This window comes from Kitasatospora sp. NPDC048722 (assembly GCF_040650235.1).
Classification (GTDB): Bacteria; Actinomycetota; Actinomycetes; order Streptomycetales; family Streptomycetaceae; genus Kitasatospora.
This window is the reverse complement of sequence record NZ_JBEZGX010000065.1, coordinates 1-47,059: the sequence shown is the minus strand read 5'-3', so window position 1 is coordinate 47,059 and position 47,059 is coordinate 1. Positions and strand designations below refer to the sequence as shown.

At 73.9% G+C, this 47,059-nt stretch carries 45 protein-coding genes; 29 read left to right on the top strand and 16 right to left on the bottom strand.

Features of this window, described 5'->3' with window-relative positions:
• From AB0C76_RS34285 to AB0C76_RS34270, 4 genes are all read left to right on the top strand, one after another.
• Positions 1-89, top strand: an 89-nt coding sequence (locus AB0C76_RS34285) for an acyl-CoA dehydrogenase family protein (RefSeq protein ID WP_157846636.1), incomplete at its 5' end; no start/stop codon positions are given.
• A 154-nt stretch (positions 90-243) separates the two neighbouring features.
• A complete protein-coding gene (locus AB0C76_RS34280; protein WP_359973175.1) occupies positions 244-1,107 on the top strand; it encodes an oxidoreductase in 864 nt (287 codons plus the stop codon).
• 164 nt (positions 1,108-1,271) lie between these two features.
• Positions 1,272-2,504: a beta-ketoacyl-ACP synthase II gene (locus AB0C76_RS34275; RefSeq protein WP_359973173.1), complete on the top strand. Its 1,233-nt coding sequence runs from the start codon at positions 1,272-1,274 to the stop codon at positions 2,502-2,504.
• Positions 2,505-2,562: 58 nt separating this feature from the next.
• Positions 2,563-3,051 (top strand): GNAT family N-acetyltransferase, encoded by a 489-nt coding sequence (locus tag AB0C76_RS34270; RefSeq protein ID WP_359973170.1) that lies wholly within the window; start codon positions 2,563-2,565, stop codon positions 3,049-3,051.
• Positions 3,052-3,066: 15 nt separating this feature from the next.
• Here AB0C76_RS34270 and AB0C76_RS34265 read toward each other — a convergent pair whose 3' ends face one another.
• Together AB0C76_RS34265 and AB0C76_RS34260 are read right to left on the bottom strand one after the other, a co-directional pair.
• Positions 3,067-3,552 carry a hypothetical protein gene (locus AB0C76_RS34265; protein WP_359973168.1) on the bottom strand — a complete coding sequence of 162 codons (486 nt, stop codon included), beginning with the start codon at positions 3,550-3,552 and terminating at the stop codon, positions 3,067-3,069.
• Between the two features lie 29 nt (positions 3,553-3,581).
• On the bottom strand, positions 3,582-4,190 hold the full coding sequence (locus tag AB0C76_RS34260) for an NAD(P)H-dependent oxidoreductase (protein ID WP_359973166.1): 609 nt from the start codon (positions 4,188-4,190) through the stop codon (positions 3,582-3,584).
• A 122-nt stretch (positions 4,191-4,312) separates the two neighbouring features.
• Here AB0C76_RS34260 and AB0C76_RS34255 point away from each other — a divergent pair, with 122 nt between their 5' ends.
• A complete protein-coding gene (locus AB0C76_RS34255) occupies positions 4,313-4,795 on the top strand; it encodes a MarR family transcriptional regulator (RefSeq protein ID WP_359973164.1) in 483 nt (160 codons plus the stop codon).
• Here the strand turns inward: AB0C76_RS34255 and AB0C76_RS34250 are convergent.
• Complete coding sequence (locus tag AB0C76_RS34250; RefSeq protein WP_359973162.1) at positions 4,792-5,184, bottom strand: MerR family transcriptional regulator; 393 nt, start codon at positions 5,182-5,184, stop codon at positions 4,792-4,794. The two genes, AB0C76_RS34255 and AB0C76_RS34250, sit on opposite strands and share 4 nt — an antisense overlap.
• A gap of 201 nt (positions 5,185-5,385) precedes the next feature.
• Between AB0C76_RS34250 and AB0C76_RS34245 the strand changes: the two genes are divergently transcribed.
• From AB0C76_RS34245 to AB0C76_RS34230, 4 genes are all read left to right on the top strand, one after another.
• A complete protein-coding gene (locus AB0C76_RS34245) occupies positions 5,386-5,880 on the top strand; it encodes a peptidylprolyl isomerase (protein ID WP_359973160.1) in 495 nt (164 codons plus the stop codon).
• Positions 5,881-6,110: 230 nt separating this feature from the next.
• Positions 6,111-6,566, top strand: a complete 456-nt coding sequence (locus AB0C76_RS34240) for a barstar family protein (RefSeq protein ID WP_359973158.1) — start codon at positions 6,111-6,113, stop codon at positions 6,564-6,566.
• A gap of 127 nt (positions 6,567-6,693) precedes the next feature.
• On the top strand, positions 6,694-7,125 hold the full coding sequence (locus tag AB0C76_RS34235; protein WP_359973156.1) for a GNAT family N-acetyltransferase: 432 nt from the start codon (positions 6,694-6,696) through the stop codon (positions 7,123-7,125).
• A gap of 148 nt (positions 7,126-7,273) precedes the next feature.
• Complete coding sequence (locus AB0C76_RS34230; RefSeq protein ID WP_359973155.1) at positions 7,274-8,086, top strand: arylamine N-acetyltransferase; 813 nt, start codon at positions 7,274-7,276, stop codon at positions 8,084-8,086.
• An 82-nt stretch (positions 8,087-8,168) separates the two neighbouring features.
• On the opposite strand, the gene AB0C76_RS34225 is transcribed toward AB0C76_RS34230, so the two are convergent.
• Positions 8,169-8,870, bottom strand: a complete 702-nt coding sequence (locus tag AB0C76_RS34225; RefSeq protein ID WP_359973153.1) for a phosphotransferase — start codon at positions 8,868-8,870, stop codon at positions 8,169-8,171.
• A 138-nt stretch (positions 8,871-9,008) separates the two neighbouring features.
• On the opposite strand from AB0C76_RS34225, the gene AB0C76_RS34220 reads away from it, so the two are divergent.
• Positions 9,009-9,596: a hypothetical protein gene (locus AB0C76_RS34220; protein ID WP_359973152.1), complete on the top strand. Its 588-nt coding sequence runs from the start codon at positions 9,009-9,011 to the stop codon at positions 9,594-9,596.
• A gap of 143 nt (positions 9,597-9,739) precedes the next feature.
• Here the strand turns inward: AB0C76_RS34220 and AB0C76_RS34215 are convergent, their stop codons facing one another.
• A complete protein-coding gene (locus AB0C76_RS34215) occupies positions 9,740-11,065 on the bottom strand; it encodes an LCP family protein (protein ID WP_359973150.1) in 1,326 nt (441 codons plus the stop codon).
• Between the two features lie 224 nt (positions 11,066-11,289).
• Between AB0C76_RS34215 and AB0C76_RS34210 the strand changes: the two genes are divergently transcribed.
• From AB0C76_RS34210 to AB0C76_RS34180, 7 genes are all read left to right on the top strand, one after another.
• Positions 11,290-11,367, top strand: coding sequence for a putative leader peptide (locus AB0C76_RS34210; protein ID WP_359973182.1), 78 nt, complete (start codon positions 11,290-11,292; stop codon positions 11,365-11,367).
• Between the two features lie 116 nt (positions 11,368-11,483).
• A complete protein-coding gene (gene ssuE / locus AB0C76_RS34205; protein ID WP_359973148.1) occupies positions 11,484-12,038 on the top strand; it encodes an NADPH-dependent FMN reductase in 555 nt (184 codons plus the stop codon).
• A 324-nt stretch (positions 12,039-12,362) separates the two neighbouring features.
• Positions 12,363-13,148: an ABC transporter ATP-binding protein gene (locus AB0C76_RS34200; RefSeq protein WP_359973145.1), complete on the top strand. Its 786-nt coding sequence runs from the start codon at positions 12,363-12,365 to the stop codon at positions 13,146-13,148.
• Between the two features lie 16 nt (positions 13,149-13,164).
• Positions 13,165-15,735 (top strand): FtsX-like permease family protein, encoded by a 2,571-nt coding sequence (locus AB0C76_RS34195; RefSeq protein WP_359973180.1) that lies wholly within the window; start codon positions 13,165-13,167, stop codon positions 15,733-15,735.
• A gap of 134 nt (positions 15,736-15,869) precedes the next feature.
• Entirely contained in the window at positions 15,870-17,900 is a 2,031-nt protein-coding gene (locus AB0C76_RS34190; protein ID WP_359973143.1) for a hypothetical protein, read from the top strand.
• An 18-nt stretch (positions 17,901-17,918) separates the two neighbouring features.
• Complete coding sequence (locus AB0C76_RS34185) at positions 17,919-18,959, top strand: glycosyltransferase family 2 protein (RefSeq protein WP_359973141.1); 1,041 nt, start codon at positions 17,919-17,921, stop codon at positions 18,957-18,959.
• Positions 18,960-19,001: 42 nt separating this feature from the next.
• Positions 19,002-19,631, top strand: a complete 630-nt coding sequence (locus tag AB0C76_RS34180; RefSeq protein WP_359973139.1) for an acyltransferase — start codon at positions 19,002-19,004, stop codon at positions 19,629-19,631.
• 5 nt (positions 19,632-19,636) lie between these two features.
• Here AB0C76_RS34180 and AB0C76_RS34175 read toward each other — a convergent pair whose 3' ends face one another.
• The 4 genes from AB0C76_RS34175 to AB0C76_RS34160 all read right to left on the bottom strand — a co-directional run bounded on the left by AB0C76_RS34175 (position 19,637) and on the right by AB0C76_RS34160 (position 24,349).
• The gene (locus AB0C76_RS34175; RefSeq protein ID WP_359973136.1) at positions 19,637-21,154 is read right to left on the bottom strand and encodes an LCP family protein; all 1,518 of its coding nucleotides are present in this window, start codon (positions 21,152-21,154) and stop codon (positions 19,637-19,639) included.
• 149 nt (positions 21,155-21,303) lie between these two features.
• Positions 21,304-22,518 carry an LCP family protein gene (locus AB0C76_RS34170; protein WP_359973133.1) on the bottom strand — a complete coding sequence of 405 codons (1,215 nt, stop codon included), beginning with the start codon at positions 22,516-22,518 and terminating at the stop codon, positions 21,304-21,306.
• Positions 22,519-22,554: 36 nt separating this feature from the next.
• A complete protein-coding gene (locus AB0C76_RS34165) occupies positions 22,555-23,346 on the bottom strand; it encodes a TIGR03089 family protein (RefSeq protein ID WP_359973132.1) in 792 nt (263 codons plus the stop codon).
• A gap of 499 nt (positions 23,347-23,845) precedes the next feature.
• Positions 23,846-24,349 carry an SgcJ/EcaC family oxidoreductase gene (locus AB0C76_RS34160; RefSeq protein WP_359973130.1) on the bottom strand — a complete coding sequence of 168 codons (504 nt, stop codon included), beginning with the start codon at positions 24,347-24,349 and terminating at the stop codon, positions 23,846-23,848.
• A gap of 6 nt (positions 24,350-24,355) precedes the next feature.
• On the opposite strand from AB0C76_RS34160, the gene AB0C76_RS34155 reads away from it, so the two are divergent.
• On the top strand, positions 24,356-25,309 hold the full coding sequence (locus tag AB0C76_RS34155; RefSeq protein WP_359973128.1) for a DNA-3-methyladenine glycosylase 2 family protein: 954 nt from the start codon (positions 24,356-24,358) through the stop codon (positions 25,307-25,309).
• 42 nt (positions 25,310-25,351) lie between these two features.
• Here the strand turns inward: AB0C76_RS34155 and AB0C76_RS34150 are convergent, their stop codons facing one another.
• The 3 genes from AB0C76_RS34150 to AB0C76_RS34140 form a co-directional block, all read right to left on the bottom strand.
• Entirely contained in the window at positions 25,352-26,644 is a 1,293-nt protein-coding gene (locus tag AB0C76_RS34150) for a coenzyme F420-0:L-glutamate ligase (RefSeq protein WP_359973125.1), read from the bottom strand.
• A 73-nt stretch (positions 26,645-26,717) separates the two neighbouring features.
• Positions 26,718-27,677, bottom strand: a complete 960-nt coding sequence (gene cofD, locus AB0C76_RS34145; protein WP_359973123.1) for a 2-phospho-L-lactate transferase — start codon at positions 27,675-27,677, stop codon at positions 26,718-26,720.
• A gap of 41 nt (positions 27,678-27,718) precedes the next feature.
• Positions 27,719-28,282 carry a cysteine dioxygenase family protein gene (locus tag AB0C76_RS34140; RefSeq protein WP_359973177.1) on the bottom strand — a complete coding sequence of 188 codons (564 nt, stop codon included), beginning with the start codon at positions 28,280-28,282 and terminating at the stop codon, positions 27,719-27,721.
• A 738-nt stretch (positions 28,283-29,020) separates the two neighbouring features.
• Here AB0C76_RS34140 and AB0C76_RS34135 point away from each other — a divergent pair.
• From AB0C76_RS34135 to AB0C76_RS34125, 3 genes are all read left to right on the top strand, one after another.
• A complete protein-coding gene (locus tag AB0C76_RS34135; protein ID WP_030062195.1) occupies positions 29,021-29,293 on the top strand; it encodes a WhiB family transcriptional regulator in 273 nt (90 codons plus the stop codon).
• 276 nt (positions 29,294-29,569) lie between these two features.
• Positions 29,570-33,427, top strand: a complete 3,858-nt coding sequence (locus tag AB0C76_RS34130) for a glycosyltransferase family 2 protein (RefSeq protein ID WP_359973121.1) — start codon at positions 29,570-29,572, stop codon at positions 33,425-33,427.
• Between the two features lie 6 nt (positions 33,428-33,433).
• Positions 33,434-35,134 (top strand): DUF5719 family protein, encoded by a 1,701-nt coding sequence (locus AB0C76_RS34125; RefSeq protein ID WP_359973120.1) that lies wholly within the window; start codon positions 33,434-33,436, stop codon positions 35,132-35,134.
• Between the two features lie 39 nt (positions 35,135-35,173).
• On the opposite strand, the gene AB0C76_RS34120 is transcribed toward AB0C76_RS34125, so the two are convergent.
• Positions 35,174-35,626 (bottom strand): metallopeptidase family protein, encoded by a 453-nt coding sequence (locus tag AB0C76_RS34120; protein ID WP_359973118.1) that lies wholly within the window; start codon positions 35,624-35,626, stop codon positions 35,174-35,176.
• 241 nt (positions 35,627-35,867) lie between these two features.
• Between AB0C76_RS34120 and AB0C76_RS34115 the strand changes: the two genes are divergently transcribed.
• The 6 genes from AB0C76_RS34115 to ahcY all read left to right on the top strand — a co-directional run bounded on the left by AB0C76_RS34115 (position 35,868) and on the right by ahcY (position 42,077).
• Positions 35,868-36,233, top strand: a complete 366-nt coding sequence (locus AB0C76_RS34115; protein ID WP_280686050.1) for a DUF3499 domain-containing protein — start codon at positions 35,868-35,870, stop codon at positions 36,231-36,233.
• Between the two features lie 135 nt (positions 36,234-36,368).
• The gene (locus AB0C76_RS34110) at positions 36,369-37,754 is read left to right on the top strand and encodes a phosphomannomutase/phosphoglucomutase (protein ID WP_359973115.1); all 1,386 of its coding nucleotides are present in this window, start codon (positions 36,369-36,371) and stop codon (positions 37,752-37,754) included.
• Between the two features lie 92 nt (positions 37,755-37,846).
• Complete coding sequence (locus AB0C76_RS34105) at positions 37,847-38,029, top strand: Trm112 family protein (RefSeq protein ID WP_329928842.1); 183 nt, start codon at positions 37,847-37,849, stop codon at positions 38,027-38,029.
• A gap of 76 nt (positions 38,030-38,105) precedes the next feature.
• The gene (locus tag AB0C76_RS34100; RefSeq protein ID WP_359973113.1) at positions 38,106-39,356 is read left to right on the top strand and encodes an SIS domain-containing protein; all 1,251 of its coding nucleotides are present in this window, start codon (positions 38,106-38,108) and stop codon (positions 39,354-39,356) included.
• Between the two features lie 24 nt (positions 39,357-39,380).
• A complete protein-coding gene (locus AB0C76_RS34095) occupies positions 39,381-40,355 on the top strand; it encodes a cation diffusion facilitator family transporter (protein ID WP_359973110.1) in 975 nt (324 codons plus the stop codon).
• A 273-nt stretch (positions 40,356-40,628) separates the two neighbouring features.
• Complete coding sequence (gene ahcY, locus AB0C76_RS34090) at positions 40,629-42,077, top strand: adenosylhomocysteinase (protein ID WP_359973108.1); 1,449 nt, start codon at positions 40,629-40,631, stop codon at positions 42,075-42,077.
• Positions 42,078-42,148: 71 nt separating this feature from the next.
• On the opposite strand, the gene AB0C76_RS34085 is transcribed toward ahcY, so the two are convergent.
• Both AB0C76_RS34085 and AB0C76_RS34080 read right to left on the bottom strand, forming a co-directional pair.
• Entirely contained in the window at positions 42,149-43,180 is a 1,032-nt protein-coding gene (locus AB0C76_RS34085; protein WP_359973105.1) for a hypothetical protein, read from the bottom strand.
• Positions 43,177-43,689: a SigE family RNA polymerase sigma factor gene (locus AB0C76_RS34080; RefSeq protein WP_359973103.1), complete on the bottom strand. Its 513-nt coding sequence runs from the start codon at positions 43,687-43,689 to the stop codon at positions 43,177-43,179. The genes AB0C76_RS34085 and AB0C76_RS34080 overlap by 4 nt, the downstream gene beginning before the upstream one ends.
• A gap of 121 nt (positions 43,690-43,810) precedes the next feature.
• Between AB0C76_RS34080 and AB0C76_RS34075 the strand changes: the two genes are divergently transcribed.
• Entirely contained in the window at positions 43,811-44,446 is a 636-nt protein-coding gene (locus AB0C76_RS34075; protein WP_359973101.1) for a hypothetical protein, read from the top strand.
• A gap of 8 nt (positions 44,447-44,454) precedes the next feature.
• Here the strand turns inward: AB0C76_RS34075 and AB0C76_RS34070 are convergent, their stop codons facing one another.
• Complete coding sequence (locus AB0C76_RS34070) at positions 44,455-45,354, bottom strand: RDD family protein (protein WP_359973099.1); 900 nt, start codon at positions 45,352-45,354, stop codon at positions 44,455-44,457.
• 295 nt (positions 45,355-45,649) lie between these two features.
• On the opposite strand from AB0C76_RS34070, the gene AB0C76_RS34065 reads away from it, so the two are divergent.
• A complete protein-coding gene (locus AB0C76_RS34065; protein WP_359973096.1) occupies positions 45,650-46,654 on the top strand; it encodes a stage II sporulation protein M in 1,005 nt (334 codons plus the stop codon).
• The last annotated feature ends 405 nt before the right edge of the window (positions 46,655-47,059 follow it).

Genomic DNA, 47,059 nt, shown 5'->3' with positions numbered 1-47,059 from the left:
AGCGGATGATGCGCGACGCGAAGATCACGCAGATCTACGAGGGCACCAACCAGGTCCAGCGCATCGTCATGGCCCGCAACCTGCCGTAACGCGCAACGACCTCGAAGCTCCGGGAGCCCCCGGCCGATCCCCATCGGCCGGGGGCTCCGGCGTTTCCGGGGCGGCCCGGCCGCCGGCCGTCGGCCTGGCGTATAAATGATCGTCAACTTCCTTGTGGTGCACGGCATGCGGAGGGCATGGGGAATGAGCAACGAGAAGCGGGCGACCGGGCGGGTCTGGCTGATCACCGGGGCGAACTCCGGCTTCGGGCAGGCGATCGCCGAGGCCGCGATCGCCGCCGGGGACAGCGTGGTGGCGGCGGCCCGGCGGCCGGAGACGCTGGACGGGCTGGTCGCCGCGCACCCGGGGCGGGTCGTGCCGGTGCGGCTGGACGTGACGGACGCGGAGCGGATCCCGGTGGTCGTCGCCGAGGCGCTGGAGCGGTTCGGCCGGATCGACGTCCTGGTGAACAACGCCGGGCGCGGCCTGATCGGCGCCGTCGAGGAGTACGCCGACCGCGAGCTGCGGGACCTGATGGAGCTGCACTTCTTCGGGCCGGCCGCGCTCACCCGGGCCGTCCTGCCGCACCTGCGGGCGCAGGGCTCGGGGGCGGTCGTGCAGATGAGCAGCATGGGCGGGCGGTTCTCGTTCCCCGGCGTGGGGGCCTACTCGGCCACCAAGTTCGCGCTGGAGGGGCTGTCCGAGGCGCTGGCGCAGGAGGTCGCCGGGTTCGGGGTGAAGGTGCTGATCGTCGAGCCGGGTGCGTTCCGGACGGGCTTCGCCGGCGGCGGCGCCCTCGCGCACGCCACCCCGATCGCCGCCTACGACGCGGTCGTCGGCCCGGTCCGCACCGGCCTGCCGGACTCCGACGGCAAGCAGCCCGGGGATCCGGCCAAGGCCGCCGCGGCGATCCTCGCCGCGCTGGACGCCGAGCACACCCCGCTGCGGCTGGCGCTCGGCAGCGACGCCGTCGACGGGGTCCTGGGGCAGCTCGACCGCGCCCGCAAGGAGGTCGAGGCGTGGGAGGCGGTCGGTCGCGGGACCGACTTCGCCGACCTCGCAAACTAAGGGAAACCTACAAAGGGGCCGTACCCGAATCGGTGCCCTCCGGCCTCTGAAGATCCCTCAATCCCCTGTCAGAGTGGCACAGGGTTCGACCGCTCTCCGGGCCCCGTGGCGCGGAGAGCGGTTTCGATTTGTGGCCTCTCAATAAACGTAGGGGGAAAGATTTCATGAATGCCGACAGCGGTGCCGCCGGCGCCGGTCAGGTGGTCGTCACCGGTCTCGGGGCGACCACGCCGCTCGGCGGGGACGTCCCCTCGACCTGGGCCGCGATGCTGGCCGGGCAGTCCGGGATCGCGGCCATCGAGGAGGCCTGGGCCGCGGACCTGCCCGCCCGGATCGCCGGCCGGCTGAAGGTCGAGCCGTCCGAGGTGATGGACCGCGTCCAGGCCCGGCGGCTGGACCGCTGCGAGCAGATCGCGCTGATCGCCGCCCGGCAGGCCTGGGCCGACGCGGGCTCGCCGGAGGTCGATCCGGAGCGCCTCGCCGTCGTCATCGGCACCGGCACCGGCGGCGCGGTCACCATGCTCGCGCAGGACGACGTGCTGGAGGCCTCCGGCGTCCGCAAGGTCTCCCCGCACACCGTGCCCATGCTGATGGCCAACGGCCCGGCCGCGTGGGTCAGCATCGAGCTGGGCGCGCGGGCCGGGGCGCACACCCCGGTCAGCGCCTGCGCCTCCGGCGCCGAGGCGATCGCCCTCGGCCTCGACCTGATCCGGCTCGGCCGCGCCGACGTCGTCGTCGCCGGCGGCGCCGAGGCCTGCATCTGCCCGCTCCCGATGGCCGGCTTCGCCCAGGCCAAGGCCCACTCGACCCGCAACGACGAACCCACCCGGGCCTCCCGGCCGTTCGACGTCGATCGGGACGGCTTCGTGATCGGCGAGGGCGCGGTCGTCCTCGTCCTGGAGCGCGCCGAGTTCGCCGCCGCCAGGGCGGCCCGCACCCACGCCGCCCTGGCCGGCGCGGCGGTCACCTCCGACGCCCACCACATCACCGCGGCGGCGGCCGAGGGACAGGTCCGGGCCATGCGGCGCGCGGTGGCCGAGGCGGGGCTCGCCCCGCAGGACGTCGCCCTCGTCCACGCCCACGCGACGTCCACCCAGATCGGCGACCTCGCCGAGGCGGAGTCGGTCACCGAGGCGATCGGGCTGCACCCGGCCGTGACCGCCACCAAGTCGCTCACCGGGCACCTCTTCGGGGCGGCCGGCGCGCTCGGGGCCCTCACGGCCGTCCTCGCCGTCCGGGAGGGGATCGTGCCGGCCACCGCCAACCTGGAGCGGCTCGACCCGGCGGTGAAGCTCGACGTCGTCGCGGGCGCGCCGCGCACCGGGGCCGTGCCGGTCGCGCTCACCAACGCGTTCGGCTTCGGCGGGCACAACGTCTCGCTGGTGTTCACGCGCTGACGCCGGGCCCGTCGAAATCCGGGCGACGAGGGGGCGATCGCTTCGTAGTCTGACGGCCGTGTCCTCCGACCTGCGCCTCGAACCCGTCACCCCGGCCAACCTCGACGCCGCCCTCGCCCTGCGGGTGCGGCCGGAGCAGGAGCGGCTGGTCTCACCGGTGGTGAAGTCCCTCGCGGAGGCGTACGTCCACGGCGACACCGCGTGGCCCCGGCTGATCTTCGACGGCGAGCGGACGGTCGGGTTCGTGATGGCCTTCTTCGACATCACGTTCCACCCCGACAAGGCGGGGGACCGGCCGCGTTCGGGCCTGTGGCGCCTGCTCGTCGACGCCGACCGGCAGGGCGGCGGCTACGGGCGTTTCGCGGTCGAGCAGGTGTGCGCGGAGGTCCGCCGCCGCGGCGGCACCCGCGTCACCGTCACGTACGTCCCCGGGCCTGACGGTCCCGCCGAGTTCTACGCCCGGCTGGGCTTCCGGCCGACCGGCGAGACGAGCGGCGACGACGCGGTGGCGGAGCTGGAGCTGGAGCTGGAGCCGGAGCTGGCCTGAGCCCGGGCGGGGGGCTCAGCGCTCGGGGAAGGGCGCGAGCTCGGCGTCCCAGGTGTCGGCGGCCGCGCGGAGCTCGGCGGGGGCGAGGAGGAACTCGGCGGTGTGGCCGGGCCACTCGTCGTCCCCGTCCCCGTCGTCCTCGTCGTCCTCGTCGTCGAGGTCCACCCACGGCGGCGCGGCCTCCAGCGCGAAGCGGACCCGCACCAGCCGCCGCCCGTCCGCGGGTTGCTCCGCGGCGAGGCCGAAGGTCAGCAGCGGCTCGGTGAAGTCGAGCGCACCCGGGCTGAGGGCCGGGTCGGCGGCGGCCCGCAGCCACCGCGAGATCCCCCGCGCCTCCCAGGTGGTCAGGCACGCCTCGACGAACCGCCACGTCCCCTCGGGCACGGCCGCGGCGCCGGCGATCACCAGCCAGTTGTCGTCGAAGCCCTCACCGCGCGCCGTCCCGAACTGGTAGCCGCGCGGCCGCAGGTCGAGCCGGTGCGAGGAGTCTTCGAGGAGCATCCGTCCATCGTGTCACCGTGCCCGCCCGGTCACCGCAGGAGGGCTGCCGCCTCGGCGCGGGCCCGGTCGAGCCAGGCGGCGCGGGTCGGGGCGGGGGCGTCGGTGACGGTGCGGAAGACCGTCCGGCGGACGTCGGTGACGCCGACGTACGGGAGGACGCAGGCGGCCCAGATCCGCTGGAGGGGATCGCCGAACTCCGTGCGCTCGCGCTCCTCCGGGGTGTCGGAGGTGTTGAGGACCAGGGCCCGGCCGGCCCGGAGCAGCCCGGCCGGTTCGCCGTCGGCGGTGCCGAGCTTGTACGCGACGCCGGGCGCGAGCACCCGCTGCACCCAGCCGGTGAGGACGGCGGGCGGCATGCCCCACCAGTTGGGGTGGATCAGGACGAGGGCGTCGAGGGTGGCCACTTCGGCGCGGTGCAGAGCGAGTTGCGGGTCGGCGGGCGCGTCGGCGGCGGCGACGGTGCCGGTCTCCTCGGCGGTGAGCAGGGCCGGGAACCCCTCCGCGTACAGGTCGTGGGCGCGCACGTCGCAGCCGCGCCCGCGCAGTTCGGCCACGACGGCGTCGTGCAGCGCGTGGTTGAAGCTGCCCGGCCGCGGGTGCGCCAGGTAGACCCCGATCCGGCCCGCCGTGTCGTCCATCGTCCCGCCCCTCCCCGGTCGCACGCCGTGTGCGGGCGCCCGATGCCGGTGATGCTACCGACCGGCGCCGGTGCTGCCCGGGGAATCTGTGCATGCGCACGCAACTCGGTACGATGAACGGCATGAACCGTGCCGACCTCACCCTGGGCCCGCTGCCGGAGCGCGATCACGCCTTCTACGGGCTGGTCTGGGCCGGCGCCACGCTGGCCGCCCGGGTGGACCGGGAGCTCGCCCGGGTCCACGGGCTGCCGCTGTCCTGGTTCGAGGTGATGCTGTGGCTCAACGGGCAGCGGGAGCCGGTCGCCGCCTCCGACCTCGGGGCGAAGACGATGCTCAGCCGCAGCCAGGTGTCCCGGGTGGTCGACGCCCTCGCCGGGCGCGGGCTGGTGGCCCGCTCGGCCTCGGACTCGGACGCCCGCTCGGTGCGGATCGAGCTGACCGAGCAGGGCCGGGCCGTGTTCGCCGAGGCCGACGCGACCCGGCGGGCGGTGCTCGCGCCGGTCTTCGACGACCGGCTCGACGACGCCGACATCGCCGCGCTGGAGACGGTCTGGCGCAAGCTGAAGGAGCCCGGGCCCGGCCGGGCGCCGGACGGGACCCGCTAGCGCGCCTCGCGCCCGGCCGGGCCGAGCGCCGGGCGGCCGGAGGCGGTCCGGATCACTTCGTCCAGGACCTCGCGCGAGCGGACCAGGTCGGCGATCATCCGGTCGATCCGCTCCCGCTCGGCGGTGAGCTCCTCGACCAGGAGCGGGGTGGCGATCTCGTTCGGGCCGCCGTCGGCGTCCCGCATGCAGGGGAGGATCTCGTAGATCTTGCGGCTGTGCAGTCCGGCCGCGAACAGCTCCTGGATGAGGATGACCCGGTCCACTGCGCCGTCCGGGAAGTCCCGGTGTCCGCCCAGGGTGCGCTCGGGGGCCAGCAGGCCCTGCTTCTCGTAGTAGCGCAGGGAGCGCTCGCTCACGCCCGTGCGCCTGGCCAGTTCACCGATCCGCATGCCGCCCACCCCGTCGCCGCGATCGAACGCCCGCCCCGCTCGACGCCGACCCCGATCGTAACGTCCGCGCCCGGTACGGCGGGGCGGTACCGGACGACGCGGTGTGAGGGGCGGCGGTGAGGGGCGGCCCGTCGGGGGTGTCGCGCGCCGGACCGTCGGGGGTGTCGCGCGTCGGACCGTCGGTCGTGCCATGATCCCTGCATGGCTTCCAACGTTTTCTTCGACATCACGATCGACGACCAGCCCGCCGGCCGGATCGTCTTCAAGCTGTACGACGACGTCGTTCCGGTCACCGCCCGCAACTTCCGCGAGCTCGCCACCGGCCAGAACGGCTTCGGCTACGAGGGCTCCGGCTTCCACCGCGTGATCCCCGACTTCATGCTGCAGGGCGGTGACTTCACCAACCACAACGGCACCGGCGGCCGCAGCATCTACGGCGAGAAGTTCGCGGACGAGAACTTCGAGATCAAGCACACCCGTGCCGGCCAGCTCTCGATGGCCAACGCGGGCCGCAACACCAACGGCTCGCAGTTCTTCATCACCACCATCGCCACCAACTGGCTGGACGGCAAGCACGTCGTCTTCGGCGAGGTCGTCGAGGGCATGGACGTCGTGAAGCTCATCGAGTCCAAGGGCTCGCAGAGCGGCCGCACCTCGGCCAAGATCACCATCGCCAAGTCCGGCATCGTCGAGTAATCACCGGCGCGTGGCCGGGCTCCCGCCCGGCCGACCCGGTACCGCGTACCGCCCCGTCGTGGAAAGTCGGATCCGCCGACCTCCCACTCGGGGCGGTGGCGTTTTCGGACGTCCGTCCGGACACCTTCCCGAATGTCGAGGCGTCGCCGCGCCGGGCCCGTCGGCCGGCCGGGTGAGCCCCCGGCGCGGCGGAGTCCGGTGGCGGCGGGCGGGGCGGTAGAGCTATCGTCGTGACGCACCCCAGCCCGCCGGAGAGACTGCTCGCCGGGGCCCGGTGGGACCTGTTCCCCGGGCACCCGTGGGCGGGCCTGGCCCGCGTCCCCGCCGGGGACGTCCGCCGGGTCGTGATCGACGGCGGCGACTGCCGCACCAAGGCCGGCCTGCTCACCGCCTGGGCGCGCGCCCTCGACTTCCCCTCGTACTTCGGCCACAACTGGGACGCCTTCGAGGAGTGCCTGGGCGACGCCCTCCACCCCGCCGGGGAGCCGGACCGGCCGCCGCCCCGGCTGCTCCTCGTCCTCGCCCGCGCGGACGAGCTCCTCGCCGACGCGCCCGAGGCCGAACTCACGACGTTGCTGCGGATCCTGGACGCCGCCGCCGTCGACCACCTGCTCGCCGTGCTGTTCGCGGCCCAGGACCCGTCCGCCACCGCGTACCGGTTCAGGGCGGCGGCCCGCGCACTGTGAAGGGTGGACTGGTGCGGCGGTCAACTGGCGTTTCCTGCAACGGAATTCGGCCAGTTCACCGGTACGTCGCGGCCAGTGCGCGGGAAAGCGGCGCACCCGGCGGACGGCGCGGCTAGGGTCCAGCACCATGAGTCTTGACGTTGAGGTCGTCCGGGAGACGACCGACGAGTTGGTGGCCGCGTTCGCCGGCCTGCTCCCGCAGCTGTCCGGTTCGGCCGACCCGCTGGACCGTGCGGCGCTGGCCCACCTGGTCGCCTGCGACTCCAACACGCTGCTGGTCGCCCGCCTCGACGGGGTGATCGTCGGCACGCTGACCCTGGTGCTGTCCCCGCTCCCGTCCGGCCTGCGGGCGCGGATCGAGGACGTGGTCGTCGACGCGGGGACGCGCGGCAAGGGCGTCGGCGCGGCCCTGACCGACGAGGCCGTGCGGCTGGCGCGCGAGGCCGGCGCCCGGACCCTCGACCTGACCTCCCGGCCGTCCCGCGAGGCCGCGAACCGCCTCTACGAGCGGGCCGGCTTCCAGGTCCGGGACTCGAAGGTCTACCGCTACGCGGGCTAGTCGGCGCCCGCTGCGCGGGAAGTCGGCCGGCCCGGCTTCTCGCGCGCCGGCGGAGGCAGCGGCGGCAGCAGGAACAGCGCCGGTGGTGCCGAGGGCGTAGGACCAATAGACGATGGCCGACCGGCCCGCGTCCGGGTGGAATGGTCGGATGGATCACGCGCCACGCACCGAGCAGCCGTACGGCGGCCTCACCGCCGCCCAGCGGTCCGCCTACCTCGACCGCATCGCCGTCCCCGAGCCCGGCGCGCCGTCCCCGGAGGCGCTCGCCCGGCTCCAGCTCGCGCACCTGCGCGCGGTCCCGTTCGAGAACCTGGGCATCCACCTCGGCGAGCCCGTCGTCCTCGACCCGGACGCCCTGGTGGCGAAGGTCGTGACCGCCCGCCGCGGCGGCTTCTGCTACGAACTCAACGGCCTCTTCGCCGAGTTGCTGACCTCGCTCGGCTACCGGGTGAGCCTGCTGGCCGCCCGCGTCTTCGACGGCGAGCGGCCCGGCCCGCCGTTCGACCACCTCGCGCTGCGGGTGGACCTCGACGAGCCGTGGCTGGTCGACGTCGGCTTCGGCCGCTTCAGCCGCCGCCCGCTGCGGCTCGACGGGCGCGGCGAACAGGCCGACGCCCACGGCGCGTTCGCCCTCGTTCCGGCCGGCGCGCACGGAGACCTGGACGTCCTCATGGACGGCACACCGCAGTACCGCCTGGGCCTGCGCCCGTACGAGCTCGCCGACTTCCGTCCGACCTGCTGGTGGCAGGCCACCTCGCCGGACTCCCCGTTCACCCGCTCGACGACCTGCTCGATGCTCACCGCCGACGGCGGCCGGGTGACCATCGCGGGCAACCGCCTGATCACCACCACCCCGGCGGGCGAGCGCAGCGAGCTGACGCTCACCGACGACGAGGCACTGGCCGCCTATCGCGCCCACTTCGGGATCGCGTTGGACCGCGTCCCGCGGGCCCCGCGCTAGCGTCCGAGGGTCGACCGCTACGCGGGCTGGTCGCCGCGTGGCAGCGGCGGCAGGAGGGGCAGCCCCGGTGGGGCCGAGGGCGTCAGTGCCGCTCCGACTGCCCACCGCGCCCCTCCGGACGGCCTGCGCCGAGCGCCAGCGCCGCCGCCGCGTCGAGCCGGGCCACCTCGGCCGCGTCCAGCGTCGGGTTGGCGGCCCGGCGGGCCCGGGCGGCCGGGAGGTCACCCGGCCCGCCGAGGTGCCGTACCAGCGCGGCCAGCACGGCCCGGGCGGCCGTCGCGAGGCCGGCGGGCAGCGTGAGTGCGACCTCCGCCATGATCAGCGCCGACGTGCCCGTGTCCAGGGCGGGCGGGCCTTCGGCGGCCGTCGCCCAGTCGATCACCACCGGCCCGCGCGCCGTCATCAGCACGTTCTCCGGGTGCAGGTCGAGGTGCAGGACCCGGTGCGCCGGGTCGGCGCCGGTCCGGGCCGGGACGGTGTGCAGCCGCTGCAGCAGCCCGGCCAGCAGTTCGCCGGCCGCTTCGGGCGCGAGCTCGCCCGCCATGACGGCGTCGCGCATCGTCGGGCCCGTGAGGCGCTCCAGGACGAGTTCGCCGGGTGCGGCCCCGGGGCCCGCCGCGGGCACCGGGTAGCCGTGCTCCGCGAGGTACCGCATCACGGCGAGTTCGCCGGACGCGTCGCTGCCGTCCCGGTACCGGCGCAGCACCCGGTGTCCGTCCAGGGCGAAGACGTCGGCCGTCCGCCCGCGCCCCAGGAGCGCTCCGGTGCCGCTTCGTTCGTCCACGGGGGGCAGGGTAGCGCCGGGCCCCGGCCGTCCGGGCCGGAATCAGACAATCACTCCGGGTGTCCGCGCGGTCGCCGTAGGCTCTCATCGCGCGGCCGAGCCGCGCTCAACTCCACTCTCCGCCAAGGTGGTTCACCGATGGAGCAGCCGATGGAAGCGATGGGGCAGGGCCTCGACGGCGCCGAGGAGACGTACGAGCAGGTCACCGTGGTCTCCCTCGCGGCGGGCGAGCCGGCCAATCCGGCGCGCGTCCCGGTCCGCGTCTCGCGCGAGGTGATGACGGTCAAGCGCGTGGCGAGCTACTGGGTGCGCTGGGACGAGCGGCGCGGCCCGGACGACATCCGCCACCACGCGCGGTGGGTGCCCGACGAGGAGTACGTCCGCCCGGAGCCGGGGAGCCCGGACGGCACGCTGACGGTCACCGTCGCGGCGTACTGGACGTACCGGGCGGACGGGCGTCCGCGCCGCCGCACCAGCGAGACGGTGGTCGCCTTCCGTCCCGGCGAGACCGAGCACGAGCTCGTCCTCGAACGCCCCGATCCGCAGCACCCGGCCGCCCTCGCCGTGCACCTGGCGGACGCCCGCTGGGTGGACGGCGGCCGCGCGCGGGAGATCCACTACGGCTACTCGGGCCCGACCGAGGCCGGGGACGCCGGCGGCGGCGAGGGGGAGTGGCTGGTGCGCTTCCCGGAGTACGTGACCGGCCTGCAGCCGATCGGCCGGTAGGGACCAAGCCGACCGCGGCGGCCCGGACCTTGCCGGGGTCGATCTCTCGGGCGGCCGGCACTTTCCATCCCGTGGAGCGCCACCGCCTCCTGGACCAGGTGGCCCAGGAGGCGGTGGCGGCGCTGGATCGGCGCGCAGGTCCGCTACTTGACGTCCGGCACGGGGGTGTCGTTCTTGAAGGCGTCGAACACCTGCTTGGCCTTGGCGGAGTCCCACTTGACCGCCGACTCCCCGGTGTTGGTGCGGTAGTCCGGGTTGGCGATCGGGATGGTCAGCGTCTTGCCGCTGCCGCCGTTGACGTCCTTCATCGCGAGGAAGAGCGAGCCGAGGTCGGTCAGGCCGGTGTCGTTGTCGACGATCAGCGTGCCGAGGCCGGCGTCGACCAGCGGGTAGAAGGTGAACGGGTCGAGCAGCGTGCCCGGGGAGGCCGCCTGGTGGGCCAGGGCGGCGAGGAACTTCTGCTGGTTGCGCATCCGGCCGAGGTCCTGGTCGGCCATCTGGTGGCGCTGGCGGACGAAGGCGAGGGCCTGGGTGCCGTTGAGGGTCTGGTCGCCGGCCTTGAGGTCGAGACCGGAGTCCCGGTCCTTGATGTCCTGGTCGATGTGCATCTGCACGCCGCCGACCGCGTCGACGATGCCGACGAAGCCGGAGAAGCCGATCTCGGCGTAGTGGTCGATGCGGATGCCGGTGTTCAGCTCGATGGTCTGGACGAGCAGTCGGCCGTTGCCGTTGGCGAAGGCCGAGTTGATCTTCGAGGTGGTGGCCTTGAAGGTCTTGCCGCTGCTGGACTTGTACTCCGGGACCGGCACCCAGGAGTCGCGCGGCACGCTCAGCAGGGTGTTCCCGTTGTCACCGACGTGCAGGATCATCATCGAGTCGCTGCGCTTGCCCTCGACGTCGTGGCCGGTGTGGAGGTTCTCCTCCTGGGCGTCGGTGAGGCCCTCGCGGCTGTCCGAGCCGACGATCAGCCAGTTGGTGCCCTTGCCGGCCGCCGGGCGGCCGGGGTAGTCGGCGAGCACGTTGTCGTGGTTGATCTTGGAGTCGGCCCAGAAGTAGGTGGAGACGGCCGTCACCATGATCGCGGCGAGCAGGCCGAGGACCGTCCACTTGGCGATCCGGCCCTTCGACCAGCCCCTGCGCCCGGCGGGGCCCGCCGCGGGCGGCCGGGTGCCGCCGGGGGCGCCCGGACCACCGGGACCACCCGGACCACCGGGACCGCCGGGGCGGCCGGGACCGTCGGGCCGGCCGGGGCCCTGCGGGGGGACGCCGCCGGTGCGGGAGGGCTCGGGCCGACGCGGAGCCGGGGCGCCCGGCCCGCGCGGGTTCAGTCCGGCCGGCAGCGGCGGCTCGGCCGACGTGCCGCCCCCGCCGCGCCCGTACGCGCCGCCCCCGTTGCCGCCGCCGTACGGGGTCCCGCCGTTGTACGGGTTCCCGCCGCCGCTCGGGCGGCCCTCCTGCCACGTGTTCATGTGGACGAGAATGCCCGAAGGCGTCCGGCCTGACTCCCCCCGGGGGGCTCCACCAGGCCTCTTGTAGCAGTTTTGATGCACGTGCCGGATCGTTCCGCCGCAACTTCCGCGCGTGCGCGCGCCCGCGGGGGCGCCGGTTGGCCGGGGTGATCCGCCCCACTCCGGCGTTCACCTGCCGAAACGATTCTTGACCGCCCCGAAGACGCCGTGTTTGCATTTTTGGCATGGATCAGCGAAGGGCCCTCACGCGTCGGCGGCACGTCGACCTCAAGCGTGTGTCCGGTTCGCTCTGTCGTGGCTGACGCGAGCCCCGTCGAACCCCCAACTCCCTTTCCACCGGCGGCGGAAGCATCGCCGCTTCGCCGTAGCGGCAGCGCCGCCGCACCGCGTCGTCCCCGCTTCCCGCAGAGGTGAACCCATGGCCACCGTCCTGTCCGTCTCCGGCTCCCCGTCCGCGACCTCCCGCACCACCCGCCTCCTGCGCCACGTGGACGGGTGGCTCGCGGCCCGCGGCCACCACGTGATCCCGTTCGAGGCCCGCCACCTTCCCGCGCACGCCCTGCTCTCGGGCGACTTCGACCATCCCGAGATCGCCGCCGCCGTCGAGCTGTTCGCCCGGGCCGACGGCATCGTGATCGGCACCCCCGTCTACAAGGCCGCGTACTCCGGGCTGTTGAAGGCCCTGCTCGACGTCCTGCCGCAGTACGCGCTCGCCGGCAAGGCCGTCCTGCCGCTCGCCACCGGCGGCTCGCCCGCGCACGTCCTCGCCGTGGACTACGCGCTGCGCCCGGTCCTCAGCTCGATGGGCGCCGGCCACGTCACCCAGGGCTGGTTCGTGCTCGACCGCCACGTCACCGCCGGGGAGGACGGGACGACCGTCGTCGAGCGCGAGACCGAGGCGCTGCTCGCCCCCGTCGTGGACGCCTTCGCGGTGGCACTGGAGCGGCTCGCCGCCCCCGCCCTGGCCGGCTGACGGGCCCCTGGCCGGGGGCCCGTACGGGGCGTCCCCGAGAAGGGCCGCGGCGACCCCTAGGGGGAGGGTCGCCGCACCCCGTACAACTCCCGTTGGCCCGCTTCATCCCGGCGGAGGACGAGCGCGCCGCCAGCCGCTCCTAACGTGGTTCATACATCCCCGCCCGTCCGGAGCCGGCCCGATCGCGTCGGGTCGGCCGCCCGGTCCGCCGGGCAGGGTGGGGATAACTCCCGGTCGAGGACTGCTGCTTCCACCATGTCGCGGGACAGGTGAGGGCGACCAGGCTGGGGGCCAACGGGTGGGCCCATTCCTTAGGAGACTCCAGTGACGACGGCAGCAGCCGTGTTCGACCACCAGCTTCCCGGCGGCGAGTCCGCCGTCGCCGCCTCGGCCCGTCAGGTCACCAAGGCGTACGGCGCGGGCGAGACCAAGGTCACCGCGCTGGACGCGGTCGACGTCGACATCCAGCGCGGTCGCTTCACCGCGATCATGGGCCCCTCCGGTTCCGGCAAGTCGACCCTCATGCACTGCCTGGCCGGCCTCGACACGGTCAGCGGCGGGCGGATCTGGATCGGCGACACCGAGATCACCGGCCTCAAGGACAAGCAGCTGACCAGGCTGCGCCGGGACAAGATCGGCTTCATCTTCCAGGCGTTCAACCTGCTGCCGACGCTGAACGCGCTGGAGAACATCACGCTCCCGATGGACATCGCCGGCCGCAGGGTCGACGAGGCCTGGCTGGCCCAGGTGGTGGAGACCGTCGGCCTGGCCGGCCGGCTCAAGCACCGCCCGACCCAGCTCTCCGGCGGCCAGCAGCAGCGCGTCGCGGTGGCGAGAGCCCTGGCCGCCCGCCCCGAGATCATCTTCGGCGACGAGCCCACCGGCAACCTCGACTCCCGGGCCGGTGCCGAGGTGCTGACCTTCCTGCGCCGCTCGGTGGACGAACTCGGCCAGACCATCGTCATGGTGACCCACGACCCGGTCGCCGCCGGGTACGCGGACCGCGTGCTCTTCCTCGCCGACGGCGTGATCGTCGACGAGATGCACTCCCCGACCGCCGACTCCGTCCTGGAGCGCATGCGCCGCTTCGACGGCAAGCGCACCAGCTGAGCGGGCGGGACGACGCATCATGATCCTCAAGACGTCACTGCGGAGCTTCTTCGCCCACAAGGGCCGGATGGCGCTCTCCCTGATAGCCGTCGTGCTGTCGGTCGCCTTCGTCTCCGGCACCCTGGTCTTCTCCAACACCGCGACCAGCACCTTCGACAAGCTCTTCGCCGCGACCGCCTCGGACGTCTCCGTCCAGCCGCCGAAGCCGGCCGAGGACGACGAGCAGCAGCCCGGCGTCAAGCCGCCGGTGCTCCCGGTCGCGCTCGCCCAGCAGGTCGCCGCGGTGCCCGGCGTGAAGACGGCCATCGGCCAGGTCATGGTGGGCGACGCGATCCTGGTCGACCCGGCCACCAACAAGCTGATCGGCCCGACCAGCGGCGCCCCGACCCTGGTCGGAAACTGGACGGACACGCCGCGCAGCCCGGTGCGCATCACCTCCGGCCACGTGCCGCAGAACGCGGGCGAGCTGGTGCTCGACGCCGACACCGCGAAGAAGGCCGAGCTCGGCCTCGGCGGCAAGGTGCGGGTCGACAACGCGAGCGGCAAGCACGAGTTCACCATCGCGGGCATCGCGACCTTCAGCACCACCAACCCGGGGGCGGCGCTCGCCTTCCTGGACACCCCGACCGCGCAGCAGGTGCTGCTCGGCGAAGCGGCCTACACCTCCGTCGAGGCCTTCGGCGACGGCAGCCGCAGCGACGCGCAGCTCAAGACCGACACCCTCGCCAAGCTGGGCGGCGGCTACCAGGTCAAGACCGCGGCCGAGCAGAAGGACGAGAACAACAAGAGCGTCGGCAGCGGCCTCGACTTCATGAAGTACGCGATGCTCGGCTTCGCCGGCGTCTCGCTGCTCGTCGGCGGCTTCCTGATCATCAACACCTTCTCGATGCTGGTCGCCCAGCGAACCCGGGAGATCGGCCTGCTGCGCGCCATCGGCGGCAGCCGCGGTCAGGTCAACGGCTCGGTGCTGGCCGAGGCGCTGATCCTGGGCGTGCTCGGCTCGACCCTCGGCATCGGGGCCGGCCTCGGCATCGCGGTCGGCCTGATCCAGCTGATGAACGCGATCGGCATGGACCTCAAGGCGAGCGACCTGCAGATCGGTCCGGACGTCTTCGCGGCCGGGTACGCGGTCGGCGTCCTGATCACCGTCGTCGCGGCCTGGATCCCGGCCCGCCGGGCCGGCCGGATCGCGCCGATGGCCGCCCTGCGCGACCACGGCACCCCGGCCGAGGCGCGGGCCAACGCGGTCCGCACGGTCCTCGGCCTCGTCCTCACCCTGGGCGGGGGCGGTCTGCTGGTGCTCGCCGCGAAGGCGGAGAAGGCGGCGACCGGCGGGGAGTACCTGGGCCTCGGCGTGCTGCTGACCCTGATCGGCTTCGTGGTGCTCGGCCCGCTGCTGGCGACCGCCGTCATCAGGGTGCTGGGCGCCCTCCTGCCGGCCCTGTTCGGCCCGTCCGGCAAGCTCGCCCAGCGCAACGCGACGCGCAACCCGCGCCGCACCGGCGCCACCGCCGCCGCGCTGATGATCGGCCTGGCGCTGGTGATCGGTTCCTCGGTGTTCAGCGCCTCGGCGGTCACCTCGGCCAGCGCGCAGATCGACCGCTCGGTGGGCGTGGACTACATCGTCCGCGGCGGCGGCGCGCCGGTCACCGCCGAGATGACGGACGCGGTCCGCAGGATCCCGGGCATCGACCACGTCACCACCGAGAAGGACTTCGACGCGAAGGTCCAGCTCGCCGACGGCCGGAGCAAGAAGGCCGGGATCGCCGCCGTGTCGTCGAGCTTCTTCGGCACGGACTTCCACCTCCCGGTCGCCTCCGGTACGGCCGACTCGATCGCCCGCGGCTCCCTGGGCATCGGCGAGACCTTCGCGAAGGACAACGGCCTCAAGGTCGGCGACACCGTCACCGTCACCTACGGCAAGGGCCACACCCAGCAGCTGACCGTCGGTGTGGTGTTCGGCAAGAAGTCGCTCTACGGCGACGCCTCCTTCGTCGACACCGCCACCATGGCCAAGGCGGTCCCGGCCGCCGACCAGCCCGTCGACCGGGTCTTCTACGCCAAGGCGGCCTCCGGCGCCGACGTCGCCAAGACGCTGACCGCCCTGCAGGACGCCCTCAAGGAGTACCCGCAGCTGACCGTCAAGGACCAGGCCGGCTACAAGGAGCTCGTCCAGTCCCAGGTCAACACCCTGCTCTACCTGATCTACGGGCTGGTCGGCCTCTCGATCACGGTCGCCGTGCTCGGTGTCGTCAACACCCTGGCGCTGTCGGTGGTCGAGCGGACGCGGGAGATCGGTCTGTTGCGGGCGATCGGGCTCTCGCGCCGCCAGCTGCGCCGGATGATCCGGCTGGAGTCCGTGGTGATCGCGGTCTTCGGCGCCGTCCTCGGCACGGTGCTCGGCCTCGCCTGGGGCGTCACCGCCCAGCAGGTGCTGCGCGACCAGGGTCTGGACACGCTCTCCGTCCCGTTCACCACGATCGCCGTGACGCTGGTCTCCTCCGTGGTGATCGGTCTGTTCGCGGCCCTCTTCCCGGCCTTCCGGGCCGGGCGCATGAACGTCCTCGCGGCCATCGCGACGGACTGACCCGGCGGCGGGGGACGCTGGGCAAATCGGGGGAGAACGGGGGAACGGGGGGAACGGGGGCGCAGGGGCCGGGTGCGAACGAGCACCCGGTCCCTGCGGCGTCCCCGCACCCATCGGACTGGGATGATCGTCCGATGGTCGCCCCGGACGCCCCGCCCCTGCCCAGCGCCGCGCCCCTTACTACGGCCGCCGCCGACCGCTGGCGCGCCGCCCACCGCTTCCGGCGGCTCGACAGCCGCTGGCTCGCCCTGCTCCCGATCGCCTTCGTGGCCTTCGCCACCGCCGTCGAGCCGACCGGCACGCACTGCAACGCCGCCGGCATCTGCGCCGACACCTGGGGCGACGAGATCGCCGCCTGGTCGGTGATCGCCGAGACCGTCCTGCTGCTCGCCCGGGTCCGCGCCCGGGCGCTGGTGCCGCCGGCCGTCCTCGCGGTGCTCTGGTACGTCCCGGGCGGCCTGGTCACCACCGCCGGCCGCTGGACGGCGGTCCTGGTGCACGTCCTGCTGTCCGTCGTGCTGATCGGCGCCGAACTCGGCCGCCGCCGCGCCCGCCAGGACCTCGACGAGCTGATGGCCCCGCCCGTCCCGTACCCGTGGACCGCCGCGGGCGCGCCGTCGCCCGTCACTCCCGGCCGCCCACCCGTGGTGCGCCGCGTCCTCGGCGCCGTGCTGCTGGCCGTCGCTCTGGTGGTCCCGCTGTACGGGCTCTGGACGGAGGCCGGGGAGGCCGACCACCGCGGCCGGGCGACGGCGGTCACCGGCACGGCCGGTGCCACCGACGGGGACGGCGTGCTGACCGTCCGCTACCGCCCGCCCGGCGGCGGCCCCGAACGCACCGTCGAGCTCGACCTCACCTTCGCCCGCCCGCCGCAGCCCGGCGACGGCGTGCCGCTGCTGGTGGACGGCGACTGGGCCCGCGCCGCCGACGTCGAGTACAGCCCGGTGGAGGACGTCTTCGGTGCGGGCCTCGTCGCGCTGACCGGCCTGCTGGTGCTCGCCTCCGCCGCCAGGGCCGAGGCCCGGCGCCGGCGGCCCGCCTTCGCGGGCTCCGCCCCCGCGCTCGCCGTCCGGGTGCGGGCCGACAGCGGGGGCGACCTGCTGGTGGAGCCGCTGGACGGCCCGCCGGGCGGTCCCGCGCTGTGGCGGCTGGTCGAGGACGAGGGCTACCGGTGGGCCCGGTACGGCGCCGGGGACGGCACCGGCCCCGGGTGGGTGCCGCAGCGCGTGCGGACCCCGGCGATGGAGGGCGACTTCCTCTACCCCGACTACGCGCTCGACGTCCATGAGGACGAAGAAGACGACAGGGACGAGGAGGACCACCACGACCACCACGACTACGAACCCGGGATCCCCCTCCCGCCCACCGAAGCCGCCGCCCGCCTCGCCCGCGCCGAGCTGAGCGTCGACGCCGTGCTCTACCAGGGCCCCGACGGTCCGGAACGCCAACTCCTCGTTCGCCCCGGTCTGCTGGAGCACGAGCCGTGCTGGCTCGCCGCCGTCGTCGCCCCCACCCCGAGGGACCCCCGCCTCGGCCGGAGCCGCCAGCGCTACCGGAACCCGGACCTGACGGTCTCCGCGCTGACCGCCGAGACGGTCGCCGCCGCCCCCGACCCCGGCCCGGACGCCGAGCCGATGACCGCCCGCCGCTGGGAGATGCCGTTCGTCCTGCGTGCGGCGGCCGGCCCGGGCGCCGCCGTCCTGCTCGCCGCGCTCGTCGTCCTCCTCGACGCCGACGGCTGGTGGAACGGCCTGGTCCGCCCGCTCTGGACGGGCTGCGTCGGGATCCTCTTCTGTGCCCGTCCGCTCTCCTGGCAGATGGTCGTCGACCGGGACGGCCTGCGGGTCGCCACCACGCTGCGCAGCCGCGTCTTCCGGTGGCAGGAGATCAACGCCGCCGCCGTGCACCGCAACGCCCTCACCGTCCAACTGCGCTCCGGCCAGGACGTCACCGTGGCGAGCCGCCCGGCGGCCTGGCTCGCCGCCCACTTCGGAGACCGCTGCGACCCACGGGAACTGGCCAGGACCGTCGCCACCGCCGCCCATCGGCCCGACCTGCGGCCGTCCGTCGGGCTGCCGGACCGGCTCGGCCGTCCGCAGCACGTCCTCAACCGGATCGCGCTGCTCGGCTTCGCCGCCTTCACCGTCGTCCACTACCTCCGCTGACCGGTACGGTTGGCGTCGATGAACACCAAGGCTGCTGAGGAGCTGCCGGCGGTCTCCGTGATCATGCCGGTGCTCAACGAGGAACGACACCTGCGCACGGCCGTCCGGCACATCCTGGAACAGGAGTACGCCGGCCCGATGGAGGTGGTGATCGCCCTCGGTCCGTCCACCGACCGCACCGCCGAGATCGCCGCCGAGCTCACCGCCGAGGACCCCCGGGTCCGGACCGTGGAGAACCCCACCGGTCGCACCCCGGCCGGCCTCAACGCGGCGATCCGCGGCTCGCGCCACCCGATAGTGGTGCGCGTGGACGGCCACGGCCTGCTGACCCCCGGCTACGTCGCCACCGCCGTCCGCCTGCTGGACGAGATGGAGGCGGCCAACGTCGGCGGCATCATGCACGCCGAGGGCGAGACCGAGTGGGAGAACGCGGTCGCCGCCGCGATGACCTCCAAGATCGGCGTCGGCAACGCCGCCTTCCACACCGGCGGCCTGGCCGGCCCGGCGGACACCGTCTACCTCGGCGTGTTCCGGCGCGAGGTGCTGGAGAAGCTGGGCGGCTACAACGAGGAGTTCATCCGCGCCCAGGACTGGGAGCTGAACTACCGCATCCGCCAGGACGGCGGGCTGATCTGGTTCACCCCGCAGCTCAAGGTCACCTACCGCCCCCGGCCGTCGGTCCGCGCCCTCGCCAAGCAGTACAAGGACTACGGCCGCTGGCGGCGCGTGGTCACCCGCTACCACCGCGGCTCGGTCAACCTGCGCTACCTGGCCCCGCCGGCCGCCTTCCTCGGCGTCACGCTCGGCCTGGTGCTCGGCGCCGCCGTCCACCCGGTCTTCCTCGCCGCGCCCGGTGCGTACCTGCTCGGGATCCTCGGCGGCTCGGTGGTCGAGGGCCGCGGACTGTCCGCCAAGGCGAAGGCGCTGCTCCCGGTGGCCCTCGCGACCATGCACCTCAGCTGGGGCTTCGGCTTCCTCACGTCGCCGCGCTCGCTGGCCCGCAAGGTCATCGGCAGCACCGCGCCCACCCCGGACAACGTCCTCGCCGACGCGCGCTGATCCGCCCGCGCGACCCCGCCCCCGACGCTAAGGTCGGTCCCCATGGGGACGGTTGAGGGCGGGTCCGCGGCCGGCCCGCGCATCGCGCCGAGCGCGGACGTGGACGAGCGGGCCGCCATCGGCGCCGGGACGGCGGTCTGGGACCTCGCCCAGGTGCGCGAGCACGCGGTGCTCGGCGCCGAGTGCATCATCGGCCGGGGCGCCTACATCGGCCCCGGTGTCCGCATCGGCGACCGGGTCAAGGTGCAGAACCACGCGCTGGTGTACGAGCCGGCCGTGATCGAGGACGGGGTGTTCATCGGCCCGGCCGTCGTCCTCACCAACGACCGCTACCCGCGCGCGATCGAGCCGACGGGCCGGCTGAAGCGTCAATCCGACTGGCACGCCGAAGGAGTGACGCTCCGTCATGGTTGCTCGATCGGCGCCCGGGCCGTCCTGGTCGCCGGGGTGACGGTCGGCCGCTGGGCGCTGGTCGCGGCGGGCACCGTGGTCCACCGCGACGTCCCGGACCATGCGCTGGTCGCCGGCGTCCCTGCCCGCCGCATCAAGTGGGTCGGCCGCACCGGCGAACCCCTCCGCTCTGCCGGCGGGGGGCACTGGCACTGCTCCCGCACGGGCGACCGCTTCGTGGAGGCGGACGGCATCCTCACCCGCCTCCAACCGCCCTCGTAGGGCGGCTACTTAGCGCACACGTCGGTGTCGTCCGCCTGCACCCGCTGGAGGTCGGCCGGGGCCTGCGTCGGCGCCGCGGACGGCGCGGCGGGCGCGGCGAGGGCGTCCTTGCCGAGCACCAGCACCAGCGGCCCCTTCGCGGCGGCCTTCGGGTCCGGCCGGACGGCGTCGCCGGGCAGCCCGAGGGCGGTGGCCAGGGCGGTCGCCGCGTCCTCCTGCCCGGTCGGGTACGCGATCGAACTGGTCGCCGCCGCAGGTGCGTTGGGGCCCGTCGCGGCCTTGGCGAAGCCCTTGGCCCTGAGCTTGTCCACGGTCGCGCCCGACTGCCCAGGCGCCCCGCTGCCGTTGCGGACGGTCACCTGGACGTCCTTCGGGTCCACCGCCGGCGCCGCGGGTGCGCCCGGCGCGGCCGTCGTCTCCGGTGCCGCGGGGGTGGCGGCGCCCTGCGCGGTCTCGGTCAGCGAGCGGTCGGCCGCGATCATCGAGAACAGCTGTCCGGCGTCCGGTTGCTTGAGGATCACCCGGTTCTCGTCCTTCGGGTCGTCGAGCACCGGCACGGTGGCGAAGGTGATGTTCTTGGTGTCCACCTTGCTGATGTCCAGCGCCAGGTCCTTGAGCTTGTCGACGCTGCCGATGCCGGAGTCGACGGTGAGCGCCTTGGTGGCGGCGTCCGCGAGCTTGTAGAGCTTGCCGGGGCTGGTCAGGGTGCCGTCGCTCTTGATCTGGCGGATCATCGAACCGATGAACTGCTGCTGGAGCGGGATCCGGCTGAGGTCGCCGCCCGTTCCGACCCCGTGCCGGGTGCGCACGAACGCCAGCGCCTCGTCACCCTGCACGACGTGCCGACCCTTGCTCATCTTGAGGTGCGACTTCGGGTCGTTGATGTCCTTGGCGGCGCACACCTCCACCCCGCCGACGGCGGTCGACAGCGTCTTCACCGCCTCGAAGTTCACCTGGACGAAGTGGTCGACCCGGATCCCGGTGACCTTCTCGACGGTCTTCCAGGAGCAGCCCGGGTCCCGGCCCTCCTGTCCCAGGCTGTTGTTGAACATGTCCCGCGCGGAGCCGGGTATCCGCTTGCCGTCCGGCGCCCGGCACTCCGGGATCGGCACCATCAGGTCGCGCGGGATGCTGATCACCGTCGCGTTGGAGCGGTCCTTGGCGACGTGGAAGAGCAGCGTGGTGTCGGCGTGCCCGGAGCTGCCCGCGTCGCCGTAGTCGCTCCCGAGGCCCTCGCGGCTGTCGGTGCCGAGCACCAGGATGTTCAGCGCGTCCCCGGCCGCCTTGGGCCGCTCGGCCTCGTCGCCCAGCTGGACCTTGACCGAGGTCAGGTTGTTGTTGAAGTGCTCGTACAGGTAGTACGCCCCGCCGCAGCCGGCGGCCATGACCAGTGCGCCCGTCCCGGCCGTCCACTTGAGCGTCCGGCGCCGGCGCCTCGTGCGCTGGGCGGCGGCCGCCCGTCGCTGTGCCGTCCGGTGGCCCTGCCCGTTGTACTCACCGGTTTTCGGTTTGTCCTTCTGCACGGGATTCCCTACGTCCGGCCGGTCACGGTGGTGCGGCACACCTGGGCGATGGGCCGATCCGGACACAGTAGACGAGCCGAACGGGGGAATTGTTCCGGGTATGATGTCCGTCACACATGGGTAATCGGAGCGTAAAGCCCGGAAGGTGGTCAGTGCTGCGCGCAGGCGTCCACGTCGGCCGTGCGCCCCTCGAAGACGGGCGAGGCGCCGGCCGTCGGCGAGGCCAGGGGCCCGGTCCCGACGGCCCCGTCCGACGCGGGGGAGGCGCCGGCCGTGGGCGTGGGCTCCGAGCCGGGCGGTCGGACGGTGATCCGCCGGTCGTCGCGCAGCGCGGCGAACAGCTGGCCGGTCTGCGGCTGCACGAACTCGTCCCGGTCCGAGTCGAAGTGGTACGGACGGCGCGGCGCGGTCAGGAACACCACGTTCGCCGAGGGGACGCCGCGCAGGTCCTGGGTGAGGTCGTAGAGCGCGCCGAGCGAGGACAGTCCGCCGTCCGCCTTGATGGAGGAGGTGGCCGCGTCCAGCACCGGCCACAGCTTCGCCGGGTTCAGCAGGACGCCCTGCGACTGCACCTTGCGGATCAGCGAGGCCAGGAACTGCTGCTGACGTCCCATCCGCTGGGTGTCGCTGCCGTCGCCGATGCTCTCCCGGGCGCGGACGTAGCCGAGCGCCTGCTCGCCCTGGAGGGTCTGCCGCCCGGGCGGCAGGTCGAGCCTGGCGTCCTTGTCGTGGATCGCCTGCGGGACGCACACCTCGACGCCGCCGACCGCGTCCACCATCGACTTGAAGCCGCTGAAGTCGAGGATCACGTAGTGGTCGATCCGGATGCCGCTGAGCTGCTCGACGGTGCGGATCGAACAGGCCGGACCGCCGAGTTCGAACGCCCAGTTGAACTGCATGAGCGCGGGCTTGCTCCGGGTGCCGTCCGGCTTCTCGCACGCGGGGACGGTGACCATGACGTCGCGCGGGACGGAGACGGCCGTCGCGTGCTTCCGGTCCGCCGCCAGGTGCAGCAGGATCGTGGTGTCCGAGCGCTGGGTGCCGGCCTCGCCGCCGTAGGCGCCGTTCGTGCCGGAGCGGTCGTCGCTGCCGATGAGCAGGATGTTCTCGGCGCCCTTGGCCCCGACGGTCCGGCTCGGCCGCTCCGCCTCCAGCCTGGCGAGCAGTTTGTCGGTGGCCGTGTCCGTGCGGATGTTCCCGTCGAGCTTGCGGTAGGCGATCCAGAGCAGCACGCCCGTGGCGACGAGCAGGAACGCGACGACGCCGGCGGTGATCATCAGCCACCGCCGGCGCCGACGGGGGCGTCCGGGCGCGTCCGGGGGAGTGTCGGTCGGGGTGTGCGCGGTGTCGTCGTCCTCGGCCATGGCAGGGATCCCTACCCGCCGAGCCGGCGGCGGGGGTTACCCGAGGCGCAGTGTCACCCGTTCGGAGTCGGCCCGCTTCTCCCACTGCTCGGCCGTCAGGCCCTGGGAGTTGCGGCACAGCACCACCGAGGCGCCGGCCGCCAGCGGCGCCAGCAGGCCGGCCTCCAGGCCCGTCCAGTCGTCGTACGACAGCGTGGACATCACCCGGTCGCCCGGGTTCAGCCCGAGCCGAACGGCGCCCTCGCGGGCCAGGGCGACGGTCTGCTCACCGGTCAGCTTCAGCGGCATCCCGTCCACGCCGGTCTCCAGGGCGGGCGCGTCCGGGGTCACCGGGGAGTACGGCGCGAAGCGGTCGCCCTGGCCGGGCACCTCGGCGGCGTAATCGAGGAAGCCGTCCGGGCGCTGCGGGAACCGGCCGCCCAGCGGGCGCAGGGCCAGCGCGACCCGCTCGCCCTCGCAGGCGTGGGCGGACTCCAGGCCGTCCGGGCCGCTGACCACCAGGTCGGCGGCGGCCGGCTCGCCGCCCGGCACCGCCGTCACCCCGACCGACCAACAGGCCAGCAGCCAGACGGCGCTCTGCCAGTGGGCGGGCAGGAGGAGGGCGGCGCGGTCGCCGGGACCGGCGTTGAGCTCGTCCTGGAGCAGGTTGGCGGTCTTGGCCACCCAGTTGTCGAACGTCCGGGCGGACAGCTCCACCCGTTCGCCGGTGGCGTCGTCGTAGAAGGTGACCAGCGGGGCCGCGGGATCGACCGAAGAGGTGCCACCTCGCAGGTATGCGTGCAGCAGCTCGACGGGGGTGCGGGCATCGGCAGCGAAAGGCGCAGTCATGGTGCGCCCCAGCCTACGGCCTCCGGGTGTGACCCCGGGAGGGGCGCCGGACCCGGCGCGGGGCGGTGTGGCGAACACCCGTGTCTGCGGCGAGCATCCGGTTCACGCGCCTCCCACTCCCCGCCGCCGTCCTCGCCGTCCTGCTGAGCCGGCCCGCCGCGACCGCGTTCGCCGACCCGCCCTCCTTGCCCGCCCTCGGACAGGAGGGGCCCACCGCGCCCGCCGCGCAGCGCCGCACCTCGGCCGGCAGCGGGTCGTCACGTCGCTGCCGCCCCCCGACGGGCCGCGCCCCGCGATCGTCACGAGGGCCGGCCGGGGCGCTGAATGCCGCGGCGCCGCCCTCTACGTCCGACTCCCGCCGCTGCCAACGGCGGCGGCCGATCTGCGGGGCCAGTGAGGGCCGGAGCGCACCGCCTCTGTGCGCTCTCCCTTCTTCCCTCTGTGTCCCAGTGCCTCCTGGGGGCGCGGGGAACTGCGGACAGTGGAAGGGCAGTTGGCGTCAGGTCTTCAGCACCCTCGCCCCCGCGTCGCCTCCCAGCAGACCCCGCAGCTCCTCCGTCAGAGCCGCCGCCAGGTCCGGCCGGAGGTCGTACCGGGCGGGTGTGGTCTGCAGGAGCGCGATCCGCCACCCCGCCCCCGCGTTCACGGCGATCACCGTCTGCACCGAGTTGAGCTCCGGCACCACGTCCGCCGCCCCCGCGGGTACGAGCCCCGCGACGGCGTCCAGCTGTGCCACGCCGGGCCCGAGCCCACGGACGCGCCGTACGGCTGCCACGTACCGGGGAGTGACGTGGTCCGCGAAGATCCGTCCGAGTTCGGCCGCGATCGCCGACCGCCCGCGGTGGCGCGTGCCGTCGTGGCCGATCACCTCGCCGTCGGCGGCGAAGGGCCCGGCGAAGGCCGAGCCGTCCCGCCGGTTCCACCCGTCGAGGGCCCGCTGGTGGAGCGCCCGCACCGCGTTCTCGTCCGACGGGGAGAGGTCCGGCAGCCGCGTATCGTTCATATCCCCATGGTCGGGGACGACGGCGGAGGAGGCGACGAGGTGACGGGCGGCGAGTCGGTGCGGCTCTGGCGGCCGGGCTTCCCGCTGGACGCGGCCCGCACGCTGCTCCCGCTGCGCCGCGGCCCGGCCGACCCCTCGTACCGGACGGCCGGCGACGGCGCGGTCTGGCGCGCGTCCCGGACCCCGGCCGGTGTCGGGACGCTGCGCGTGCTGTCCCGCCCGGGTGCCGGCGAGGTGGAGGCGCGGGCGTGGGGCCCGGGCGCGGGGTGGCTGCTGGACCGGTTGCCCGCGTTGCTCGGGGCCGAGGACGACCCGGAGGGCCTGGTGCTGCCGCCCGGTCCGCTGCGGGAAGCCCAGCGCCGGACGGCGGGCGTGCGGCTGACCAGGACGGGCCTGGTGCTGGAGTCCCTCGTCCCGGCGATCCTGGAACAGAAGGTGACGACCGACGAGGCGTACCGCGCCTGGCGGACGCTGCTGCGTGACTTCGGCACCCCGGCACCGGGCCCGGCGGAGGGCATGCGGGTGGCGCCGTCGGCCCGTGAGTGGGCGCTCGTGCCGAGCTGGGAGTGGCACCGCGCGGGCGTGGACCCGAAGCGCTCGGCGACGGTCGTGCGGGCGGTCCGGCTGGCGCCCCGGCTGGAGGAGGCGTCCGCGATGGACCACGCCGAGGCCTTCGCCCGCCTGACCACCGTGCCGGGCGTCGGGATCTGGACGGCCGCCGAGACCCTCCAGCGCAGCAACGGCGACGCGGACGCGGTCTCGGTCGGGGACTTCCACCTCCCGAACCTGGTCGGCTGGGCCCTGGCCGGCCGCCCCCGCAGCGACGACGCCCGGATGCTCGCCCTCCTGGAGCCCTACCGACCCCACCGCCACCGCGTCTGCCGCCTCCTGACGGCCACCGGAGTCCACGCCCCCCGCTACGGCCCCCGCCTGACCCCCAACGACCACCGCGGCCGCTGACGGTCGCCGCCGGCTTCGGCAGATGACCGGTCCTCGTGCTGGCTACCGGACCGCGATGAAGGCGTCCGCGCTGCGTTCCGGGCGGTCGCGCGGTGCTTCGCAGGGGCGGCCGACGGCGACGGCGCCCATCGGGTCCCAGGTGTCCGGGAGGTCGAGGGCGGTGCGGACGGTGTCGCGGCAGAACATGGTGGACGAGACCCACGCGGAGCCGTAGCCCTCGCCGGTGAGGGCGATCAGCAGGTTCTGCACGGCGGCGCCGGCGGCGACGGTGAACATCTCCCGTTCGGCGGTGGCGCGCCGCGGGTCGGGGTAGTCGTGCGAGCCGTCCATGACCAGGCACGGCACGACGAGGTAGGGAGCGTTGCGCAGGACGTCGCCGCGGGCGGTGCGCCGGGCGATCTTCGCGTCGTCCCAGCCGTCGAGTTCGCGCAGGTCGCGGCGCCAGGCGTCGAGCATCGCGTCGAGCAGCCGGGTTCGGGTGTCGGCGGACTCCAGCAGGACGAACCGCCACGGCGTGGTGTGGTGCGGGGCCGGCGCGGTGACGGCGGCCGCGACGGCGCGGCGGACGGCCCCCGGGTCGACGGGCTCGTCGGTGAAGGTCCGTACGGTGCGCCGCAGGGTGACGGCGGCCCGCAGGGCCTCGGAGGTGCCGAGCCGGAACATGTCGTCGGCGGCGGGGCGAACCAGCGGCCGGGTGCCCTCGCCGTCCTCGGTGGTGACGAGGCGTCCGAGGCCGCGGACGACCGCGACCGGCACGCCGCCGGCCTTGCCCTTCACCAGGTCGCCGGCGGCGGCGAGTTCGTCGGCGGTGGCGGTGACGGTCATGACGAGCTCGTTGCCGTGGCTGTCGGTGCGCCCGCGGTGGTCCTCCAGCACGGACAGCCCGGCGGCGCCGATGGCGACGTCGGTGAGCCCGTTGCGCCAGGGCCGGCCGAAGGTGTCGGTGACGACGACGGCGAGCCGCCGCCCGGTGAGCCGCTGCAGCGCGGCGCGCAGGGCGCGGGCGGAGGCGTCGGGGTCCTCGGGCAGCAGGAGGACGGTGCCGGGGGCGGTGTTGGAGGCGTCGACGCCGGCGGCGGCCATGACGAAGCCGTTGCGGTTCTCGACGATCCGGGCGGGCCCGCGCCGGGCGACGACCCGGACGGTCTCGGCGTCGATCGCGGCCTCGCGGTCGGCGGCCTGCAGGAGCCGGCCCTCGGCCTTGCTGACGATCTTGGAGGTGACGAGCAGGACGTCGCCGTCCTCGTACGCCCCCGCCTTGGCGATCAGCGCGGCGAGGTCGGCCCCGGCCTCGATCTCGGGGAGCCCCCCGACCGGGAGGATCTCGATGCTCATGCAACCGCCTCGCTGCGCTCGGCAGGCGCTTCGCACGACGCGCACCGCCTCATGGCTCGACCGCTCCGCTCGCTCACGCCCGGACCTGCTCCGCGAGGGCCAGCGCGGCCCGCGCCATCTCGGCGGTGGCGTCGACGTCGGTCATCAGCAGTGGGACGGCCCGGCAGGCGATGCCGGCGGCCTCGACGGTGCTCACGGCGCCCCCGTCCGCGGTGTCGACGAGCCAGCCGTCCAGCAGTTCCGAGCCGTAGTTCAGGGCGACGGCCTCCGCCGTGGCCTCGACGCCGACGGCGGCGAGCACCTTGTCGGCCATGCCCCGCACCGGCGCCCCGCCGATGATGGGCGAGAGCCCGACGACGGGGGCGGGTGCGGCGGCGACGGCCTCGCGGATGCCGGGCACGGCGAGGATGGTGCCGATCGACACCACCGGGTTGGACGGCGGGAAGAGGATGACGTCCGCCGCGGCGATCGCCTCCAGGACGCCGGGTGCGGGCTTGGCGGTGTCGGCGCCGATCGGGATGATCGCCTCGGCGTCGACGGCGGCGTGCAGTTTGACCCAGTACTCCTGGAAGTGGATCGCCCGGGTGCCCTGCTCGTCGGTGATCCGCACGTGGGTCTCGACCCGGTCGTCGCTCATCGGCAGCAGCCGCACACCGGGCTTCCAGCGCACGCACAGCGCCTCGGTGACCTGACTGAGGCTGTACCCGGCGGTGAGCATCTGGCTGCGCACGAGGTGGGTGGCGAAGTCGCGGTCGCCGAGCCCGAACCACTCGGGGCCGACGCCGTACTCCTTCATCTCGGCCTTGATCGACCAGGTCTCGTCGGTCCGGCCCCAGCCCTGTTCCTCGTGGATGCCGCCGCCGAGGGTGTACATCACGGTGTCGAGGTCGGGGCAGACCTTCAGTCCGTAGAGGTGGATGTCGTCACCGGTGTTGCCGATGACGGTGATCTCGTCCTGCGGGCCGACCGCCGCGAGGAGTCCGCGCAGGAAGCGCGCCCCGCCGATTCCGCCTGCCAGTGCCACGATGCGCATGGGCCCATCCTGCCACGGCCCGACTGCCCGTCAGTCCTCGGTCAATGAGTCCCGGCCTGCGCCGGCCGGCCGTGCGCGGAGCCCTGCACGGAACCCTGTGCCGGGCCCCGCTCGGCGTGCTGCTCGTGGTGCTGCTCGGGGACGGCGTTCGCGCTGCCGTACTGGTTCATCTCGGTGAGGCCCGGGCTGTAGAGGTGGATGGACACAGCCGGCTCCAGCGCGCCGTTGACCACCTCGTGCAGGTAGCCGGAGGAGAAGACCCGCTGCCCGCCGGGGCGCAGGGCGCGGGCGCCCTCGCCCGCGTGCGTGAGGGAGCGCTCGACGAGCTCGCCCTGGACGACGGTCATGACGCCGGAGGACGCGCCGTGGTCGTGGAAGCCGCTGCTCTGCCCGGGCAGCCAGCTGAGCAGCCACACCTCGTAGCCGGGGCCGGTCTCCAGCCGGGCGTACCAGCGGGTGAGCGCGTCGTAGCGGACGAGGTGCTCCCAGCGGGTGCGGTCGGCGGCGATCTCGCGGACCAGCCGGGCGTAGCCGGCGACGGTGGTGGGGTGGGCGGGCAGGTCGGTGCGGGCGAGGTGCGGGAAGGCGAGCGGGTCCCCGGCGATGGAGACGTCGGAGAGGCCGTCGTCCCAGCGGGCGGCGGCGGGGCGGGTGGCCTGGAGTCCACGGCGGGCGAGCTTGTTGCGGTCGCGGTTCCGCTTGCGGATGCGGGTCATGCGCACGGGTGTCGTCCTCGGATCTGCGGCTGGTTCGTCAGGGATCAGCCGGATCCGGGATGTCCTGGGGCGGGAATCGCGGGCGGCCTCTGTGCTTCCTGGGGGCGGCGCGCGGTGGGACGCGGGCGCCTAGATACAGCAGGAACAGAGGCGACAACAAGAGTTCACGGCACGGCGGAGCGTGGAACCGCTCCGGGGGCTCGTGGACTCTGACATAGGGGAAAGGAGACCGCATCGGCGGGGGTGGTGTCAAACCGGAAGATGCGGCATTCGAGTGGGTTCGGTCCGGAAGTGCCGGATGGGGTGATTCATCACCCTCTATGTTTCGATGGGAAGATCGCCGGGAAGGCAGGGCGATGACCGGCCTGTGAGGGTGACCGGGCGTCACTCGGCGGATGGTTGCGGATGGTTCGAAGCTGTCCGGGGCATCTGGGCGAAAAGTCCGATGTGTCCAGATATGCACACTATTCGTAACAGCTTGGTGCCGGGGAGTGAATCCTGGCTCCAATACCAGAGCTCGGCTTGACTGAGCCAGAGTGACGCAACTGTAATTTCACTCGTGTCGTCGGCCGCACGAGGCAACGGCAACCACGGGGACGCCAAGTAGGGGCAGAGGAGGCGCGCCACATGAGCGAGCTCTTTGAGCTGTTGATCGGTGACGGCATCGCGGAGGACGAGGAGGAACTCGGCTGGCAGGAGCGCGCGTTGTGCGCCCAGACCGACCCCGAGTCCTTCTTCCCCGAGAAGGGCGGCTCCACTCGCGAGGCGAAGAAGGTCTGCCTCGCCTGCGAGGTCCGTTCCGAGTGCCTGGAGTACGCCCTCGCCAACGACGAGCGCTTCGGGATCTGGGGCGGCCTCTCCGAGCGCGAGCGCCGTCGGCTCAAGAAGAGCGCGGTCTGACGGAGGGCCGGTCCGGCCCGTCGGGGCCGCGTTGCGGGCGGAGCGGCCTCGGGCCCCCGCCGATCCTCCGGCGACGGAGGACAACCACACAGCCGTACGGGCGCCTCACCGCGGTGGTGGGGCGCTTTCGCGTGCCGGGGCACGGTTCCGGGCCGTCCTTCACCGTCCCCGCACGGACACCGTGGACGGAGCCGCAACCCGGAGCCGTTAGTGTGGTGCGCCATCCGGTTGCCGTTCACCGGCTGTGTCCACCGAGAACTGGGGCCCGCGCACTCGATGACCGTCTACAGCCACCAGAGCGGCTTCACCGCTGCCAGGCCGCCCGCCTATCCGCGCCACCTGGTCACTGCGGTGATCGTCTCGCACGACGGCGCCCGCTGGCTGCCGCAGGCCCTGGCCGGCCTGCTCGGCCAGGACCGCCAGGTCCAGCGGGTGCTCGCGGTCGACACCGGATCCACCGACAACTCCCCGCAGCTGCTCGCCGACACCCTCGCCGACTGGCTGCCCGAGAGCGGGCCCCTGATCCTCGGCCGCCGGGCCGGGTTCGGCACCGCCGTCGCCGAGGCCGTCTTCAACAGTCCGCCGCTGCGCCCGGAGGACCTCCCCTACCGGCTCGACCCCTCCGGCTACGACCCGGTCACCGGCGGCTGGGACGACTTCGGCGACCCGCTCGCCCAGGAGGACGACCTCGGCCGCGGCGGCCCGCGCGAGACGCAGCCGGTCGAGTGGCTCTGGCTGCTGCACGACGACTGCGAGCCGCAGACCGACGCGCTGCGCCGCCTGCTCCAGGTCGCCGACTCCACCCCGAGCGCCGCCGTCGTCGGCCCCAAGCTGCGCAGCTGGTACGACCGCCGCCAGCTGCTGGAGGTCGGTGTCACGATCGCGCGCTCCGGCCGCCGCTGGACCGGCCTCGACCGCCGCGAGCAGGACCAGGGCCAGCACGACCAGGTCCGCCCGGTGCTCGCCGTCTCCTCGGCCGGCATGCTGGTGCGCCGGGACGTCTTCGAGGAGCTCGGCGGCTTCGACAAGGCGCTGCCGCTGATGCGCGACGACGCCGACTTCTGCTGGCGGGTCAACGCCGCCGGCCACCGCGTGGTGGTCGCCCCCGACGCCGTGCTGCGGCACGCCGAGGCGGCCAGCCGCGAGCGCCGTGCCATCGACTGCGGCGCCTCCCACCCGCACCGGGTGGACAAGGCCGGCGCCGTGTACACCCTGCTCGCCAACTGCAAGGGCGTGCTCTTCCCGTACGTCCTGCTGCGCCTGGTGCTCGGCACGCTGGTACGGGCCGTCACCAACCTGCTGGGCAAGGACCCGCGCCAGGCCTTCGACGAGCTCGCCGGGCTCGGGCACGAACTCGTCCGGCTGCCGCGGCTGTTGGCCGCGCGCAAGCGCCGGGCCCGGACCAGGGCCGCCGACGCCCTGGACGACCGCACGCTGTTCCCGGCGCCCGGCGCGACCACCCGGCTCGCCGTCGAGGGCGTCATCAGCTCGCTCGGGATAGGGGGCGCGGACGACAACGTCGGCCGACACGGCTCGGTGGAGGCCGGCGGCGACGACGACGCCGAGGACCTCGTCGTCGAGCAGTTCGCGCTGATCAAGAAGCTCGCCCGGCGCCCCGCCCCCGTCCTGTTCGCGGCCCTGCTGGTGTTCGCCCTCGTCGCCTGCCGCGGCCTGTTCGGCAGCGGCGTGCTGTTCGGCGGCGCCCTGCTGCCGGCCGCGGACGGCGCCGGCGGCCTCTGGTCGATGTACGCCGATGCCTGGCACCCGATCGGCACCGGCTCCACGGCCGCCGCACCGCCGTACCTCGGCGTGCTCGCCGTCCTGTCCTGGATCTTCTTCGGCCACGCCGACCTCGCGATCACCCTGCTGCTCTTCCTGACGGTGCCGCTCGCCGCGGTCAGCGCCTACCTGGTCTCGCGTCCGCTGCTGGACTCCAAGCTGGTCCGGGCCTGGGCGAGCGCCGCCTACGCGCTGCTGCCCGCCGCCACCGGCGCGCTCGCGCAGGGCCGCCTCGGCACCGCCGTCCTCGCCGTCCTGCTGCCGCCGCTGGCCCGCGCCGCGGCGATCACCGCCGGCCTCGGCATCCGCGAGGAGAGCGCCGCCAAGGGCGCCCGCCCCGGCTGGCGGCCGGTCTGGATGACCGTCCTGCTGCTCACCCTGGCCACCGCCTTCGTGCCGCTGACCTGGGCGCTCGCGGTTCCGCTCTGCCTGGCCACGCTGGGTGTCGCGGTCGTCCGCGGCGGTGCCTTCGGCTCCGGCGGCGCCGCGCTGCGGCTGCTCGGGCTGCGCGTCCTCGTGGTGCTCGCGCTGCCGGTGGCGGTGCTCGCGCCGTGGTCGCTCAAGGTGCTGTCGCACCCGCAGTCGCTGCTGATGGAGGCGGGCCTGCCGGGCCTGCACGGCAGCGGCGCCGGCGCCCTCGGCCTGGTGCTCGTCAACCCGGGCGGCGCCGGGGTGCCCCCGGTGTGGCTGTCGGCCGGTGTCGTGCTCGCCGCGCTCGCGGCGCTGCTGCGCGCCGACCGCCGCCGCGCCGTGCTCGCCGCGTGGGGCGCGGCCGGTGCGGGCATGGTCTTCGCCGTCGTCGTGGCCGGCACCTCCGTGACCCCCGCCTCGGGCGGTGCGGCCGTGCCCGCCTGGGCCGGCCCGGCGACCCTGATCGCCGGGATCGCCCTGCTGGCCGCCGCCGCGATCGGCGCCGACGGCGCCAACGCCCGCGTGGCCGGCATCGCCTTCGGCTGGCGCCAGCCGGTCGCCGCCCTCGTGGTGGCCGCCGCCGCGCTGGCCCCGCTGGGCACCGGCCTCTGGTGGGCCGTGACCGGTGCGGACGGTCCGCTGCACCGCGCCGATGCCAGCCAGGTGCCCGCGTTCATCGCGGAGGAGGCCGGTACCACCGACCGCGCCCGCACCCTCGTCGTGACGGGGGAGAAGAGCGGCGGAGCCGTCCGCTACACCCTGGTCCGGGGCGCCGGCCTGACGCTCGGCCAGTCCGAGTCCACCGTCGACCCGGCGACCGGCACCCAGGACGGCCTGAACAAGGTGGTCGGCAGCCTGCTGGCCGGCTCCGGCGCGGACCAGGCCGGCGCCCTGTCGGGCTACGGCATCGCGTACGTGGTGGTCGAGCGGCCGGTGATCGACGCGTTCAAGGACGTCCTGGACGCCACCCCCGGCCTGGTCAAGGCCAACCAGGACGGCGACGCCGCGCTCTGGCAGGTCAACGGCGCCGCTGCGGTCCGCGCGGTGATCACCGCTCCCGGTGCGGCCCCCGTGGTCGTCCCGTCCGGCGTCCGCGACATCGCCACGACCGTCGCGGCCGGCCCGGACGGCCGGGTGCTGCGGCTCGCCGAGAGCGCGTCCCCCGAGTGGAAGGCCACCCTGGACGGCACCGCACTGGAGCCGACCACGGTCGACGGCTGGGCGCAGGGCTTCAAGCTCCCGGCGGGCGGCGGCAAGCTGTCCGTCACCCGCGAGGGCAGCCTGCTGCACACCGGCTGGATCTGGGCGCAGGTGCTGATCGGGCTGACCATCCTGGTGCTCGCCCTGCCCGGCCGGCGCAGCCACAAGGACGACGACCTGCCCGAGGACGTGCTGGCCGCCGCCGCGCTGGCCGCCGCCGCCCAGGCGCAGGCCCCGGCCCCGGGCAGCCGCCGGGCCCGCCGGATGGCCGAGCGCGGCGAGGGCGCCGAGCCGGGCACCGAGGAGACCGGGGTGTACGAGGGCGCCGTCCCGCCGCAGCCCGTCGCCGATCCGATGACGGAGGCCGTCCAGGCGGCCGCGGCCGCCCAGGACACCGAGCCGTACACGGACCCGTACCAGACGTACCAACAGGCGGACCCGTACAGCTACGACCCGTACGCCGCGCAACAGCCGGCGGCCGCGCCGTACGGCGGGCAGGCCCACTCCCAGCAGGGCTACGAGCAGCAGCAGGGCTACCAGCAGGCCTACCCCCAGCAGGGGTACGAGCAGCAGCAGGGCTACGAGCAGCCGTACCAGGACCAGCAGTACGGCTACGACCCCTACCAGCAGGCGGAGCACCAGCAGCCCTGGGTGCCGGGGCAGCCGCAGGCCGAGCCCTACTACGACCCGAACGACCCCAACGGGACTGGCCGGTACCCGCACCACCACGGATCGGGGAGCTGACCCGCGATGAAGAAGCCCTCCTTCGGGAAGAAGTCCGCGCCCGCCGAGGCCGAGGAGAGCGGTTACCCGCCGCCGGAGCCGGCCGCCGCCCCCGACGCGGACGGCGCCCCGGCCCGCCCCGCCGGACGCTCGGGCGGCAGCCGCACGACGCAGTCGCTGCTGGCGGCCGCGGCCGTGCTCGCCGTGGTGTTCGGCATCTCCGAGGTCCGTCCGCCGGCCGCCCCCGCGACCGGCGACACCGGCGCCTCGGCGACCACCGCGCAGGTCGAACGGACGGCGGCGGTCTGCCCGCAGCCGCTCCAGGGCCTGACCGGCTCGACCACGCTCACCGCCTACACCCCGCCCGGCGCCGGCGCCGGCACCGGCGGGGCGGGCTGGCTCTCCGACGCCGCCGCGCCCGCGACGCCGCCGACCGCGGCCCCGTCGGCCCCGGCCACGCCGTCCGCCCCCGCGACCCCGGCGCCGACCGGCTCGGCCGCCCCCGACAAGGGCGGTGCGCCCGCCGACGCCCGGCTGACGCTGGCCAAGCCCGGCACCCCGGTCTCGGCCCCCGCGGCCAACGCCGACACCGCGCCCGGCACCGGGGCCGTCGCCACCGGGGCCCTCGCCCCCGGCTTCACCGTCTCGCAGACCACCACGGTCACCGAGCAGCGCGGCCTCGGCCTGTCCGGTGTCACCTGCACCCCGGCCGGCACCAGCTTCTGGTTCGCCGGGGCCAGCACCGCGGGCGACCGGGCGGACTACGTCAGCCTGGTGAACACCGAGTCCTCCGCCGCCGTCGTCGACATCAAGCTCTACGGCGACAAGGGCCCGATCGACAACGACGCCGCCAACGGCATCACCGTCGCCCCCGGCAGCTCCCAGTCGATCCTGCTGCCGACCCTGACCAAGGGTCCGGTCACCGACCTCGCCGTGCACGTGGTGGCCCGCAGCGGCCGGCTCGGCGCGTTCCTGCACGCGGCCGACGGCAGCAAGGGCGCCGACTGGATCCCGTCCTCCGTCGAGCCCGCCCCGACCCTGGTGCTGCCCGGCCTGCCCGCCGACACCTCGGCCGCCCGTCTGGTCGTCTGGGCGCCGCCGGAGGACGACGCCGACCTGAAGATCCAGCTCTCCGGCAAGAACGGCTGGTTCACCCCGGCCGGCAACGAGTCCATCCACGTCAAGGCGGGCATGGTCGCCGCCGTCGACCTCGGGAAGGTCACCCGCGACGAGGTGGCCGGGCTGCGGCTGTCGCCCAGTGACGACAAGCACCCCACCCCGGTCGTCGCCGGGGTCCGGATCGACCGGGCCGGCTCGAACGGCAAGTCCGACGCGGCCTGGCTCACCGGCAGCGCCCCGGTCGGCGCCCGCGCCACGGTGGCCGACAACCGGGCCGGCGCGTCCACCCTGTTCCTGACGTCCACCGGCGACGCCGCCACGGTCCACGTCACCGCCTCGGCGGGCACCAACGGCGGCACCCCGGTGACCAAGGACGTCCAGGTGCCGGCCGGTGCCACCGTCGCCGTCCCGGCCCCCGAGCCCGGCGGGCTGAACGGCTCCTTCGCGCTCACGGTGGAGACCGCCTCCGGCGGCCCGGTGGTGGCCGCCCGGATGCTCGCGATCCCCGCCAAGGACGTGCCGATGTTCACCGTCCAGGCGCTGCGCGACGACCGCAGCACCGTCAAGGTCCCGCAGGCCTCCCAGGACCCGGGTGTCGTCCTGCGCTGACCGCGTGCTCCGGGGGCCCGGCGGCGGGCCCCCGGAGCGTCACTCCTCGTCGTAGCGCGGGTCGATGGCGTCCGGCGACAGGCCGAGCAGCTCGGCGACCTGCTCGATCAGGATCTCGTGCACCAGCGCCGCCCGGTCCTCCCGGGTCTTCGCCCGGATCTCCACCGGCCGCCGGTACACCACGATCTGGCTCTTGCGCCCCTGCTTGCCGGGCGACACCCGCCCCAGCGGCACGCCGTCCTCGGAGTCCGTGCCGTCCGCCTCGTGCAGCGGCACCTCCTGGACGGCGAACTCCACCTCGATCAGCTGCGGCCAGCGCCGCTCCAGACGCTCCACCGACTCGCGCACGTAGTCGTCGAACAGTTCGGAGCGGGTGAGCGAGATCGGCACCTGGGGCGGTGCCAGCGGGCCGCGCAGCCCCCTGCCGTGCCGGTCGCGGTGCCGGGGGCGGCGCGAGGGTCCCGTCGATGACTGCGGTGCAGAGCTGTCCATATCACTGCCGAGGGTAGTCCTTGGGCGGTCGGAAGTGGACCACTCCGGCAGGGAAACGCCCGGGGCGGGGGCGTACGCCGCAGCGGGCGGAGCGAGCGGAGCAGTCGAAGGAGCGGCTCCGCGCCGAAGCGCCCCCGGGCGCGGCGGAGGGGGAGTCCGAGGGGCACGCGGCGCGACACGTCGCACCACGGGGGCAGGCGGTCTTCGCTCCCCGGCGAGGAGTGCTGTACCGTCCACCCTCGTGAGCTCTGTACGTCGTTGTTCGCGAACCGCGTGCGGCCGGCCGGCCGTCGCGACGCTGACGTACGTCTACGCGGATTCAACCGCCGTCCTGGGCCCGCTCGCCACCTACGCCGAACCGCACTGCTACGACCTGTGCGCCGAGCACGCCGAGCGCCTCACCGCCCCGCGCGGCTGGGAGGTCGTCCGGCTCGCCGCCGAGGCCGGGCCGCTGCGCCGCAGCAGCGACGACCTGGAGGCCCTCGCCAACGCCGTCCGCGAGGCCGCCCGCCCGCAGACCCCCCGTCAGGGCCGCGCCCCCGAGGGCGAGTCCACCGAGGGCGGCCGCCGCGGCCACCTCCGGGTCCTCCGTTCGCCCGACAACTGACGGCTCGCCCCGCACGGGGGCGTTCCCCCGTCCCGGGTACGCTGCCCGTCTACCGTCACCGCGCCCCGTCGACCGAACGGGCGGTGACCCCGACGTATCGTGAACGATCAGCACAGAGACCAGGGTGGAGCCGCAGTGCGCGACCTCAAGCAGCTCGTGAAGGCGTACGACGTCCGAGGCGTCGTCCCGGACCAGTGGGACGAGAGCCTGTCCCGGGCCTTCGGTGCGGCCTTCGTCCAGGTCACCGGCGCGACGGCGATCGTGGTCGGCCACGACATGCGGCCCTCGTCCCCGTCGCTCAGCCGGGCCTTCGCCGAGGGCGCCGCGGCCTACGGCGCCGACGTCGTGCAGATCGGCCTCTGCTCGACCGACCAGCTCTACTACGCCAGCGGCAAGCTCGACCTGCCCGGGGCGATGTTCACCGCGAGCCACAACCCGGCCCAGTACAACGGCATCAAGCTGTGCCGGGCCGGCGCCGCCCCGGTCGGCCAGGACACCGGCCTCGCCGAGATCCGCGAGCTGGTCGAGTCCTGGACCGGCGAGGACGACGCCGTCACCGTCCCGGCCAAGGACGTCAAGCCCGGCGCGCTCTCCGAGCAGGAGACCCTGCGCGGCTACGCCGACCACCTGCTCGGCCTGGTCGACCTCACCGCGATCCGCCCGCTGAAGGTCGTCGTCGACGCGGGCAACGGCATGGGCGGCCACACCGTGCCGACCGTCTTCGACGGCCTGCCGATCGAGCTCGTCCCGATGTACTTCGAGCTGGACGGCACCTTCCCCAACCACGAGGCCAACCCGCTCGACCCCAAGAACCTGGTCGACCTGCAGGCGAAGGTCCGTGAGGTCGGCGCCGACCTCGGCCTCGCTTTCGACGGCGATGCCGACCGCTGCTTCGTCGTCGACGAGCGCGGCGAGCCGGTCTCCCCGTCCGCGATCACCGCCCTGGTCGCCGCCCGCGAGATCGCCCGCGCCAAGGCCGCCGGTGAGGCCGAGCCGACCATCATCCACAACCTGATCACCTCCTGGACCGTCCCCGAGGTGGTCCGCGAGCTCGGCGGCACCCCGGTGCGCACCCGCGTCGGCCACTCCTTCATCAAGCAGGAGATGGCCGTCACCGACGCCGTCTTCGGCGGCGAGCACTCCGCCCACTACTACTTCCGCGACTTCTGGCGCGCCGACACCGGCATGCTCGCCGCCCTGCACGTGCTCGCCGCCCTCGGCGGGCAGCCGGGCACGCTCTCCGCGCTCACCGCCGAGTACGACCGCTACGCCGCCTCCGGCGAGATCAACAGCACCGTCGCCGACCAGGCCGACCGCTCGGCCGCCGTCCGCGCCGCCTACGCCGGCCTGGAGGGCACCACCGTCGACGAGCTGGACGGACTCACCGTGGCCGGCCCGGACTGGTGGTTCAACCTGCGCGCGTCCAACACCGAGCCGCTGCTGCGCCTGAACGTCGAGGCCAAGGACCCGGCGAAGATGGCCGAGCTGCGCGACGGCGTCCTCGCGATCGTCCGCGCCTGACGCGCCCGAGCCGGAACGGCGGTGCCCCGGCCGGTAGGGTTGCCTATCGGCCGGGGCACCGCCGCGCCACCTCCCGACTCTTGGAGAGCCCCTTGAAGCTCGAATCCTTCCTGCTGGAGATCCTGGTCTGCCCGCAGTGCCGGGCCGCGCTCGCCGAGGCCGGCACCGAGGAGCAGCCCGAGCTGGTCTGCACCGGCACGGACTGCGGCCTCGCGTACCCGGTCCGCGACGGCATTCCGGTCCTCCTGGTGGACGAGGCCCGCCGCCCGGCCTGATCCTTAGGGCGAAGCCCCGCCCCGCCAGCCCAGCGCCCCCAAGGACCGCAGCCGACAGCAGCCGGAGGACCGCCGCATGCTCGACGACACCCTGCTCGACGACCCGGCCGCCCTCCAGCGCGCCGACCGCGACCACGCCCTGCTCGCCCTGGCCGGCGCGGGCGCGCGGGTGCGCACCGCGCTGCGGCTCGCCGACGCGGCCGGCCTCGACCGGCTGCGGCCCGACGGCCGCCCGCGCGCCGTCCTCGTCGCCGGGCACGGCAGCGCCCTGACCGCGGGCGAGATCCTCGCGTCGCTGGCCGGCACCGGCAGCCTCGTCACCACGCTGCCGCCCGCCGACGCCACCGCCCCGCGCGCCGACCGGGCCGGTGCCCCGCCCGCCTTCACCGCCGGGCTCGGCTGGCAGCTGCCCGGCTGGACGGGACCGCTCGACCTGCTGGTGATCAGCTCCGCCGACGGCGACGAGCAGGGCCTGATCGGCCTCGCCGAGCAGGCCTACGCGCGCGGCTGCGCGATCGTCGTCACCGCGCCCGAGGGCAGCCCGCTCGCCGCGGCGGCGCTCCAGGTGCGGGCCCTGCCGCTCCCGTACGTGCCGTCCGCGCGGCCCGAGGACGCGCCGCCGGCCGAGCGCGCCGCAGAGCCGGACCTGCCCGCCGAGGACCCGGGTGCGCTGTGGGCCCACCTGACCCCGCTGCTCGCGCTCGCCCAGAAGGTCGGCGTCACCCAGCTGCCGTACGACGCGCTCCCGGCCACCGCAGACCTCCTCGACGCGACGGCCGTCCGCTGCCGCCCCGACGCCGCCGCCTACACCAACCCGGCCAAGGGCCTGGCCGCCCGGCTCGCCGGGACCGTTCCGCTGCTGTGGGCCGAGGGCCCCGTCGCCGGGGCCGTCGTCACCCGCTTCGCCGCGCAGCTGGCCGACCGGGCCGGCCGCCCGGCGCTGCCCGGACTGCTGCCGCAGGTGCTCACCGCGCACCGGGGCATGTTCACCGGCCAGCTGGGCGCGGGCGCCGACCCGGACGACTTCTTCCGCGACCGCGTCGACGAGCCGGACCCGCTGCACCTCCAGGTCCTGCTGCTGCGGCACGTCCCGGGCACGCCCGGTGGCCCGCTCGACGAGGACGAGGGCCCGGCCGAGGTGCCGGAGGACGACGCGAGCCCGCGTGCCTTCGGTGTCTCCCGGGCGCACCGCCTCGCCGCCGCCCACGACGTCCGGCTCACCGAGTACGCCAGCGCCCGGCCCGAGCCGCTGCACGCGCTCGCCGACCTCGTCGCGCTGACCGACTTCGCGGCCGTCTACCTGGGACTTGCCGCTGCGCAGTCGTAGGACGCCGCACGCTACGGTGATGCCATGAGTACAGAGGGTGGGACAAAAGCGCTGATCGCGGCGCTGTCGGCGAACCTGGCGATCGCGGCGGCCAAGTTCACCGCCTTCGGCTTCACCGGGTCGTCGTCGATGCTGGCCGAGGGCGTCCACTCGGTGGCCGACTCCGGCAACCAGGTGCTGCTGCTGATCGGCGGCAAGCGGGCGCGCCGGGACGCCGACGAGGAGCATCCGTTCGGGTACGGCCGCGAGCGCTACATCTACGGCTTCCTGGTGGCCATCGTGCTGTTCAGCGTCGGTGGCCTCTTCGCGATCTACGAGGGCTGGCACAAGGTGCGCCACCCGGAGGCACTGGACTCCTGGGGCTGGGCCGTCGGCGTGCTGGTGTTCGCGATCGCGATGGAGGGCTGGTCCTTCCTCACCGCGATGCGCGAGTCGGCGAAGGCCAAGGGCGACCAGGGCTGGGTGCAGTTCATCCGCACCGCGAAGGCGCCGGAACTGCCCGTGGTGCTGCTGGAGGACACCGGCGCGCTGATCGGCCTGGTGCTCGCGATGCTCGGCGTGTCGCTCACCGTGGTCACCGGCGACGGCGTCTGGGACGGCGTCGGCACCCTGTGCATCGGCGTCCTCCTGGTACTGATCGCCGTGGTGCTCGCCCTGGAGACCAAGTCGCTGCTGCTCGGCGAGTCCGCCGACCCGGGGTCGGCGGCCCGCATCCGCGCGGCCCTGGTCGACGGGGACGCGGTCACCGGCGTGATCCACATGCGCACGCTCCACCTCGGTCCCGAGGAACTGCTGGTCGCCGCCAAGATCGCGGTCAACGCGGAGGACAGCGCCGCCCGGGTCGCGGCCGCCATCGACGCCGCCGAGGAGCGGGTGCGCGCGGCCGTCCCGATCGCCCGCGCGATCTACCTGGAGCCGGACGTGTACAGCGCGGCCAAGGCCGCGGCCGGCGCCGACCCGGCGGCCACGCCGGGCGGGCCGGGCCCCGAAAATCCGTAACCGGGAACGGTCGGTGGGGCCACCGGTGTAGATTCGTCACCAGAGCCAGAACGTCGCTGCTGATGGCGGTCGATCGGCGGTCCGCGCCCGTAGGGTGTGCCCCGGTCGAGGGAGAGAGGTCCTCCGACGGTTTGTGCTGCGCACAGGGAGCCGGTCCGGTACAGCGGGCCCGGCGGCCCCGGCGTGGCCGTGCACCCCCGTACGGCACCGCCGCATTGCGACGCACACCCAGGACCTTGGCCTTGCCCCACCCCATCAGCGAGGAGCAGACGCATGTCGACCGACATCACCGGTGACTTCAAGGTCGCCGACCTTTCCCTGGCGCCGTTCGGCCGCAAGGAGATCCAGCTCGCCGAGCACGAGATGCCCGGCCTCATGTCGATCCGCGCCGAGTACGCGGCGTCGCAGCCGCTGGCCGGTGCCCGCATCACCGGCTCGCTGCACATGACCGTGCAGACCGCCGTCCTGATCGAGACCCTGACCGCGCTGGGCGCCGAGGTCCGCTGGTGCTCGTGCAACATCTTCTCCACCCAGGACCACGCGGCCGCGGCCATCGCGGTCGGCCCGGAGGGCACCCCGGAGAACCCGCAGGGCATCCCGGTCTTCGCCTGGAAGGGCGAGACGCTGGAGGAGTACTGGTGGTGCACCGAGCAGGCGCTGACCTGGCCGGACGGCAAGACCCCGAACATGATCCTGGACGACGGCGGTGACGCCACCCTCCTGATCCACAAGGGCGTCGAGTTCGAGAAGGCCGGTGCCGCTCCGGACCCGTCCACCGCGGACAACGACGAGTTCCGGATCATCCTGGAGCTGCTGAACCGCACCCTGAAGGACACCCCGAACAAGTGGACCGAGGTCGCCGCCACGATCAAGGGCGTGACGGAGGAGACCACGACGGGTGTGCACCGTCTGTACGAGATGCACCGTGACGGCAAGCTGCTGTTCCCGGCGATCAACGTGAACGACTCGGTGACGAAGTCGAAGTTCGACAACAAGTACGGCTGCCGGCACTCGCTGATCGACGGCATCAACCGGGCGACGGACGTGCTGATCGGCGGCAAGGTCGCGGTCGTGTGCGGTTACGGCGACGTGGGCAAGGGCTGCGCGGAGTCCCTGCGCGGCCAGGGCGCGCGCGTCATCGTCACGGAGATCGACCCGATCTGCGCGCTGCAGGCGGCGATGGACGGCTACCAGGTCGCCACGCTGGAGGACGTCGTCGAGACGGCCGACATCTTCATCACCACCACGGGCAACAAGGACATCATCCTGGCGTCGCACATGGCGCGGATGAAGCACCAGGCGATCGTGGGCAACATCGGCCACTTCGACAACGAGATCGACATGGCCGGTCTGGCCCAGCTGCCGGGCGTGGTGAAGACCGAGGTCAAGCCGCAGGTCCACGAGTGGCGCAAGGAGGACGGCCGGACGATCATCGTGCTGTCCGAGGGGCGTCTGCTGAACCTGGGCAACGCGACCGGTCACCCGTCGTTCGTGATGTCCAACTCCTTCGCGAACCAGACGATCGCGCAGATCGAGCTGTTCACGAAGACCGAGCAGTACCCGATCGGCGTGTACGTGCTGCCGAAGCACCTGGACGAGAAGGTCGCGCGGCTGCACCTGGACGCGCTGGGCGTGAAGCTGACGACCCTGACCCAGGAGCAGGCCGACTACATCGGCGTCCCGGTCGAGGGCCCGTACAAGGCGGAGCAGTACCGCTACTGATGCGGTGACAGCCGTACGCCGGTGGCCGGCACCCCCCGTGGGTGCCGGCCACCGGCGCGTTCGGACACCTGTCAGCGGATGACGTCGGTCGTCCAGGTCGACGGGTCGGCCCCCGTGGGGTGAACCAGCCTGGTCAGGCCCTCCAGGCCCCCGAACCTGTCCAGCGCCGGCACGCCGTCGACGTAGGTCGAGGCGCAGATCTGGAGGCCCTGCTCGGTCCGGCACTTCGACACGGGTTTGCCATACCGCAGTTCGCCCACGGGAGCCACCGTGACATCGACGCTCTTGCCCTCCAGGGTGAAGCCGACACCGGCGGCCCAGGGCAGCGGGTCCGCGGGGCGGACCAGGCTGGCGCCGTCCGGGCGGAGCCCGGACGGCAGCCCGGACAGCCAGAACGGCAGAGGGACCTCCCATCGGCCGATCTCGACCCCGGCCGCGACCCGCAGGAGCACGTCGTCGGGGATCGCGTTGCCGCGCGGACGATTCGACACCAGCGTCGCCCACCGGCCGGAGGGTGTCTGCCAGCGGAGGACCCGCTGGGCGTTGTCGAAGGTCGGGTGCGTCGGGTTGACCACCCAGTAGGCCGTCCCGCCGTTGACCGCAGGAGCGGGGTCCTTCTCCTGCTTCTGCTGCGATGAGTCGACGAGCGCCGGTTCGGGCCCGGCGGGGAGAAGGGTGAGGTCGAGGCGTCGCCCCGACACGCCCGGTTCACTGGCGCTGGCGCCGGTGCGGTACTCGTTCCGCACGTAACCGACGCTGCGTTCGCCGTCCAGCCAGTCGGGGAGCCAGCCGAACCGCGCCTCGGCGGTCAGGACGGCGGTGGCGGAGCCCGCCGGTGCCGCGGTGGCCGACGGGGACGTCGCGACGACCGGGGGCGTGACGGAGGCGGGCGCTGCGCTGCCGCTCGGCTCCAGCAGCAGGGTGGCGCCGATCGTGAGCGCCGTCACGGTGGCGACCGTGCCGACCGTGAACCGCTGTCGACGGCGCAAGCGCGCCCGCCCTTGGGAGATGGACGTCGCGACGTCGAACGCGACGGGCGGAGCCGGACCGTCGGCGAGGGCCGTCAGCCGGTCGGTCAGGTCGTCGTGATCGTTGATGGTCATGGCGTCCTCTCTGCGACGGCGGGGCGGGCGACGAGCCTGGTCCTGAGGGCCTCCAACCCGCGTGAGCTCTGGCTCTTCACGTTGCCGGGGGAGCAGCGCAGGGCCTCTGCGGCCTGTTCGACGGTCAGGTCGCAGTAGTAGCGCAGGACGACCGTGGCGCGCTGGCGCGGCGGCAGTGCCGCCAGGGCCTGGCGGAGGTCCAGCGAGGCGTCCAGGTCGATGCTGTCGGCGACGGTCTCGGGCGCGGTCTCCCGACGGACCGTGCGGCGCCACCAGGAGGTGCGCTGCTCGCCCAGGAAGACGTTGACGAGCACCCGCCGGGCGTAGCCGTCGAGGTTCTCCACCCGCCCGGCCCGCGACCAGTTCACGTACAGCTTCGTGATGGTCTCCTGCACCAGGTCGTCGGCCCGGTGCCAGTCCCCGCACAGCAGATAGGCGACCTTCCGCAGCCAGCCACTCCTGGAGGCCACGTACTCCGTGAACTCCGCGTCGTGTGTCTGCTTCGCCATCTGCACCCCCCTTCGCGTCGTGTCGGCGGCGTCTCTCCCGCGCCGTCCGCCTCCCTGATGCGGGCACTGCTCCGGAAGGTTGCATGCCGATCGGTCACCGGCGTCCACGTAGGCTTCGGCCATGCCCAACGGCCGGTACTCGCTCCATGACACTCATGACCACGTGCTGCTCGGCGAGGAGCGGTTCAGTTGCGCTCCGGGGCCGGCCGGCTGGCGGTACGTCTCCAAGACCTACGCCCCGGACGGCCGGGTGACCGGCACCGTCGACCTCACGCTGGACTCGCGTGCCCGGCCGCTGCGGATGGAGCTGCGGGCGGGCGGGTGGCAGGTCCGCGGCGGGGCCGTGGACGGGGTGGCGTGGGTGCGTACGGACGCTGCCGACCCGGGCGGCGAGCACGCGGTGGAGGGACACGACCGCGCCCACGGGTTCACCGGGCGCTCGCCGGCCTTCCTGGTCGCGACCGCCCGCCTGCTGCGGCTCCGGGAGGGGGCGAGCGCCCGGGTGCGGCTGGTGGCGTTCACCGAGCCGGTGCTGGCGCCGCGGACCTTCGACCAGGGCTGGCTGCTGGAGGGGACCGACACGCACGACACGGACTCCGGTCCGCTGCTCGTGGAGCGGTACCAGGTGGCGGACCTGGAGACGGGGGAGCAGCAGGTCGTGCACCTCGCCGGGGACGTGGTGCTGGCGGCGGACGGTATCGAGCTGGAGGAGCTGGAGTCGCCGCCGAACGCCTGGCCGGTGGAGTTCGGGGGGTAGGCCGCGGGTCAGGCGGGCGGGGCGAAGCCCATGTCGTCGGGCTGGGGAGCGGCGGCCGGTACCGGCGGTGCCGCCGGCGCGGCGGGGGCCGCGGGGGCCGCGGGGGGCATCGGCGGCTGCGGGGCCTGCGGGGCTGCCGTCGGCCGGTAGCCCTGGGCGCGCATCCACTCCCGACGCTGGCGCTCGGTGAGCACGGCGCCGAGGTAGGCGGCCGGGTGTACTCCTGGTGGCACCTCGTGAGCCGTCCTGGCGGCGAGGTCGGCGGCCAGCCCGGCGGACATCCGGTGCGCCACGGCCGGGTCCAACTGGCCTATCCGTCCAAGCAGTTGGCGGATCGCGAGCCACAGCGGCTCGGGGACGGCCGACAGCTCCATCGCGAGGAGCTCGTGCCCCATCGACTGCAGCAGTCGCGGGTGCACCGGAGGCAGGGCGACCGCCGTCCCCCCGCCCGGGGCGCGCTCGCGGACGACCAGCGTCCCGGCGAAGACGTCGCCCAGCCGCTTGCCCTCGGAGTTCACCACCGAGCAGATCACGGCGGGCGCGCCGGTCAGCGTGATCAGCTCGAAGAAGCCGGTCAGGCCGCGCACCAGCGCGTGCCGGAACCGCACCGGACCGCCGTCGCCGCGGACCACCCGCAGACCGAGCGCGGCCTTGCCGAGCGACCGGCCGTGGCTGAACGTCTCGACCATCACCGGTACGCCGACCAGGAAGAACACCATCAGCCCGAGCATGATGGCGGTCAGTGCGGCGCCGTCCAGGCCCGAGAGGGCGACGCTGAGGACCAGCGAGGTGATCAGCAGGGCGGCGAACTCCACGGCCAGGTCGAGCGCGACGGCCAGCGCCCGGCTCGGAAGCTTCGCCGCACGCAGGTCGAGGACGACCGCCTCACCGGTCACCAGGTCGCTCAAGACACCCGTCCGTTCACGCTCGTTGAGGTCGCCGAGGCGGATGGACGCCGTGGTGCGGGACGTCCCGGACCGGCCCCCGCGACCCACCCACTGCCGTCCGATCCGCAGTCGCCAACATACGGCGCCCGTCGCTCGGACGGGAAGTGAGATCCCGGAGGCCACCGCGTCGGTCCGTCCTGGCATGCTGGGCCCGCACGTGTCCGTACGTCTTCGCCCGCCCGACCTGCCCGACCGCCCCGCGTGTGTGCGGCCGCCCCGTGCGCCCCGCGCCCCGCGCCGACCATGGAGCCGCCGCATGGACCTGGACGTCTTCGTCGCCACCCACCAGGGGGAGTGGAACCGGCTGGACGCCCTCGCCCGCAAGCGTCGGCTCAGCGGGGAAGAGGCGGACGAACTGGTCACCCTGTACCAGCGGACCACCGGCCACCTGGCCAAGGTCCAGGCCGCCGCGCCCGATCCGACGCTGGTGAGCCGGCTGACCGCGCTGGTCTCCCGCGGGCGGGCCGCCGTCACCGGCACCCGCAGCAGCGGCTGGCGGGACGTGGTGCGGTACTACACGGTGAGCTTCCCGGCGGCCCTGTACCGGTCGCGCCGGTGGTGGCTAACGGTCGCGGTCGTCTCACTGGTCGCCACCACGGTGATCGCCTGGTGGGTCGCCGATCACCCCGAGGTCCGCAACAGCCTCGCCTCGCCCGAGATGCTGCGCCAGATGACCCGCCCCGGTGGCGAGTACGAGGCGTACTACTCGGACCGCCCTGCGAGCTCGTTCGCGGCCCAGGTCTGGACGAACAACGCCTGGATCGCCATCAAGTGCCTGCTGTTCGGGATCGCGCTGGGCATCCCCGTGATCTTCGTGATGTGGTCGAACGTCCTCAACCTCGGCGCGGGCATCGGCCTGATGGCCTCGGCGGGTCGGCTCGACGTGTTCCTCGGGCTGCTCATCCCGCACGGCCTGCTGGAGCTGACCGCCGTCTTCGTCGCCGGCGGGCTCGGACTGCGCCTCGGCTGGACGGTGATCGACCCGGGCGCGCGCACCCGGACGACGGCGCTCGCGGAACAGGGCCGTTCCATCATCGGCATGGCCATCGGCATGGCAACGGTGCTCGCGGTCTCCGGCATCCTCGAAGCCTTCGTGACCCCGTCGGGCCTGCCCACCTGGGCGCGCATTTCGATCGGCGTCGTGGCGGAGACCGCCTTCCTGCTCTACGCCCTGGTGCTGGGGAGGAAGGCCGCGGCGGACGGCGAGACCGGAGACCTGGACGCGGCCGACCGGGCGGACCTGCAGCCGGTCGCCGCCTGAGGCGGATGTGATCACCAGCCCTCTGACCTGCTACTCTTCTCGCATCCCGACCGGGCCATTGACGTGGTGCCGGAGGGCTAGTAGGTTTGAACGGTTGGGACTGACTGGACAACGGTCGGGCCCGGGCGTTAGTGTCTACGACACCGCCGAATCGAGGCGAGCGCGTTTCACGAAATGCGCGCCCTCCGACGAAGCAAAATCCCGCGAACTGAGCAGTACGAAGGCTTTGATAGGCTTCGGGGCGAAGTTGCAGGAAATCCCCCCAGCGGGAATCGGATGAATGAAACTCCGGAAAACGGAGCGGAAAACGTCTGGTAAGCTGGAAACACGAAAGAACGAAGCGCCCGGAGGGCCCGCTGGAAGGCGGCTCGAAGGAAGTGTCCGTTCCTTGAGAACTCAACAGCG

What these genes read in the sequence shown, in the direction of transcription:
- AB0C76_RS34230 (WP_359973155.1), top strand. Translation starts at nt 7,274, where the DNA reads ATGGATCACGCGCCACGCACCGAGCAGCCGTACGGCGGCCTCACCGCC.
- AB0C76_RS34095 (WP_359973110.1), top strand. Translation starts at nt 39,381, where the DNA reads ATGAGTACAGAGGGTGGGACAAAAGCGCTGATCGCGGCGCTGTCGGCG.
- AB0C76_RS34190 (WP_359973143.1), top strand. Translation starts at nt 15,870, where the DNA reads ATGGTCGCCCCGGACGCCCCGCCCCTGCCCAGCGCCGCGCCCCTTACT.
- AB0C76_RS34150 (WP_359973125.1), bottom strand. Translation starts at nt 26,644, where the DNA reads ATGAGCATCGAGATCCTCCCGGTCGGGGGGCTCCCCGAGATCGAGGCC.
- AB0C76_RS34265 (WP_359973168.1), bottom strand. Translation starts at nt 3,552, where the DNA reads ATGCTCCTCGAAGACTCCTCGCACCGGCTCGACCTGCGGCCGCGCGGC.
- AB0C76_RS34185 (WP_359973141.1), top strand. Translation starts at nt 17,919, where the DNA reads ATGAACACCAAGGCTGCTGAGGAGCTGCCGGCGGTCTCCGTGATCATG.
- AB0C76_RS34210 (WP_359973182.1), top strand. Translation starts at nt 11,290, where the DNA reads ATGGATCAGCGAAGGGCCCTCACGCGTCGGCGGCACGTCGACCTCAAG.
- AB0C76_RS34280 (WP_359973175.1), top strand. Translation starts at nt 244, where the DNA reads ATGAGCAACGAGAAGCGGGCGACCGGGCGGGTCTGGCTGATCACCGGG.
- AB0C76_RS34250 (WP_359973162.1), bottom strand. Translation starts at nt 5,184, where the DNA reads ATGCGGATCGGTGAACTGGCCAGGCGCACGGGCGTGAGCGAGCGCTCC.
- AB0C76_RS34065 (WP_359973096.1), top strand. Translation starts at nt 45,650, where the DNA reads ATGGACCTGGACGTCTTCGTCGCCACCCACCAGGGGGAGTGGAACCGG.
- ssuE (WP_359973148.1), top strand. Translation starts at nt 11,484, where the DNA reads ATGGCCACCGTCCTGTCCGTCTCCGGCTCCCCGTCCGCGACCTCCCGC.
- AB0C76_RS34100 (WP_359973113.1), top strand. Translation starts at nt 38,106, where the DNA reads ATGCTCGACGACACCCTGCTCGACGACCCGGCCGCCCTCCAGCGCGCC.
- AB0C76_RS34275 (WP_359973173.1), top strand. Translation starts at nt 1,272, where the DNA reads ATGAATGCCGACAGCGGTGCCGCCGGCGCCGGTCAGGTGGTCGTCACC.
- AB0C76_RS34255 (WP_359973164.1), top strand. Translation starts at nt 4,313, where the DNA reads ATGAACCGTGCCGACCTCACCCTGGGCCCGCTGCCGGAGCGCGATCAC.
- AB0C76_RS34155 (WP_359973128.1), top strand. Translation starts at nt 24,356, where the DNA reads ATGGTCGGGGACGACGGCGGAGGAGGCGACGAGGTGACGGGCGGCGAG.
- AB0C76_RS34085 (WP_359973105.1), bottom strand. Translation starts at nt 43,180, where the DNA reads ATGACCATCAACGATCACGACGACCTGACCGACCGGCTGACGGCCCTC.
- AB0C76_RS34180 (WP_359973139.1), top strand. Translation starts at nt 19,002, where the DNA reads ATGGGGACGGTTGAGGGCGGGTCCGCGGCCGGCCCGCGCATCGCGCCG.
- AB0C76_RS34245 (WP_359973160.1), top strand. Translation starts at nt 5,386, where the DNA reads ATGGCTTCCAACGTTTTCTTCGACATCACGATCGACGACCAGCCCGCC.
- AB0C76_RS34260 (WP_359973166.1), bottom strand. Translation starts at nt 4,190, where the DNA reads ATGGACGACACGGCGGGCCGGATCGGGGTCTACCTGGCGCACCCGCGG.
- AB0C76_RS34130 (WP_359973121.1), top strand. Translation starts at nt 29,570, where the DNA reads ATGACCGTCTACAGCCACCAGAGCGGCTTCACCGCTGCCAGGCCGCCC.
- AB0C76_RS34235 (WP_359973156.1), top strand. Translation starts at nt 6,694, where the DNA reads ATGAGTCTTGACGTTGAGGTCGTCCGGGAGACGACCGACGAGTTGGTG.
- AB0C76_RS34220 (WP_359973152.1), top strand. Translation starts at nt 9,009, where the DNA reads ATGGAGCAGCCGATGGAAGCGATGGGGCAGGGCCTCGACGGCGCCGAG.
- AB0C76_RS34080 (WP_359973103.1), bottom strand. Translation starts at nt 43,689, where the DNA reads ATGGCGAAGCAGACACACGACGCGGAGTTCACGGAGTACGTGGCCTCC.
- AB0C76_RS34160 (WP_359973130.1), bottom strand. Translation starts at nt 24,349, where the DNA reads ATGAACGATACGCGGCTGCCGGACCTCTCCCCGTCGGACGAGAACGCG.
- AB0C76_RS34120 (WP_359973118.1), bottom strand. Translation starts at nt 35,626, where the DNA reads ATGGACAGCTCTGCACCGCAGTCATCGACGGGACCCTCGCGCCGCCCC.
- AB0C76_RS34165 (WP_359973132.1), bottom strand. Translation starts at nt 23,346, where the DNA reads ATGACTGCGCCTTTCGCTGCCGATGCCCGCACCCCCGTCGAGCTGCTG.
- AB0C76_RS34170 (WP_359973133.1), bottom strand. Translation starts at nt 22,518, where the DNA reads ATGGCCGAGGACGACGACACCGCGCACACCCCGACCGACACTCCCCCG.
- AB0C76_RS34125 (WP_359973120.1), top strand. Translation starts at nt 33,434, where the DNA reads ATGAAGAAGCCCTCCTTCGGGAAGAAGTCCGCGCCCGCCGAGGCCGAG.
- ahcY (WP_359973108.1), top strand. Translation starts at nt 40,629, where the DNA reads ATGTCGACCGACATCACCGGTGACTTCAAGGTCGCCGACCTTTCCCTG.
- cofD (WP_359973123.1), bottom strand. Translation starts at nt 27,677, where the DNA reads ATGCGCATCGTGGCACTGGCAGGCGGAATCGGCGGGGCGCGCTTCCTG.
- AB0C76_RS34215 (WP_359973150.1), bottom strand. Translation starts at nt 11,065, where the DNA reads ATGAACACGTGGCAGGAGGGCCGCCCGAGCGGCGGCGGGAACCCGTAC.
- AB0C76_RS34135 (WP_030062195.1), top strand. Translation starts at nt 29,021, where the DNA reads ATGAGCGAGCTCTTTGAGCTGTTGATCGGTGACGGCATCGCGGAGGAC.
- AB0C76_RS34075 (WP_359973101.1), top strand. Translation starts at nt 43,811, where the DNA reads ATGCCCAACGGCCGGTACTCGCTCCATGACACTCATGACCACGTGCTG.